The organism is Spirochaetia bacterium, assembly GCA_022482625.1.
Lineage (GTDB): Bacteria > Spirochaetota > Spirochaetia > Sphaerochaetales > Sphaerochaetaceae > Pleomorphochaeta.
The window spans coordinates 2,479,367-2,537,037 of record JAKVOU010000001.1; the positions used below are offsets into that span (position 1 = coordinate 2,479,367).

At 43.9% G+C, this 57,671-nt stretch carries 47 protein-coding genes (1 of these 47 cut by a window edge); 21 read left to right on the forward strand and 26 right to left on the reverse strand.

The annotated features are described in order from the left end of the window. A protein-coding gene (locus tag LKE40_11285) for an MFS transporter (protein MCH3918010.1) crosses the window boundary here: on the forward strand, positions 1–808 show its 3' portion. Its footprint begins 71 nt before the window's first position; only the last 808 of its 879 coding nucleotides appear in the window; the start codon falls outside the window, past its left edge; the stop codon is at positions 806–808. A 133-nt stretch (positions 809–941) separates the two neighbouring features. Here the strand turns inward: LKE40_11285 and LKE40_11290 are convergent, their stop codons facing one another. The 9 genes from LKE40_11290 to LKE40_11330 form a co-directional block, all read right to left on the reverse strand. After that, complete coding sequence (locus tag LKE40_11290) at positions 942–1,874, reverse strand: phosphatase PAP2 family protein (GenBank protein MCH3918011.1); 933 nt, start codon at positions 1,872–1,874, stop codon at positions 942–944. 105 nt (positions 1,875–1,979) lie between these two features. After that, a complete protein-coding gene (locus tag LKE40_11295) occupies positions 1,980–3,338 on the reverse strand; it encodes a glycosyltransferase family 4 protein (GenBank protein MCH3918012.1) in 1,359 nt (452 codons plus the stop codon). 4 nt (positions 3,339–3,342) lie between these two features. Next, complete coding sequence (locus tag LKE40_11300) at positions 3,343–5,022, reverse strand: sugar phosphorylase (protein MCH3918013.1); 1,680 nt, start codon at positions 5,020–5,022, stop codon at positions 3,343–3,345. A gap of 2 nt (positions 5,023–5,024) precedes the next feature. Beyond that, positions 5,025–5,996 carry a carbohydrate ABC transporter permease gene (locus LKE40_11305; GenBank protein MCH3918014.1) on the reverse strand — a complete coding sequence of 324 codons (972 nt, stop codon included), beginning with the start codon at positions 5,994–5,996 and terminating at the stop codon, positions 5,025–5,027. Continuing rightward, positions 5,990–6,865, reverse strand: a complete 876-nt coding sequence (locus LKE40_11310) for a sugar ABC transporter permease (GenBank protein MCH3918015.1) — start codon at positions 6,863–6,865, stop codon at positions 5,990–5,992. The genes LKE40_11305 and LKE40_11310 overlap by 7 nt, the downstream gene beginning before the upstream one ends. A 99-nt stretch (positions 6,866–6,964) precedes the next feature. Continuing rightward, on the reverse strand, positions 6,965–8,353 hold the full coding sequence (locus tag LKE40_11315; protein MCH3918016.1) for an extracellular solute-binding protein: 1,389 nt from the start codon (positions 8,351–8,353) through the stop codon (positions 6,965–6,967). 149 nt (positions 8,354–8,502) lie between these two features. Further along, entirely contained in the window at positions 8,503–9,504 is a 1,002-nt protein-coding gene (locus LKE40_11320; protein MCH3918017.1) for a LacI family transcriptional regulator, read from the reverse strand. Positions 9,505–9,713: 209 nt separating this feature from the next. Then, positions 9,714–10,481, reverse strand: a complete 768-nt coding sequence (locus LKE40_11325) for a DUF3307 domain-containing protein (GenBank protein MCH3918018.1) — start codon at positions 10,479–10,481, stop codon at positions 9,714–9,716. Beyond that, positions 10,438–11,118 (reverse strand): SatD family protein, encoded by a 681-nt coding sequence (locus LKE40_11330; protein ID MCH3918019.1) that lies wholly within the window; start codon positions 11,116–11,118, stop codon positions 10,438–10,440. The genes LKE40_11325 and LKE40_11330 overlap by 44 nt, the downstream gene beginning before the upstream one ends. A gap of 190 nt (positions 11,119–11,308) precedes the next feature. Here LKE40_11330 and LKE40_11335 point away from each other — a divergent pair, with 190 nt between their 5' ends. Beyond that, the gene (locus LKE40_11335) at positions 11,309–11,587 is read left to right on the forward strand and encodes a hypothetical protein (protein ID MCH3918020.1); all 279 of its coding nucleotides are present in this window, start codon (positions 11,309–11,311) and stop codon (positions 11,585–11,587) included. A 292-nt stretch (positions 11,588–11,879) separates the two neighbouring features. Here the strand turns inward: LKE40_11335 and LKE40_11340 are convergent, their stop codons facing one another. Then, positions 11,880–12,905 (reverse strand): LacI family transcriptional regulator, encoded by a 1,026-nt coding sequence (locus tag LKE40_11340; GenBank protein MCH3918021.1) that lies wholly within the window; start codon positions 12,903–12,905, stop codon positions 11,880–11,882. A 286-nt stretch (positions 12,906–13,191) separates the two neighbouring features. Between LKE40_11340 and aroA the strand changes: the two genes are divergently transcribed. The 10 genes from aroA (at position 13,192) to LKE40_11390 (ending at position 25,156) form a co-directional block, all read left to right on the forward strand. Further along, complete coding sequence (gene aroA, locus LKE40_11345; protein ID MCH3918022.1) at positions 13,192–14,481, forward strand: 3-phosphoshikimate 1-carboxyvinyltransferase; 1,290 nt, start codon at positions 13,192–13,194, stop codon at positions 14,479–14,481. A gap of 18 nt (positions 14,482–14,499) precedes the next feature. After that, positions 14,500–15,510: a TAXI family TRAP transporter solute-binding subunit gene (locus tag LKE40_11350; protein ID MCH3918023.1), complete on the forward strand. Its 1,011-nt coding sequence runs from the start codon at positions 14,500–14,502 to the stop codon at positions 15,508–15,510. A 67-nt stretch (positions 15,511–15,577) separates the two neighbouring features. Then, positions 15,578–17,458: a TRAP transporter permease gene (locus LKE40_11355; protein ID MCH3918024.1), complete on the forward strand. Its 1,881-nt coding sequence runs from the start codon at positions 15,578–15,580 to the stop codon at positions 17,456–17,458. A gap of 334 nt (positions 17,459–17,792) precedes the next feature. Continuing rightward, a complete protein-coding gene (locus LKE40_11360) occupies positions 17,793–18,275 on the forward strand; it encodes an NAD(P)H-dependent oxidoreductase subunit E (protein MCH3918025.1) in 483 nt (160 codons plus the stop codon). A gap of 16 nt (positions 18,276–18,291) precedes the next feature. Then, entirely contained in the window at positions 18,292–20,025 is a 1,734-nt protein-coding gene (gene nuoF / locus LKE40_11365) for an NADH-quinone oxidoreductase subunit NuoF (GenBank protein ID MCH3918026.1), read from the forward strand. Beyond that, positions 20,022–20,498, forward strand: a complete 477-nt coding sequence (locus LKE40_11370; protein ID MCH3918027.1) for a hypothetical protein — start codon at positions 20,022–20,024, stop codon at positions 20,496–20,498. The genes nuoF and LKE40_11370 overlap by 4 nt, the downstream gene beginning before the upstream one ends. Beyond that, positions 20,498–21,709 (forward strand): 2Fe-2S iron-sulfur cluster-binding protein, encoded by a 1,212-nt coding sequence (locus LKE40_11375; GenBank protein MCH3918028.1) that lies wholly within the window; start codon positions 20,498–20,500, stop codon positions 21,707–21,709. The genes LKE40_11370 and LKE40_11375 overlap by 1 nt, the downstream gene beginning before the upstream one ends. A gap of 560 nt (positions 21,710–22,269) precedes the next feature. Next, positions 22,270–22,509: an XRE family transcriptional regulator gene (locus LKE40_11380; GenBank protein ID MCH3918029.1), complete on the forward strand. Its 240-nt coding sequence runs from the start codon at positions 22,270–22,272 to the stop codon at positions 22,507–22,509. After that, the gene (locus LKE40_11385; GenBank protein MCH3918030.1) at positions 22,510–23,811 is read left to right on the forward strand and encodes a type II toxin-antitoxin system HipA family toxin; all 1,302 of its coding nucleotides are present in this window, start codon (positions 22,510–22,512) and stop codon (positions 23,809–23,811) included. A 94-nt stretch (positions 23,812–23,905) separates the two neighbouring features. Beyond that, complete coding sequence (locus LKE40_11390) at positions 23,906–25,156, forward strand: ATP-binding protein (protein ID MCH3918031.1); 1,251 nt, start codon at positions 23,906–23,908, stop codon at positions 25,154–25,156. Here the strand turns inward: LKE40_11390 and LKE40_11395 are convergent. Then, positions 25,110–26,519: an ATP-binding protein gene (locus tag LKE40_11395; GenBank protein ID MCH3918032.1), complete on the reverse strand. Its 1,410-nt coding sequence runs from the start codon at positions 26,517–26,519 to the stop codon at positions 25,110–25,112. The two genes, LKE40_11390 and LKE40_11395, sit on opposite strands and share 47 nt — an antisense overlap. 363 nt (positions 26,520–26,882) lie before the next feature. On the opposite strand from LKE40_11395, the gene LKE40_11400 reads away from it, so the two are divergent. Beyond that, positions 26,883–27,770 (forward strand): fructose bisphosphate aldolase, encoded by an 888-nt coding sequence (locus LKE40_11400; GenBank protein MCH3918033.1) that lies wholly within the window; start codon positions 26,883–26,885, stop codon positions 27,768–27,770. A 137-nt stretch (positions 27,771–27,907) separates the two neighbouring features. On the opposite strand, the gene LKE40_11405 is transcribed toward LKE40_11400, so the two are convergent. The 13 genes from LKE40_11405 to LKE40_11465 all read right to left on the reverse strand — a co-directional run bounded on the left by LKE40_11405 (position 27,908) and on the right by LKE40_11465 (position 45,534). Beyond that, positions 27,908–29,368 carry an aspartate aminotransferase family protein gene (locus LKE40_11405; GenBank protein MCH3918034.1) on the reverse strand — a complete coding sequence of 487 codons (1,461 nt, stop codon included), beginning with the start codon at positions 29,366–29,368 and terminating at the stop codon, positions 27,908–27,910. Next, positions 29,355–30,716, reverse strand: a complete 1,362-nt coding sequence (locus LKE40_11410) for a diaminobutyrate--2-oxoglutarate transaminase family protein (protein MCH3918035.1) — start codon at positions 30,714–30,716, stop codon at positions 29,355–29,357. Before LKE40_11410 ends, LKE40_11405 begins: the two co-directional genes overlap by 14 nt. 286 nt (positions 30,717–31,002) lie before the next feature. After that, positions 31,003–31,455, reverse strand: coding sequence for a hypothetical protein (locus LKE40_11415; protein ID MCH3918036.1), 453 nt, complete (start codon positions 31,453–31,455; stop codon positions 31,003–31,005). Between the two features lie 119 nt (positions 31,456–31,574). Further along, positions 31,575–33,122 carry a transposase gene (locus LKE40_11420; protein MCH3918037.1) on the reverse strand — a complete coding sequence of 516 codons (1,548 nt, stop codon included), beginning with the start codon at positions 33,120–33,122 and terminating at the stop codon, positions 31,575–31,577. 236 nt (positions 33,123–33,358) lie between these two features. After that, positions 33,359–34,528, reverse strand: a complete 1,170-nt coding sequence (locus LKE40_11425) for an ATP-binding protein (protein MCH3918038.1) — start codon at positions 34,526–34,528, stop codon at positions 33,359–33,361. Positions 34,529–34,857: 329 nt separating this feature from the next. Then, complete coding sequence (locus LKE40_11430) at positions 34,858–35,352, reverse strand: isoprenylcysteine carboxylmethyltransferase family protein (GenBank protein MCH3918039.1); 495 nt, start codon at positions 35,350–35,352, stop codon at positions 34,858–34,860. A 276-nt stretch (positions 35,353–35,628) separates the two neighbouring features. Then, a complete protein-coding gene (locus LKE40_11435; GenBank protein MCH3918040.1) occupies positions 35,629–37,995 on the reverse strand; it encodes a non-lysosomal glucosylceramidase in 2,367 nt (788 codons plus the stop codon). 13 nt (positions 37,996–38,008) lie between these two features. Beyond that, on the reverse strand, positions 38,009–40,012 hold the full coding sequence (locus LKE40_11440; GenBank protein MCH3918041.1) for a hypothetical protein: 2,004 nt from the start codon (positions 40,010–40,012) through the stop codon (positions 38,009–38,011). A 25-nt stretch (positions 40,013–40,037) separates the two neighbouring features. Beyond that, positions 40,038–40,868 carry a carbohydrate ABC transporter permease gene (locus LKE40_11445; GenBank protein ID MCH3918042.1) on the reverse strand — a complete coding sequence of 277 codons (831 nt, stop codon included), beginning with the start codon at positions 40,866–40,868 and terminating at the stop codon, positions 40,038–40,040. Further along, the gene (locus tag LKE40_11450; GenBank protein MCH3918043.1) at positions 40,855–41,727 is read right to left on the reverse strand and encodes a sugar ABC transporter permease; all 873 of its coding nucleotides are present in this window, start codon (positions 41,725–41,727) and stop codon (positions 40,855–40,857) included. The genes LKE40_11445 and LKE40_11450 overlap by 14 nt, the downstream gene beginning before the upstream one ends. A 62-nt stretch (positions 41,728–41,789) precedes the next feature. Continuing rightward, positions 41,790–43,058 carry an ABC transporter substrate-binding protein gene (locus tag LKE40_11455; protein MCH3918044.1) on the reverse strand — a complete coding sequence of 423 codons (1,269 nt, stop codon included), beginning with the start codon at positions 43,056–43,058 and terminating at the stop codon, positions 41,790–41,792. Positions 43,059–43,091: 33 nt separating this feature from the next. Next, the gene (locus tag LKE40_11460; protein ID MCH3918045.1) at positions 43,092–44,093 is read right to left on the reverse strand and encodes a LacI family transcriptional regulator; all 1,002 of its coding nucleotides are present in this window, start codon (positions 44,091–44,093) and stop codon (positions 43,092–43,094) included. A 118-nt stretch (positions 44,094–44,211) separates the two neighbouring features. Continuing rightward, positions 44,212–45,534: an ectonucleotide pyrophosphatase/phosphodiesterase gene (locus LKE40_11465; protein MCH3918046.1), complete on the reverse strand. Its 1,323-nt coding sequence runs from the start codon at positions 45,532–45,534 to the stop codon at positions 44,212–44,214. Between the two features lie 914 nt (positions 45,535–46,448). Here LKE40_11465 and LKE40_11470 point away from each other — a divergent pair. The 3 genes from LKE40_11470 (at position 46,449) to LKE40_11480 (ending at position 49,273) form a co-directional block, all read left to right on the forward strand. Continuing rightward, positions 46,449–47,684: an extracellular solute-binding protein gene (locus LKE40_11470; protein MCH3918047.1), complete on the forward strand. Its 1,236-nt coding sequence runs from the start codon at positions 46,449–46,451 to the stop codon at positions 47,682–47,684. A gap of 93 nt (positions 47,685–47,777) precedes the next feature. After that, entirely contained in the window at positions 47,778–48,659 is an 882-nt protein-coding gene (locus LKE40_11475) for a sugar ABC transporter permease (protein MCH3918048.1), read from the forward strand. Next, positions 48,656–49,273: a carbohydrate ABC transporter permease gene (locus tag LKE40_11480; GenBank protein MCH3918049.1), complete on the forward strand. Its 618-nt coding sequence runs from the start codon at positions 48,656–48,658 to the stop codon at positions 49,271–49,273. Before LKE40_11475 ends, LKE40_11480 begins: the two co-directional genes overlap by 4 nt. A 2-nt stretch (positions 49,274–49,275) precedes the next feature. Here the strand turns inward: LKE40_11480 and LKE40_11485 are convergent, their stop codons facing one another. After that, complete coding sequence (locus LKE40_11485; protein ID MCH3918050.1) at positions 49,276–50,889, reverse strand: transposase; 1,614 nt, start codon at positions 50,887–50,889, stop codon at positions 49,276–49,278. A gap of 174 nt (positions 50,890–51,063) precedes the next feature. Here LKE40_11485 and LKE40_11490 point away from each other — a divergent pair, with 174 nt between their 5' ends. Together LKE40_11490 and LKE40_11495 are read left to right on the forward strand one after the other, a co-directional pair. Next, entirely contained in the window at positions 51,064–51,255 is a 192-nt protein-coding gene (locus LKE40_11490) for a hypothetical protein (protein MCH3918051.1), read from the forward strand. Positions 51,256–51,271: 16 nt separating this feature from the next. Continuing rightward, positions 51,272–53,296 carry a glycoside hydrolase family 31 protein gene (locus LKE40_11495; GenBank protein ID MCH3918052.1) on the forward strand — a complete coding sequence of 675 codons (2,025 nt, stop codon included), beginning with the start codon at positions 51,272–51,274 and terminating at the stop codon, positions 53,294–53,296. 59 nt (positions 53,297–53,355) lie between these two features. Here LKE40_11495 and LKE40_11500 read toward each other — a convergent pair whose 3' ends face one another. Further along, positions 53,356–54,447, reverse strand: coding sequence for a substrate-binding domain-containing protein (locus LKE40_11500; protein ID MCH3918053.1), 1,092 nt, complete (start codon positions 54,445–54,447; stop codon positions 53,356–53,358). Between the two features lie 203 nt (positions 54,448–54,650). Here LKE40_11500 and LKE40_11505 point away from each other — a divergent pair, with 203 nt between their 5' ends. From LKE40_11505 to LKE40_11515, 3 genes are read left to right on the forward strand one after another with little or no spacing between them, the layout of a single operon-like run. After that, complete coding sequence (locus LKE40_11505) at positions 54,651–55,646, forward strand: LacI family transcriptional regulator (protein MCH3918054.1); 996 nt, start codon at positions 54,651–54,653, stop codon at positions 55,644–55,646. A gap of 11 nt (positions 55,647–55,657) precedes the next feature. Continuing rightward, positions 55,658–56,608: a hydrolase gene (locus LKE40_11510; GenBank protein MCH3918055.1), complete on the forward strand. Its 951-nt coding sequence runs from the start codon at positions 55,658–55,660 to the stop codon at positions 56,606–56,608. A 27-nt stretch (positions 56,609–56,635) separates the two neighbouring features. Continuing rightward, on the forward strand, positions 56,636–57,601 hold the full coding sequence (locus tag LKE40_11515; GenBank protein ID MCH3918056.1) for a tripartite tricarboxylate transporter substrate binding protein: 966 nt from the start codon (positions 56,636–56,638) through the stop codon (positions 57,599–57,601). Positions 57,602–57,671 lie beyond the last annotated feature (70 nt).

Below are 57,671 nucleotides of genomic sequence, written 5' to 3' on the forward strand. Positions count from 1 at the left end.
TCAACTCGGCAGTGCAATGACAGCCTTTGCACTGATCATCTGGCTCTATGGTCAAAGCGGTTCTGCGCTTTCGACAGCCCTGCTGTCCGTCTGTTCCTATGCACCATATGTATTGCTTAGCCTTTTTGCAGGCGCACTGAGTGACCGCTGGAACAAGAAGGTCACTATGTTGGTCTGTGACAGTCTTGCAGCCATAGGTACGGTGGTACTGCTGATTCTTTTTCTTGCTGCAATCAATCTGACGGCTTCGATGTATGAGACTGCATTGTCTCCTATGTTGCTGTCACGGCATGGAGGGGGTGCTGAAACTTTAGGAATGGTGACTATGTGTACGGGATTGGCAACATTGTTCGGTAGCATCATTGCTCCATTGCTGCCGGAACCCAAAAGTAGGATCAAGGTAATCTGGTGGACGCTGTTTTTTCCCATGAGTACCGAGAATTTTCTTCTTGCTTTGGGAAGGACAACGGCTGTTTGGTGTTTTGGAACAATACTGGGATGGATGTTGATTCCTATCATGCAGACCAACATGGAAACCGTTCTTCGTCTGCATATTCCCATTGATATGCATGGACGTGTCTATGCTGCAAGGAATTCTTTTCAGTTTTTTTCAATACCGGTCGGCTATCTGTCAGGGGGCATCTTGATTGACAAGGTATTCGAACCTTTTGCAGCAAACAAGGCTTCTGCACTTTTCCGATTGGCTTTCGGCACGGGAAAAGGAACCGGAGCTGCATTTCTCTTTGCTGTCTTGGGCATGGCTCGTATCGTTATCTGCCTGGTGTTTCATAAAAATAGGGTTTTATAGGAGTTTGAAAATAAAGCTATTGCTTTAGAAAATATAAAGTAATTAATAATAAAGTTCCTTTAACGGAATATAAATAAGGTGTTATATGGATCAGGATAAGTATTTCCCCGCTGCTATCTCAGATACATGGGAGCTAAGGTCTGTTCCTGTGGTTTGGTTGAAGGAGCGTCTTTTTACTTCTGAACAGGATTTTCCTACTCAGAAGAGGAAACAGGAAGGTTACCCAGATACCTGAAAGGCTATAGCGAAGAAAAGCACCAGGGATATAGAGTGCTGCAGGAAGCAACAGCTTGATGCCTGCCAAGAAGACGATGACTGCTGTTATGCAGGATGCTATTCTGATTGCCTTGGTGGTTTTTGTTCCTCTGAGGTCTATATCCAGATAAGCGGTTTCAAGGGCAAATCCCAAGTAACCTGTTCCTCCGAAAGCCATGATCTTGAAAAGATCGGTGAACGCTACAGCCTCAATCAGCTTTGCCTGCAGCAGAAATCCCAAAGCCAATGCACCGGCAGTCAGTATGCTGCCCACAATTGATGAAAACTTGATTTTTTTCTTTTTGTTCCTGCAGAGATCCAGTAGCCTATCTGGCAGCAGAAAGGTACAGGCAATGCCTATGAGATAACCTACAGCTACGTCAACCGGCCAATGGACTCCTAGGTAAAGTCTGCTGATGGCAACCAGGACAACCATGATGCTTGCAACGACCCAGGCCTTTTGGGTCTTGATGTATCTTGCCAATGAATTGTAGGTAACTGAGGCTCCCGTAGTGTGTCCGGAAGGAAAGGAGTAACCGGTTGCCGTGGCAAGTCTTTTTCCTTTGATGCTGTCCAACACTTGGAAGGGCCTAGGAGCCTTCACGATTGCCTTGATGCAGCCCATGGAGAGGATTGCCGCCAATATAGTCGTGACGAGGGCGAATCCCTCATCCTTGTCCATGGCATACAGTACCGTGATACCTACCAGGATAAGGATGCCCTGTTCGCCGAACAGGGTAATGACCTGAAAGAAGATATCAAGGGCAGGATTTCCGATATGCTGGAAGAACATGAGGATTGCTTGTTGCATGGCATCTCCGAGTTTTCTGTTTTGTTTCCATTGTGGATGCTCAATCTCAGTTTGTCCAGTTTAAAATGACTTGGATGTGATGATATCGTATCGTTAGCTTCCATGTCACTTGATGATGTCTTCCAGAAGTACCTCCAAATTCTGCATGGAAAAATGCCGGCTGCCTATGTTGAAGTTGGTATTGACCGATGTAGTCCGCTTTTCTTTGTCGAACAAATAGGATATGCATTTTTCACAGGCAGTTTCCATGGCTTTTTCATTGATATGGATAAGCTGACGTGTTTCGTCACGCTGGAAAGAAGAGCCGAAGCTTGCATAGTCAAAACCAAACGGGCGGATGTCCGTGCAGAATACCGGATACTCAAAGACAGCCATAGGTACCCGGGCAAAAAGCCCTTCAAGGAACTGGTTGCCCCAGCCTTCCCAATATGAGGGATAGGTAATGAGATCGGCATGGGCATAGGTATCCCACAGGCTGTAGACCTTGTGTCCGTCTGCATGGCCTCTGTCATGGCTGATATACCGGTGGGCGCAGATAAGGCGTACTCCTTTTTCCTTTGCATATGTTTCAAGCCTTGCAAGGTACGTACCAGTTCCATCGTCTCCATCGTACCCTGCAAGCACAAGAGTGAAGGTGCTCTTTTCTGTAAATATCCTGCCATCATAGAGCTTCTTGCCCAATAATGAAGTTCTGTGTGCTTCCAAGTGTGCAGCCAAGTCAATTGCCAGTTCTATTCCCTTTCTTTCTACGATCCTGGTAGCCTGCAGGAGCAATACTTCATCATCACTGATGCCGAGTGTTTTCCTGAAGTCCATGTTGAATGCGTCACGGACCCATGGAGCTCCGTCAAAATCGAAGACATTGGGGATAATGGTACTCTGCAGCCCTGTCTTTTCAAGCAAGGTAGCCTGACCCTGATGATTTATGACTACGTGTCCGTAGGCTTTGTCCCTGGGCGGAATGTACATTTCTGCAATTTCTTCCATGAACCGGCAGCCGAAATGAACGCCTCCGATCCTTTCCCAATAAAAATCATGATGTTGGGCGAGGACGGTAAGCTGCCGTTTCCTGCATACCTGTTCCATTGCTATGGCAACTGCAGGATTCATTGCCACGGACCAGATGTTTTCAGGAATGACCATATCAATGTGCTTTTCTGTTACGAATCTGTCGATGACCCTTTCAGCCTTTTCTGCTTCATCCATCAGGACGTTTCTGAATGTGGCTTCATTGCTGAAGGTCGGCTGTGCACAGAAAGCAAACCCATACAGTTTCCTTGCTATGGAGGAAGTGTGGAGCAGGCTTTCATGGACTATGTTGCCATTGTCGCCGATCTCTCCTCCAAGTTGGTGAACCGTATGTCCCAGTGCCCGGAGAGCTTTTTCCCATTTGTCCATTTCCAAGGAGACACCGTCTGTTCCTTTGATCTTGTAGTGGATCATTGCTATGGTATGTAGCTTCATTTTCCTATACCTCCAACCATGCTACTTGATACGGGGCAAGTACTCCTTGGAAAACAGAACCAAGGAGATTCCTTTTCCCTTTGTAGCCGATCTGTACTTCAGTACTGCTGACGTTTATCAGACAGCATATAGTTCTGCCGTTTATGCTGCGTTCCAAGGCGAAGACCCGTTTGTCAATATCCTTGAGTACCTGTTGGCCGGCATAAGGAGAGAAACAGGGTTCTTCCTTCCTGATATCCAGCATTTTCCTGTAGCCTTTGAGTACCTTTGCATTGATGGAACTCCCATCCTGCAGTTTCTGTGTCAGGCTATCATAGTCCAGTTTTTCTCTGTTGATCGATCGGTAGCAACCGGTGGACTGTACACCTTCCGTATCATTCCGGTTTCCTAGCAAACTATGTATATAAATACCGGGGACGCCTTTCAGAGACAGAATGATAGCCTGTGAAGCAAGGAACCTGCATATTTCAGCATCCTCTGGTATTTTACCGGCAATATTCAGTGCGTCGAAGAAATTGATATTCAGTTCATATCCGCTTTTGGTACCGTTGCCGTTATCCTTGAATGAAACATGTCCGCCCTGTTCCTGGACCCTGTCGGCCATCAGCACAATTTCTTCTTTCGGTATGATACCCCGTGCCGACATCAACCCGATACCATCGTGGCTGGCTAGGAAATTGAAGAATGCAGTATCTGGTCCGGGTGTTTCCAATGTCGCAGCCCAATTGGTCAATATCGTCGTATCCTGGCGCATGAAAGTATAGAGGGTAAGCGGTGGCAGCGGAAAATTGTAGACCATGGTAGCTTCGTCCGACCCGTTGCCGAAATAGGAAATGTTTTCCTTATGCGGGACGTTTGTTTCAGTGATTATCTTGACATCCATCTTTCCCATTTCCAGCATCTTTCTCATCAGCCTGATGATACTGTATACCTGCGGTTGATGCAGACACCGGGTACCGGCCTGTTTCCAGATGAAGGCAATGGCATCAAGCCTGATTATCGAAGCACCCTTGATGGCATAGAAACATAGGACATCAAGTATTTCCATGAGCAGATCAGGATTGGCGTAGTTCAAATCGATTTGGTCACTGGAAAAGGTCGTCCACACATACTTCTTGCCCTCTGTTGTGTCTACAGGCGTAAGCAATGGTTGCAGCCTGGGTCTGAACACCTTGCAGTAATCAGCTTCCGGATCACAGGTAATGAAGTAGTTGCTATAGGGTCGCCTGCATGCCAGATATTCCTTGAACCATCTGCTGCTTCTTGAGCAATGGTTTGCAACAAGATCAAACATCAGCTTATAATCCTGCCCCAGGCTTTCTACATCCTGCCAATTGCCGACCTTCGGGTCGACTTCCTTGTAGTCGACGATGGAAAAACCATCATCTGAGGTATACGGGAAAAAAGGGAGGATATGTACAGTGCTGATGCTGTTTCCTACATATGTACATAAGAAATGGTGCAAGGTCACAAGGCTATGGGAGGCATGCCTTTTTCTGATGTTGTCACCATAGGTAATCAGTATCGAATCTTTTTCGCTGAGCCGCTTCCTTCCTGAAGTGCTTTTCTGGGAGGTCCGGAGGCGACTGACCTTTTCCAAGACCTTGGGCAGATATGCTTCGGCAGTTTCTGTCCCATAGAGGAAAGTCAGTTCCTCCTTGATCAGATGATCGTCTGTTTTCATCATTACCCCTTTACGCCACCCTCAGCTACATTGCCGGAGAGGAATTTCTGGACGAACATGAACAGGATGACAACAGGGATTGCCGTCAGCAACGATGCTGCGCTTACTCTGTCCCATATGGCGTTCTTGGAAACGAACAAGGCTTTCAATGCGATAGGCAGCGTATACATATCCTTGAAGGACTTGAGGAATACGGAAGCAAACAGGTATTCGTTCCATGCAATCATGAAAGAGTATACCCATACAGTTGCAATTGCTCCGAACGACAAGGGAATGATAATCTTGACGATGGTCTGGAAACGTGAATAGCCTTCAATGAATGCTGCCTCTTCAATCGAAAAGGGAATTGAACGGAAAGAATTTCCTAGCATATAGAGGCAGACAGGAAGTGTCTGGACAATATATATGATTATCAAGGCGAACATGGTACCGCCTTCGGTTGCTGTCAGTCCCAAAGCCGTAGCTATCTTATACATGGGAATGAGCAGCAGTATACCTCCGACCATGTAGACGAAAAGTACACCTCTTTGGATCAATGCCCGGCCTCGGTATTTCATCCTTGCGATCGAATAGGCTCCGAAGATTGCTATGATGAGTGCACAGATTGAAGCGGTGAGCGAAAACTTAAGTGAAGTGGCGAAGTACTGGGGAAAGGGAAATACGTCGCTGGTATCAGTATACTTGGCCAAGATTGATTTTTTCTGTGCCTCGGTCAGGTTCGGGGTCGAATCAAGCAGTTTCTGTACCGAATCCGGGATTTCGACAGTTGAAGAATCGTTTCCGATCCCAAGGATTTCCTGATAGGACTCAGTGTTTACCTTGGTCGGTATGAGAGAAGGATTTCCCCAATCCCAGGAATATTTGAGCGAAGTCGACAACATCTGTACAAATGGAAAGATGCTGAACAGAACAATGAAAATGACGAGTATGAAGAAGCCGAAAGCCTTGAGGCGATGATGTTTACTTTTTACCATTTCAATACCTTCTTTACGTACAGGAGAATAAGGATGATGAGCAGGGCAAACTGCACGACGACCAGGGCCGATCCTTGACCGAGCTGCATGCTTCCGGTGAAAGCCTTGAAGTAGGTATAGACCGAAAGGACCTTGACGTTGTCAGTGAGCAGGTAGACCTCCTCGAATTTGTTGAAGTTCCAGATGAATCTCAGAAGGACCAGTGACCCGATGACGAAGTAGAGTTCCGGTATGGTAATGGACCAGAATTTCCGCCATGCACCTGCACCGTCTATCTCTGCGGCTTCATAGAGGTTTTGGTCGATGGTCTGAAGCCGGGAAAGGATCATCAGGTAAGTAAAGGGAAAAGCCTTCCATACACTGAAGATGACGGCAACCCAAATGGCATACTTGGGATCTCCGATGAGATTGAAACGGGTATCGCTGAGATGAAGGACATCGACTACAATATGCATGAAGATGCCGTTCACCGGATCAAAGAAGAACTGCCAGGCGTATACGGTAGAGATTACCGGCGCAATGTAAGGCAAAAGTATGATGGAACGGACTACTGGACGGCCTTTGAATTTCTTGTTCATGACCATGGCTACGATCAGCCCCATTGCCGTCGTGAGGACCGTAGTTGCTATCACATAGACGAAAGTCGTCAGTACCGATGCCCAGAATGTCGGGTCGGTAAGCACCTTTATGTAATTTGCTGTTCCTATGTAGGTTGTTTCTCCTGTAATTTTTACATTGAAGAAACTAAGATAGATATTGTAGAAAATCGGGTAGATGATCAGCATGCCGATGATCACTACCGAGGGCAGGACAAGTTTCACTCCAAGTCGTGCATCCTTCTGTTCAAGGCTGAGCTTTGCTGCCGGCATGTGGTTTACCTCCGTTATGGTCTTTTTGAAATGCAGGAGAAGAGTCCTGCTCTTCTCCTGCATTGTTTTGTCGTTGCCTCTGCGTGGATGTCAGCAGGATCAGTTGATTGCCTTTATTTCGGATTCAGCCCATGCCATTGCTGCGTCAACATCCATGTTTTCCTGTGTGATCTTATAGATCATCTGCGGGATAATCTGCTGGGATGTCACGGAAGCTGCCTTTTCAATCTTTACACCGTCGACGATGCCGAAGGACTTGATGTCCTGCATACCGTCGATGAGATCATCGATTGACTTTTTGCCATAGCGGGAAAGTACCGGATTGTTCAGGAATTCAGGATTGTCGGCAATTCCTTTTATGACGGGATTCATGCCACCGGGAGCCATATGCAGGAACGTGATGTAGCTGTTGGGCTGATAGAGGAATTGTATGAATTTCTCTGCAGCCTGTGTCTTTGCTGTATCATCTTGCTTCAGGATGCCAAGGGAAATGATGGTTCCATAGGAAGCTGAATCAGTATGGGTAATGGTCGGTACCATGCCGGTATGGGAAGCAAGTTCAGGATCGAACTTGGAACCCTGGAGATCCTTGAAGTTGTCACTGGTCAATGAAGATGCTGCTGCATCCTGGATTGCCAGATCATCCATGATATAGGTCGAGTAGAAGAACATTGCCATCTTGCCTTGCAGATAATAGTCCCGAGCTCTCCATGTCTGTGGCCCAGGTGGGTTGTATTTTGCAAGCCTTGCATAGTATTCGATGGCTTCCTTCATCTGGGGGGTATCAAAGGTAAGATTTCCCTTGCTGTCGAAGATATTTGCACCATTGGATAGGGCAATCGGTGTAAAACACTGCTCGGTAAATACTTCTGATTTTGTACCGACGAGAATGCCATAGGTGTTTTCCGAAGGTTTGTAGAAATATTTTGCAGCTTTCTCGATGTTTTCCCATGTAGTCGGCGGTTCCAGTCCTGCCTGTTTGAACCAGTCGGTCCGATACCAGATGCCCTGCAGCCAGCCATGGTAGGGGACACCATAGGGCTGTCCGTCAGGAGACTCGTTCATTTTCAGTGCGCCATCGAAGAACTTGTCTTTTCCGATTGCATCTATGGTTTCCTGATTTGCCTTGGTATCCATCAGGCCGTCTGCACCGAAGGCGACCATAGAGTCTGAGGAACCTTCGATGATGGTCGGGGCAGTGTGGGCGTTTGTTGCCGTAGCCAGCTGGGACGCCAGGTCGTTTTCATCAACGGCGATAAGCTTGACCTTGATATTCGGGTTTGTTGCCTCAAAAGTATCAATCAGAAGCTGGATGGTTGCCTGTCGGTCCGTCTGTGTCTGTGAAGTCCAGTACTCGATGGTTACCGGTTCCTGCGGAGCTGCTGCCGTAGGTTGTGATGTAGCAGTCTCACTGTTTCCGTTTGCAAACAGAGCAAACGGTGCCATTGCTGATATCAGCAGCAATGTAATTAATCTTGTACGTTTCATGATTCCTCCATTGTGTTCTTTCCTTTTTCATCATTGGCAATGCCAATGCCTTTGCATATCCATGGTGCAGGGCCAATTGTCTCCTGCTGGTTATAAATTGAAGGAGTAGATTCTTGATGTCAGTCGGACCTTGTCCGATGACGATGCTGTTATTTCAGAGAAGTCCTGATGATCAACTTGGGAGTAATGCTCATTTCATTTCGTACGTCGCTATAGGTATTTCTGTCTATGTATCCCAGCCTGCCAAGTAAGTAGGAGACGACGATCTGGCATTTGAGCTCGATGGACTGATCCATGGTCGTGAGGTCAAGGACCTCAGCGACCGCTGTATTATCAAAACCCATGATTCCCATATCTTCGGGAACCTTGAAGCCGTGTTGCTTAAGATATTTATATCCTCCGGCTGCCATATCATCACAGCCGAAGAAAATTGCCTGCGGTGGTGTCGGAAGGGCCATCAGTTGTTCAGTAGCTGCAAAGCCTCCCTTGCGTGACAGGGGAGCTGTCAAATGATAACATTCCTGCATCGGGTGTCCTTCAGCAGCCAGTGCAGCAGAAAATCCCATGTACCTTTGCTCAATATGTTCGTCTGCCGGTTCCCAGCCGACAAATGCAATGTTGCTGTAACTTCGGCTGATCATGTACCTTGCTGCATCCTGGCATCCTTGGAAATTGTTGTTGTGAACGCTGAACTCGCCCTCGCAGCGAGTCTGCAGCAAGGCAAGGGGAATGCCGAAGCTTTCACAGAACTGGCTGGCTTCGTCATCTACCACAGCAGATGCCACCACAAGTCCATCGACCTTGCTGAGAAAATCAGGATGTTTTGAAAAGTAAGTCTTGATGTTCTGACGTTCCTTGATGTCAAAGACCAGTAGCTGATAAGGCGTATCAGCCAATAAGGATGAAATGGTAGAGGTCAGCGACATGGAAAATATGGAAGTTGGATCAGAAAGGGTAAGGCCGATGATCATCTGCTGCTTTTTCTTATTGTCAGGGATCCTGTAGCCTATTGATTTCAGCCTGGAAATTATTTCTTCCCTTGTCTCGGCCTTGACCAATTCAGGATGGTTGAGCACCCGTGAAATGGTGCTTGCACTTACGCCTGTTTTTGCTGCCAGTTGCTTCGATGTCAGTTTCTGTTCCTTTTCCATAGCTACATCCTAGTATGGGTATTTCAGTCTGTCAAGAAAAAATTTCACAATTTTTAGATATTTAACTGAAATATTTCATAGATAATTATGAATTATTTCAGAATTTGTTCTGTTTGAATTTTCTCTTTTCTGATGGTGCTGTTGGAGAAAAATATATCTCTTGGCCTAGTATTTTTTTTGCAGGATCTGACGGATGAGGGGACTTGTGGCTATCTGAAAATCAGCAGATATGAGAAGATTGCAATACAAGCTGACAGCAATGTACCCAGCAGATAATACTCAGCAAAAACCTGATCCTTTGTAATTCTGTCAAACCTTGCAATTGACTTTGCTGTAAGCACCAATCCTATTGCTGCATACTGATTCATGTAGATCAGCAGGAATATGAGCAACCGCTCAACTGTACCGATAGAGGCTCCCGTATGCTGTATGCCGAGCTTTGCAATTTCGTTTCCAGCGGGACGATAGTCCGAGAGTAGATATTTCAGCAGGATATTGCAGGGTTTTGCCAAGAAAAAAACCATGGTACAGCCTTTCAGCAGTATGGAAGGGTTGATATCTTCTTTTTCCAGTAAGATTGCTGCGTTGCTGACGTAGGATTTTGGCAGCTGCATTGAAAGAAAACCAGCACAGACTGCAATAATGGCTATGTGCAGCAATTGGTCGATGATGAATGGGCGGGAAGTATCTTTACTATGGTCCTTTAATAAGAAGAACTTGGTGATGTCTATGGCAGCATGGCTGATTACCATTGCCATGAAGATGTCAAAAGCCTGTATTCCATAGGTGAGAGGGACTAGAAGGCAGCAAATACCGTAGATGCCGCAGTGCAGCAGTACGGCAGAAAAATCCTTTTGCTTGCGTGCTGCCAGGCTTTGTGTCTGCAGGTAAAAGTCTCCCAGCAGATGCAAGAGGAAAAGAAAGACGAAGCTTTCAGTAAACATTGCCTTGACCTTGGCCCTGCAGGAAAATGTCATCAATGCTTTGCTGGGCAGCTTCCATTGCTTCAAGATAAGCAAAATAATCAGCTGCCTTTACTGTCTTACTGACAGAAGGCTGGGATATCTTGAGCTCTTTTGCCGTATCCTGCTGGCTTTTACCCAGTTGCCTGAATCTTGCAACTATTTCTCTCTGTCGATAGGTCCAGTGGGATTTCAATGCAATCATGAGCAGAAATACGGCATTTATCATGCTGTCTTGGTGTTTCCTGTTGCTTTTTATCTGCATTGATGCAATGGCCTTTCCGTTTCTTCTCTCTCTGTCATGCAGGTCCGTGATACAATTCCTGGCTCTGTAATAGGCCGGACCATCTGCACCAAGAGGCATGGTCTTATCTATTTCTGTGGTTATTTCACCGATTCCTATTCCGAATCTGAACCGAATAGGGAACATTTGCTCGGCTATGGTTTCTATGATTGCAAGTACATGGTCGGGTATGGCAAGCAGTCCTTGGAATTCATCTCCTATGGTTACCATGAAAGGAGAAGCAAGCTGGTCACTGTAGGTACTGTTGATGTCTTCAAGTACTTGCTTGAATTTCTTCTGTATGATGCTTCTGTTGGCAAGACTCCTGGAATCAATCATGTCGCCGATGAGTGCAATATACTGTTTCATGTCATACCTCTGCCCACAAGTATAGAACTGAAAATTGCATAAGTCAAATTTATTCATGTTTTTTGCTATAAACATATTTTATACATAATTTTAAACTTATTTTCAGTTGGTTTTGGAGTAAGAGTTTGTCTGTTATATTAATTCGTTTAGCAGTGAATATGCTGACTTGAAAAAGAAATGCCATTGGACTATGGAATTGTCTTTGCGGGCAAAGGCCTCGGAAAAACTGTTGCCCTATATTACAAAAACATTTGTCCTTGCTGCTGCGCTTATCAAGCCGAAAGAAATCAAACAGCTCAGGCGGAGCATAAAGTTTGATAAGGCACTTGCGGACAGGTGTCTTGTAATCTCTTTGTTCATTTGTAATATGGCTTTTACCTTCTGGCTTACGTCCGATGTTATAGGAAGTTCGCTTAGCCATCTTCTGGCTGCTGGCCTAGGCAAGCTAAGTACATCGTCTGCTGGCTGACTTATGTATATCGGTTTACATCCTGTGGCTGATAGCTCTCAGATCATGCTTGCTTCCCTAGGGTGTGTGATTTCATTGCTTTTCATTTCGTTGGGTTTCAGTGATTGGCGGGCTTCTGTGACTCTTTTGACAGAGTTTGCAGCAAAGGAGGTGATTATCAGCACTTTTGCTATCCTGGCAGGGGATGGGCTACAAGGTTGCCTGCTGCACTTCCTGCTATGTTTACGATGCTTACGGCTTTTGTTTTTTTACTAATTAACTTATATTTGTCAGTATCCCTATCTGAATTGCACTAGGTGATTCGTTTTTTTCGTTTTGCTACGGTAGATTTCTGAATTATCAGATTGACGTCCAGGCAAATATCGGAAACGGGTTGCCTGTTGATTTTCTTGTTCAGGAGTCGTACGGCAATCTGACCCATTTCAAAAAGGTGCAGGTTGATGTAGGTGTAATATTCTGAATGGACCATTTCTGATTCAAAGACTACAATGGATATGTCGTTGGGAACGCGTATACCTTGGTTGCCCAGCTGGAAAGAAAGTCCTTCTGCAACGGTGTGGGTCATGGCAATGATTCCATCGCAGCCCGTAAAACCTTCAATCAGTTCCTTTGCGACTTTTTCCCCATCGACGAAATCATAATTGGTAAGATATACAAGACTTGGATCGAAAGGAAGGTCTGCTTCCTTAAGTGCTTTCAAGTAACCTTTGAACCTTTCCAGGGAAGAGAATTGATAGTTGTTTTTATCTGCAACAAAAAGCAAGAGATCTTCTTTCTTACATGGAGCTTCCCAAAAGCTTGCAATAAAGGCGATTCTTGTCCGACCGAGGGAAATCAGGTACTTGGTTGCAAGGTAGCCGCCCTTTTCACCATCATGATATACATGGGGAATATCTGCAATCAAGTTCCTGCGGGCTGCAACTACAAGAGGCAAGTCCCTGAATTTCTCAATTTCTGGAATATTTTCTGCTTTCGCAATTGGTATGTAGATCAACCCATCAAGAATAGAACTTGAAAACCTGTTGATTGTTCTTGCTTCATTTTCCAAAGTGCCATAACTTGACCCGAGGATAACCAATTGATGGTTATTTCTTGCTTCTGAAATTACACCTTCTGCTATGATTGAGAAAAAATGATGGGCTATTTCCGGTAGGATGAGGCCTATTATCCCTGTTGAACTTCCCTTCATGAATCTTGCAGCAGCATTCGGCGTGTAGCCTGAAGTTTCCAGAACTTTTTTAATTTTCTGTTCAGTGGACGGCTTGACTGACTGTCCGTTGAGGTATCTGGAAATCGTAGGGACAGAAATGCCACTCATTTTTGAAATGTCTTTCAATGAATATCGGTTCATGGATGAAGTATACAACCGAATGGAAAAAACGGCAAGAAGAATATTAAAACGATGATATTTATTTGGTAAATAAAAGAGATAAAAATATATCTTTTTATACTATAGATTAAGATTAAATTTTAATAAATTTTATTATTTACTTTATATATAAGTAAATAAATTTCTTGACAAAGCGCTGATGTGTTGTATAATGATGGACTGAAATAATTTTAAACGTTTATCATTTTATACTTAGAACATTTGGGAGATAAGCATGATATACCAAATCAAACCTTCAACGTTATCTGGCGAACTACGAATTCCAGGGAACAAGTCGGGAACGGCACGAGCGATTGTTTTCGGCAGTCTGGCCGATGGTCGGTCTGTGTTGCACAATCCACTGACTAATCTGGATAGTTATTCTATCGTCAAGATGATGTCGGCCTTAGGTGCGAAAATTGATACTTCAGACGATAGTCTATGGACAATTGATGGTTTTGCTGGGAAGCCTCAGGTACCTGCCTGCGTGTTGGATGCTGAGAATTCAGGAACAGGATTCTATTTTGCTCTTGCTGTCTGCTCATTGATAGATGGTTGCAGTGTACTGACCGGAGACTATCAGATATGCTATCGGCCTGCACAGCCGATGATTGATGCTATCAATGCAATGGGTGGCAAAGCCTTTTCAACAAGGGAAACGGGAACTGCTCCCATTGTCGTCAAGGGACCGATCAAAGGAGGAGAATTCAGCATGCCTGGTGTTAACTCACAATGGATGACACCATTCCTTTGTGCCTGTAGTCTTGCAAAAAAAGATACAGTCATCCATGAGACCAATTTACTTGAAAAACCGTATGTAGATATGACTATCGGTATGCTGGAACTGGCTGGAATCAAAATTGAAAATCATAATTATGTTGACTTCTTTGTAAAAGGCAATCAGCAGTTCAAACCTTTTGAATATACGTTGCCTGGTGACTGGGGTTCAAGTGGTTACCCTATGATTGCTGCGGCAATAACAAAAGGTTCAAAGGTCAAGTTCCTCGGTTTGGATACTGAAGATTTTGCAGGTGAAAAAGCCTTTGTCGATATCTTGAAACAAATGGGTGCTTCTGTAACAGTGATTGAACATGGACGCGGAGGTATCGTCGTCGAAGGGAGTGATGACCTGCATGGTATTGAAATTGACTGTAGCGGTACTCCTGATGCTGTTCCTATTCTTGCTGTACTTGGCTGTGCTGCAAAAGGTAAAACCATTCTCAAGAATATTGAAGCTTGCCATCTGAAGGAAACCGACAGAGCAAAATCAATTGCTGAGGAATTAAAAAAGATGGGGGCAAGGATAGAGATGGATGATAATTCCATGATTATCTACCATTCAATGCTTAAATGTGCAACCATTGACGGGCACCATGACCATAGAATCGTGATGGCAACTTCCGTTGCTGGTTTGCTTGCTGATGGTATTACAAGAATTTCTGATGGCGAATATTCAGCCGTATCTTATCCGCGTTTCAAGGAGTCGATGAACCAAATTGGTTTTGACATAACAAGCATAAAGTAAAATCACAAGGAGGAAAAAATGTTTAGAAAAATTTTGGCTATCTTATGTATCGGGTGTGTTGCATTGACAGCTTCTTTTGCCAATGGTGCTTCTGAGGCAAAGGCTGCCGGAGGAGCTCCGTCCATAAAAAGGATTTCCATAGGAACAGCAGGGACTGCCGGCTCTCTCTACCCAATGGGAGTAGGCATGGCAAAGACTATTACTGACCATGTCGATGGCATCGCTTGTACCGGTGAAGCAACTGCAGCTTCTGTAGAGAATATCCGTAACCTCACAAACGGTAAACTTGCAATGGGTATTTCTCAAAGTGAAATAGCATATTTGGCATACAATGGCCTTGGTGACTTCAAGGGACATCAGGCTACCGATCTCAGAGCACTTTTCAGCACGATTACCAGCTATATTCAGGCTTTTGCCCTTGCCGGCAGTGGTATAAACAGTATAGCAGATTTCAAGGGTAAGGTCGTTGGATGTTCTGCTGCCGGAAGTGGAGGTGAAATGTGTGTCAGAATGATTCTGAACTATTATGGACTGACCTATGATGATATCAAGCCACAGTTTATTTCTGAATCTGATGCTGTGTCAGCTCTGAAAGATGGCAGGATTGATGCATTTATCTGCACTCATCCTCTCAAGTCAGCACCTCTGGTAGACCTGACAACCAGTGCAAAGGTGAAGATGTTTTCCTTTGATGATCCAGCTTTCTATAAGGAATTCTTTTTCTGGAAACCTTATACGATTCCTGCTGGATTCTATGACGGTGTCAATGAAGCGATTACGGTACCGACAAGCCGTATTACTATGTGTACTTCCACGAAATCCGGGTTGAGTGATGAACAGGTCTATCAGATTGTCAAGGCAATATGGGATAACCGAAGTGAATGGTCTGGAGTTGCAAAGTCTGTTTCAACTCAGGCAGTGTTTGCAACTGCTACTGATGGTATTCCTATCGTGATGCATCCGGGTGCAGTCAGATACTTTAAGGAAAAAGGTGTGGAAATTGATCCATCTTTGATTCCACAGAATTGATTATCCTTTTCATAACTAAAATTTATTTGGGGTTTCTGTCTGGACAGAGGATCCCGTTGGAGAAATCATGGATAAGTCCTATGCAGAATATACGTTAGTTGATTGCCTGATATTGGCAGTATCGGCATTCATCTGTTTTTTCCATATTTTTATTACTGTCTCAACTTCCGTAAGCATGATGCAATGCAGGATTATCCATGTATTTTCCCTTGCATTGGTCTGGTATCTGTTTAAACTGCGAGATACGAAAGCAAAATGGCAAAAAGCCGTATTATTTCTTATACTTTGTATAATTGCCTTTGCCACTTTCTATTACATGAAAGGGGCTGCTCCGGATGCAATCAGGGAAAAAGGTGTTTGGGGTATTTCTCAATTTGATGTCGCCATGGGTGTTTTGTTGATTTTGATGGTACTTGAAATATCGAGGGAAACCATTGGATTGGCATTGCCGATATTGGCTGTTATTTTTATCATATATGCTTTCGTAGGACCTTACTTACCCGAAATCGTTGCCCATAGAGGATACGATATTCCGTATATTTCCAATTATATAAGTTGGACGACCGAAGGGATTTTTGGTATTCCCATCGGTGCTTCTGTGTCGTTTGTAGTTCTCTATATTATTTTCGGCGAGCTGTTGGATAAATTCGGTGCAGGAAAGTTTTTTATTGATATTGCCTATGCCTTGACTGGTCGGATGCGGGGAGGTCCTGCAGAAGCTTCGGTCCTGTCCAGTGCAATGATGGGGTCGATAAACGGAAGTGCTGTGGCAAATGTAGTGACAACAGGTACCTTTACGATTCCTCTGATGAAAAAGATCGGTTATTCCAACGAATATGCAGGAGCTGTAGAAGCTGTTGCTTCTACAGGGGGGCAGATCCTTCCTCCTGTTATGGGAGTTGCTGCATTCGTTATGGCAGATCTTACGGGAATCCCTTATTCAACTATTATACTTGCTGCTTTGATTCCTGGATTGCTTTACTATATTTCTTTGGGACTTGCAGTATATCTTGAGGCTGGTAAACTGGGGATGCAACCTGAAAGTGCCGAAAAGCTCAAGAAAGCACGAGTAATATTGCGACAGGGATATTATTATCTAATTCCTATTATTATTCTTATTTGCTGTTTGCTTGCATTGAAACTTTCAGCTAGTTATTCAGGTTTCTTTGCCATTTTATCAATTCTTGCCATTGGTATTACAAAAACTTCTGTTGTAGAGCATAGGTTTCCTTGGAAAGAATTCAAGGCTGTAGCATTAGGTGCCGCAAGATCCGCAGTTCCAGTAGCTATGGCATGTGCTTCTGCCGGTATTGTAATCGGTATTGTGAGTATGACAGGACTTGGAGTCCGGTTTGCAGAAATTGTATTTGAGGTCTCACATGGCAACTTGTTTCTCATGCTATTGATGACGATGGTTGCCTGTATCATTCTTGGTATGGGTTTGCCTTCTACGGCTGCGTATGTCATTGCGGCTACTGTCGCTGCACCGGCATTGTTGAAAGCGGGTATTCCTGATCTGGCTACCAACCTGTTTGTCTTTTATTTTGCTATAATTTCTTTTATTACGCCGCCAGTAGCAATCAGCGCATATGCAGCAAGTGGTATTGCAAACTCAGATGCAATGAGAACCGGATTGCAGGCTTTCAAGCTCGGAATTGCCGGCTTTATAATTCCGTATCTTTTTGTTTTCTATCCGGGATTGTTGATTGTTGATGCTACAGTAACTGGTGTTTTGCTTGCAATTACCATTGCGGTATTGTCTGTTATCCTCATGGCTATAGGTTTTGAGGGTTGGTTTGGGAAAACCGTACCGATGTCTTTGCGTGTAGTTGCACTATGTCTTGGTGTACTTTTGTTGGTTCCCAGTACAGTGTTGCATGTTATAACTGTATCCTTTGCAGTTGTACTGGTAATATTCTTGGTATCCAGGTCAAAAAAACAGATGTAGCAATGGCGTAAAGTATAACTGGATTTAATCAAAAGCTATAACTTTCTGTACATATAAGACAGGTTTTCATCGGCCTGTCTTTTTTATTTGTGGCTATGTAAAATAAGTATAATTGATATCTATAACTTATAGTCATCTTATTTAGTCTCGGAATTTGAAAGTCAAGAATATCTTAGCCTGAGTAGCCAGGAATCCTTGTGTAATATGCAACAATATTACTAGGTTATATTAATTTTATTCAATTATCGAGAAAAATATATCGATATTTCTTGCATAATAGCCATGATGGAAGTAGCCTATATAGTATAATATAGATAAAGGAGAATCTATTGAGATGAAGGAACTTGAGCAGGAATTTTCTCCGGAACAGATTCAGCAACTGGATACGATAATTGAGCAATATGGAAAAGAGCCCGGTTGCCTTATTCCGTTGCTTGAAAAAGTACAGCAAGTATTGGGATACCTACCGCTGAATGTTCAGGAACGCATAGCAGATAAACTCGGTATGGCACCGAACAGAGTGTACGGTGTGGTGTCTTTCTATTCGTTCTTTACCATGAAGCCTCGGGCAAGACATAGGGTGCAGGTCTGTATGGGAACCGCTTGCTACGTCAAGGGTGCCCAGAAAATTGCAGACAGGATTGAGAGTGAGTATCACCTGCAAATCGGTGAAAGTACACCAGATGGACGTTTTACCTATGAAAGGGCCCGTTGTTTCGGAGCCTGTGGATTGGCACCGGTGATGATTGTTGACGGCAAGGTCTATGGCAAGATGACTGCGGCACGGGTTGATGAAATCCTGGCTCAGTATAAATGATCCAATAGGAAAAATTATGAAAAAGATACAGACAACAGCAGATCTGGAAGCTGTAAGGCCGAAGATGAAACAGCTGGATGCACAGAAAAAGACAAAGATCTATGTGCATATGGGGACATGTGGAATTGCATCGGGAGCCATGGAAGTCTTGGTTTCTTTACGTCAGAGCATAAAGGATGCAAAAGTTGATGACGTCAGTATAATTACGACAGGATGTGCTGGCATATGCTGCAGGGAACCTCTTGTAACCGTTGCACTTCCGGGACAGGAACCGATTATCTATGAATATGTAGATGCAAAGAAGGCTTCTCGGATTTTTTCGGAACACGTGATAGGAAAACAGGTGGTCAAGGAATATGCTTTTGCCAGAGGTATGGAATGCCAATTGCCTGAACGTATCAAGAATCACGGGAATATACCAGGAGAGAAAAGCGCTTCAAAAGAGATTCCCGGCATTGAAGATATTCCATTCTTTGCATTGCAGCATCAGAGGGTCATGCACAACAGGGGAGTGATAGATCCGAACAATATCGAAGACTATATAGGAAGAGGCGGTTACTTCAGTGCTGCCAAGGCTCTTGATTCCATGACCTCTGAAAAGATTATCGAAGAAGTACTTGATTCAGGTCTGAGAGGCCGTGGTGGCGCAGGTTTCCCTACTGGCCTGAAATGGAAGTTTGCCGCAAAGGAACCAGAAGGTGTCAAATATGTCCTTTGCAATGCTGATGAAGGGGACCCTGGTGCATATATGGACAGGAATGTCCTTGAAAGCGATCCTCACAGTGTACTCGAAGGAATGCTTATTGCGGCAAAGGCCATCGGGGCCCATCGGGGATACATCTACTGCAGGGCAGAGTATCCTCTGGCTGTAGAGACCTTGAACAAGGCAATCAGGCAGGCAAGGACCTATGGCCTTCTCGGTGATGACATCCTTGGCTCTGGCTTTGATTTTGATATTTCAGTCTATGAAGGTGCCGGTGCCTTTGTCTGCGGGGAAGAGACTGCCTTGATGCGTTCCTTGGAAGGCAAGAGAGGCAATCCCCGTCCTCGGCCGCCTTTCCCAGCCCATGCGGGGCTTTGGGAGAAACCTACGGTACTCAACAATGTGGAGACCTTGTCAAATGTACCGCAGATCATTGCCAACGGAAGCAAATGGTTTGCATCCGTCGGGACGGAGAAGAGCAAGGGAACCAAGGTCTTTTCCATTACCGGTGATCTTACGAATGTCGGATGTGTAGAGGTTCCGTTCGGCACGACATTGGATACCATCGTCAATAAGATCGGCGGCGGCATTACTGAGGGCAAACACCTGAAAGCCGTACAGCTGGGTGGCCCTTCGGGAGGATGCATCCCTGCCGAACATATGGATGTCCCTGTTGATTATGAAACGTTGCAGCAGTATGGGGCAATCATGGGTTCGGGTGGCCTCATCGTCATGGGCGATGACAAATCTGCCATAGATATAGCCAAGTTCTTCATGGAATTCTGTAAGGATGAAGCCTGTGGGAAATGTATTCCTGGCAGGGAAGGCACGAAGCAGATGGTGGAGATACTCCGTACGATTGCTGCTGGCAAAGGTTGTGCTGCAGATATTGCCAAGTTGGAAGACCTTGCGGATGTCGTACAGAAAACGGCATTGTGTGCCTTGTGCAAGACTTCTGTGAATCCGGTAATGAGCACCCTGAGATATTTCAGGAATGAATATGAGGCTGCCGTAGCCTGTAATGATGCAAAGGAGTGTGCCAAATGATCTTTACGAAGGCATTGCCATATGAACAGATCAAACAGCAACTGGATGCAAGAGCTGATGTCATCATGATCATTGGCTGTGAGTCCTGCGTAAGGGCTTCCGGTTGCGGTGGCGAGGAAAAAATGAAGGAACTTGCACTGAGACTCAGGAAAGATGGTTTTGATGTAAGGGACGGCTATATGGTACCGGGATCCTGCTCACCGAAGGTCCTTTTTGCAAAGGTCGGGAAGGACGTCAATACTATTGTTTCGCTTGCCTGCAGTGCAGGTCTTTCCAATGTCAAACGTTATTTCTCCGGCCGGTGCAAGATTGTATCTACGACGGTTGACGTAGGGCTGATGGTATCAGACAGTGAAGTTGAGAAGCTTCAGGTAACAATTCCTTACAAAGGGCATGAAGCTGAAACGGAACATGCCTATGGACTGTATACCGGAAAACCGGTTGATACACTTTTGCTTAAGGAGGCACACTGATGATTATCTCACTTCGGTCTATAAGTTATGATGATTTGAAAAAACAGCTTTGTCCTGAAGACAAGATTGTCATCCTCAGCTGTGATACCTGTGTAAAAGCTTGTGGTATCGGTGGTTCTGCAAGGATGAAACAGCTGACAGGAATGTTGCAGGCGGATGGTTACACCGTCTTGGGTATAGATTTGATCAGCATCGGCTGTACGATGAACTTGGTTGCACATCATAGGGACAATAGAAAAGAAGTATATGACGAGGCAACGGTTGTCATTCCGCTTATCTGCGAAGATGGATTGGTCGGTGTGCGCAAGGTATTTGCTGACAAGAAGATCATCCAGGTTGCCAAGACTGTCGGGATCGGAAACTTCACGATGGACAAAGGTGTCGTGTTGACCCATCCGTTTGAAAGTACCGGCCTTGCACAGAACGATGATGGCTATCCTTTGGCTGAAGTAGCCAAGGCATTGCAGCTGTTTCCAGGTTTCTTCGATGAAAAGGATGGGTCTCCTTCTGCAGACCAGATGGTAAAGCTGACGGTAGATGGGAAGGAAATTGCCGCACCTGCAGGCCAGAACCTGCTTGCCGCCTGTCTGGCCAATTCCATAGATGTACCGCATCTGTGCTTTCAGGAAGATCTGTCAGCATACGGAGCCTGCCGTCTGTGCCTGGTAAAGATCAAAGGCCGCAAGGGTTTGGTCCCTGCTTGTTGTACCCATGTTGAAGCTGGTATGGATGTCTGTACGGATGATGCGGAACTGCAGCATTGCCGTCGTATTATCCTTGAGCTTGCGATGGCTTCCGGGCATCATGATTGCCTGACTTGCGTGAAGGGCGTTCCGTCTCCTTTTGCTACCTGTGAACTGCAGAAATATGTCCGTGCAGCTGATATTACTGAAAGTCGGTTTGCTTCTTTTCCTGTAAAGTTGCCGGAGGATGATTCAAGTCCTGTAATATTCCATGATCCCAACCGCTGTATCCTTTGTGGACGTTGTGTAAGGGCTTGCCAGGAGCTTTCAGGACTCAGTAACTTAGGCTTTGTCAATCGAGGTGACCGTACTGTAGTGGTTGCAGGGCTCAATACTGAGATGAACCAGAGTGACTGTGCTGCCTGTATGGCTTGTGTCAATGTTTGTCCGACAGGAGCTCTTACGGAAAAAGTCGTGTATTTCAGCGGGAAGGACTGGACTCCTTCAAGGAAGTTCATGTCTCTCTGATTGCCTTTTGAAAATTACCGAACCATTTTTCTACTACAGCCGCTTTTGCCTTGGGTAAGAGCGGCTGTTTCGTGTACTGTTTACCAAGAATTCCTTTTGTGTCTGCCAGTGATGGCGAGTATGTACAGTTATCTTTATAATGTTTGTAAATATTGATAAATATGCATATTATGTTTATTTTTATAAACGTCATGGGGAAAAACTGTAGTATTACTTCCGTCTACCCAAAGAGTACTTCAGCAGATGGGAGCACAAATCAAATCGGCACGGTTGAGACGCCGTCTCAGTGCAGATATTGTTGCAGATCGGGCAGGCCTCAGCAGAGCTATGGTATGGGCTATCGAGAAGAGAGCTCCTAGGACATAGTTGGATTTTTTATATAAGTAAAATACAACCAAAAATCAAAAACAAAGATATTTCCTTAGTTCATACCGAATACTACGTTATTCTGTAAGGAATATAAAAATTATACCTTATAGGGTAAAATAACTTAATATACCCTACGGGGTATATTTACAATATATACCTTGTAGGGTATTTTTACTGTTGAGGAAATAAAGATGACGTATCACACGAGGACTCCTTATCAACTTGCAATGGCTTTGAAGGACAAACGCAAGACTTTGGAACTTACACAAAAGGAAGCAGGGCGTAAAATAGGACTTCTGCCAAAGACGATCTCAGCTTTGGAGACGCATCCGGAGCGCTGTACCCTTGAGAGTCTTTTCAAGCTCATTTCGGCCTTGGATCTTGAAATAGAACTGCATGAAAAATCACAGGAACAAAAAGGAGAATGGTAAATGGCCCAGAAACGGATTCTGTCAGTTCTGATGAATGGCGAACCTGTCGGTTCATGGATTCATGTTTCCGGCAGGGAAGCCTCGTTCACTTATGAGAAATCATGGCTTGATGCAACTGGTAGCCGACCTATTTCTCTTTCCCTTCCACTTAGCTCCCGTCCGATTATAGGAAGACAGGTTGACTCTTTCTTTGATAACTTGCTTCCTGACAATTCTGAGATAAGAGGTAGGTTGCAACGGCGTTTCAATTGTCCTTCAAGGAATCCCTTTGACTTGCTTTCTGCAGTTGGAAAAGACTGTGCCGGAGCTTTGCAGATTCTACCGGAAAATAGTTCGATTCAAAGTATCAGAAGAATTGATGCAATTCCTTTGTCCGAAGCTCAGGTTGCATCTGTTTTGCGTACTATATCGATAGGTCAGATACCCGGGGATGTGCATGATGAAGCTTTTCGTATTTCCATTGCCGGAGCTCAGGAGAAAACAGCTTTGCTCTATTATGGAAATGCATGGTGCATACCACAGGCCACTACGCCGACAACTCATATATTCAAGCTCCCGCTAGGGATTATAGGTGGTGGAATCAATCTGTCCCAATCAATTGAAAACGAATGGCTTTGTTTGCAGATTCTTAAAGCTTTCGGACTTCCTGTTGCAGATGCAAAGATAGTGCAGTTTGAAGATCAGAAGGCATTGTGTGTAAAGCGATTTGACCGGTGCTATGCATCAGACAAATCGTGGATCATACGGATCCCGCAGGAAGATATTTGTCAGGCTACGGGGATATCTCCAGAAAAAAAGTATGAAAGTGAAGGCGGTCCTGGAATCAGCTCAATATTGAAATTACTTCAAGGGTCACATAATGCCCGGTATGACCGGAAGACTTTTTTGAAAGCACAGTTGTTATACTGGTTACTGGCTGCATCAGATGGTCATGCCAAGAATTTCAGCCTTTTCATAGAAGCAGAAGGTGCGTATCATCTTACGCCTTTATATGATGTGATTTCAGCATATCCTATATCAGGAAAGGTCAAGAGCAATATATTTCCACAAAGACTGAGACTTGCTATGTCAGTCGGAAAACAACGTCATTATGAATGGAGAAAATTTCAGAAACGGCATTGGATTGAAACTGCAGCGTTGACTGATACCCAAGATATGATTTCTGAGATCATAGGAGAAATCATTGATTCGAAAACTTCGGTAATCAACCAGATCAGTTCAAATCTACCTGATGGATTTCCTGAGTATCTGGCCGAGTCGATTCTTTCTGGACTGGACGAGACTTCCAAATTGTTGGAATAGTATTTCTTATTAGTAAAAACATGCTTGTATTAATAATAAAAACTGATGTATATTAATGATATAAATATAACAAAACATCAGACAGAGGGTAAACATGCTTACAAAATTGCTTTTGAAACATATTTATGACCAGCAACAAGAAGTAATTGGTATAGACAACGAACTCGACAGGACTTCAGCAATATCGTTGTTACCTCCCAAAACGGCATTTGCAAGGATCATTACAGGTGTCAGACGATGTGGAAAAAGTACTTTGCTCAGACAAATCTTGAAGAAAACGTATCCACGGGGATTCCTTTTTAATTTTGATGATCCACGTTTGGTCGGTTTTACTGTAGCAGATTTTGAACTTTTGGATGAACTTATTGAAGATGAGCATGCAACTGCCTTGTTTTTTGATGAAATACAACTTATTCCTCATTGGGAACTGTATATAAAACAAAAACTTGATGCCAAGGTCCCTGTGTACCTTACGGGATCAAATGCTGCACTTCTTAGCCAAGAATTAGGGACTATGTTGACAGGACGTCATTTGGATACTGTATTGTATCCTTTTTCTTATAAGGAATACTGTAGTTTCATGAAAGCAGAGATAGGCCTGCAAAGTTTTTCTTCATTTTTGCAGGACGGTGGGTTTCCTGTTTATTTGCAGTTCAAAGATCCGCAGATACTAACTGCTTTGTTCTCTGATATCATTTATAGGGATATTGTTACCAGATACAATTTGAAACAAGCAAAGCATTTGAAATTGCTTGCTATATTTTTACTCTCAAATGTTGGCTCTCAAGTTTCAGCAAACCGACTTGTGAGCGTTGCCCAAGTCAAAACTGCAAAGACTATCTTGGAGTATTTTTCATACTTGGAAGTAACTTATTTGTTTGCGTTCGTTTATAAATTTGATTATTCACTGCGAGCCCAAATAAATGCACCGAGAAAAGTCTATGCAATTGATACTGCCTTGATACAGAACCTCAGTGCAAACGTAACATTGGACCAGGGACATATCATGGAAAATGCTGTTTATCTGGAATTATGTAGGCATTTTTCTCATATATATTACTTTAGGGCTCCTGTAAGCAATGGTACTCAAGGCAACGAGGCTGAATGTGATTTCATCTGTTGGAATGAAGTCAAAATAAAATCGGCTATACAGGTCTGTTATGAATGGACTGCTGAAGTCCGTTATCGGGAAATCCGGGGTGTCCTTGCTGCAATGGACTTTTTCCATTTGGGCGAAGGAACAATTGTTACGCTTAAAGATAAAGACAGTCTGTTTGACAATGGCAGGAAAATCAAGGTTATACCGGCTGCAGAATGGTTTTTTGGCACATTTCCTCAAAGCTGACCAAGCGTACATCTTTTTTCTTGTTTGCTTCATCCTGTAAATCTGTAGTAAAACCAGTCTTGGAAAATATCATAAGAATTTTATGTTGCTGGGGAAACAGGGAAGCACGACGTCTGAGTGTTGCCAGTACACCCTTGTCTGCCGGGTCGTTCTTCCATTTACATTCCGCTACAAGCAGAGCCTTCCCGTCAGTACCGATGATATCGATTTCTTCCTGCTGCTTGGTATTTGGATTCGTACCCCACCATGAAGAGAGTTGCTTGAATTTGATTTCCAGTCCTGCATATACCTTCGGTTGCCAGAGATATTGCATACAGATTGATTCGAATACAGGTTCCATGAACTGTGCCAGTTGCTCTTTGATATGATCTTGGTAGAATTTCATTCCATTACCCATTGCAATCAGGCTTTGATTAGGCATGACGAAACGGTACCAGAATCTGAACATTTGGTCTTCAAACCTGTAGATTGATTTCTTGGCTTGTCCTGATTCCTTGAATGGATAACATTTTTTGATCAGATGTAGTTCTTCCAGGCTTTTCAGCTGATTTGTACAACTTGAAGTAGATATATGTGCAGCAGTAGCGATTTCATTGAGTCTGCTGGCACCGTTTGACAGTGCCGTAAGTACGGTAAAATAATTGCCTGGATGCCTCAGTTCCTGCAGCAATAGATTATGGGGTTCTTCCACTAGGCGTCCATTGCTGTCAAAAAAGAGATTGTAGATATTGTCATCAGTACTTTTTTTCAAATCCAGGGCTGAAAGATATTCAGGAATGCCTCCTGTTATGGCATACAGCAATGCTTGGTCTTGGCTTGAAAAGCCTTCAAGCATGGATCTGCTTTGGAAGAACGTAAACGGTTGTATCTTGAACTGTGCAGTTCTTCTGCCATACAAGGGACTTTGGTAGCCTAGTAGCTGATGTTCCATGAAACTCATTGATGAACCACAGAGAATCAACAGCATACGGCCTGATTTCCATTTTAGATCGATATGTTTCTGAATCATTGAAGATATCGGAGGATAACTTTTTGCCAAGTAGGGATATTCATCGATTGCAACTATAAGTTTGCGTTCAGATAACTTGTCAATTCTGCTGAGTATTGTTTCAAAATCCTTATAGGTTTCAAGTGTCTCCCCTGGATATAGATAGCTCTGAATTTCTTTTGACAAAGCTTCCAAATTCCCTTGTCTTGTTGCATCGATTGACAAGTAATAAATTGCTTCCTTATCTTTGCAGAATTCTCTGATAAGGGTAGTTTTGCCAACTCTCCGTCTTCCATAGATTATTGCCAGTTCGAATTTTTTGCTTTCATAGAGCTCTTGTAATTTTTTCAGTTCATCAGTTCTTTCACAAAACATAAGAGGCCTCGGGATTACTCAATCTAACTTTACTAAAGTATACTTGAGTAAAGTTGTCAGGTCAAGGTAAATTGTAGCAAGGTATGGAACGGTATGGGGGAAACTTCATAGGTTGCTCTTGGTAAGTAAATTTAAAAATTTCAAAATAGTCAAGTTAACTTTACTAAAGTATACTTGAGTAATATGTTCCAGGTGGAAGTTGCAATGGCGTCGAGATGTTGGAATTCAGGATTTGTGTAGGATTCTGATGGTTTATATGTTGTTTGTGGAGTTCACAGTCTTTTGTTATTGCTTTTGTAGCAGAAAATGAGTAAATTGATTATGTGTTAAATAATGCTAACAAAGTATTGGGAGGCACCTGTGATGAATCAAGCACAATTTAATCGGATGAAAAATGGAAAAGGTTTCATAGCCGCATTGGACCAGAGCGGAGGAAGTACTCCGAAGGCATTGAAACTCTATGGCATCAGTGAAGATCGCTATGGTACTGAAGAAGAAATGTTCAAGTTGGTCCACCAGATGAGGACGAGGATCATCACTTCACCTAGTTTTACAAGTAAACAGATTCTTGGCGCAATTCTTTTTAAAGTAACTATGGAAAGCAAGATCAAAGATCTGTACAGTGCAGATTATCTATGGAAAGAAAAAGGTATCGTACCGTTTCTCAAGGTAGATAGCGGACTTGCCGAGGAACAGGACGGTGTCCAGATGATGAAGCCGATTCCTGACCTTGATGCATTGCTCAAGGAAGCAAAGAAGAAAAATATATTTGGGACAAAGATGCGTTCCGTAATCAAGCATGCGAATCCTGTCGGTATCAAAGCCATCGTAAGCCAGCAGTTTGAATTGGCCCGGCGGATCATGGCATTCGGTCTTGTTCCGATTATTGAGCCTGAAGTCGATATACATGCTTCGGACAAACAGGCTTGTGAAGAACTGTTGCTGGCTGATATCAAGGAAGAAATGGCAAAAATGAAGGCTTCTGATTATCTTATCTTCAAATTGACCATTCCTACGGTTCCGAATTTCTATAAGGATCTCATGGTGTATCCCGATGTAGTGAGGGTCGTTGCTCTTTCCGGTGGCTATCCACAGCAGGAAGCAGTTGAAAAACTGAGTGAAAACAATGGCATGGTTGCAAGTTTCTCACGGGCATTGAGCGAAGGCCTGAAGGCTGAACAGAGCCAGGAAGAGTTTGATGCAAAATTAGCAGATTCTGTAAAGATAATTTATGAGGCATCACTGACCTAGGAGCTTTTCCAAGACAAGCGGTGACAATGTTCATTTCAAATGAAATATTGACCAGTAAGAATAAAAATCTTGCTGGTCAATAGCTTAATAGTGCAATTTGTTGTAATATATTTACATTAAATGCCTGATATGGGATATCAGGCAGATTGTCTTATCAGTTGCAATCCTATTTTTTTGATTATTTTTACAAGTTCATCCAGATGGTCATGTGTGACAAGAGGATTGAGAAGGGTGAATTTCAGATAAGTCTTACCCTGATAAACAGTCTGGCCGATTACGATACCTTCGTTAAGGAGCAGTTGCCTTCTGATTTTCTTATTTGTCTCATCATTTGCGTCAAGCCGGAATACCACTGAAGATATTTCAGATTTTATGGCAACTTGAAAAACACTATCCTTGTTGAGCTGATCATACAGATATGCAGCATTTTCAACACAAGTATCGATGATTTTTCCAAAACCATCCTTTCCTCTTGTCCTGAAAGCTATCCAGACTTTCAAAGCATCGAAACGACGGGTAGTCTGCATGGATTTTCCGACCAGATTGACATAACCGTCTGCTTCATCTTCTTCCCTGTTGAGATAATCTGCATGAAGCTGGAAAGCATCGAGCCTGCTGCCATCCTTGACGAGAAGGGCACTGCAGCTGATCGGAAGCAGGAACATCTTATGGAAGTCTACTGTGATGGAATCGCAGGAGGAAAGGTCTCCCAATCTGGAACCGTAGGTGTCTGATACGATCAAGCCTGAACCGTAAGCCGCATCTGCATGCAGATAAAGGCCATAGCGCTTGCAGATTTGTCCTATAGCCTGCACATCATCAATCGTGCCATAGTCGGTCGTGCCGATGGTAGCAACTACACAGAACGGCAGATTGCCCTTGTCCAGGTCTTCCTTGATCATTTTTTCCAGACATCGGGTGTCCATCTTGCCGTTTGCATCAATCGGAACTTTCCGTACTGCCTGATAACCTAGTCCAAGCATATGTGCACTCTTTTCCATTGAAAAATGCGAGACTTCGGAAGCATAAAGCCTGAATTTTGCGTAGCTGGCAGGTAAGCCATCTTTCTTGATGTCGTGGTGGAGTACTCTGTTGCAATAGCCATCTCTGGCAAGCAGCAAAGCGCAGAAATTTGTCTGGCTTCCTCCCGAAGTGAAGACGCCGTCACTCTGTTTTCCGTAACCGAACATCCTGCAGAGATTCTTGATGACTTCGACTTCGATTTCTGTTGCAATAGGTGCCTGATCCCATGAGTCCATCGATTGGTTGAATGCCGTGATCATAAGTTCTGCACTGATGGATTCCAACAATGCAGGGCTATGAAGATGTGCCATATAGGATGTCGATGAGGGCCGAAGGCAATTAGGGAGAATAAGTTTCTTCGCTTCGTCGAGCATGGCTTCAAACCCGATGCCATGCTTTGGAAGCATTGAAATAGCTTCCAGTTGTTGCTGGAGTTGTTGTGGTGATCTTCCCGTGTATGCCTTATCATCAACAAAGGTTGCACAGATTGCATCTGCCGTTGCATCCAGTTGTTTCTTGAAAGCTTCCTGACTTTTTTTTTCGTTGGTCAGCAGCAACGGTTCAACAGCGTACATCGGCGTCAACCTCACGTGTGATCCTTGTGAAGGTATCAATCATAATATCGACTTCCTCATCGGTGACGTTCAGCGCACACAGACAGCGCATGACAGAGCCGTTGCGTCCGCCTTTTTCCATGATGAGCTTGTCTTCAAAGCATCTGTGCTGTATTTCTGCTGCGATTTTCCCGCTGGGAAGATAATGTCCCATGATGTCCTTTTCTCCACGGGGATCAATGAATTCGACGCCGAGCATCAGTCCTTTGCCACGTACGTCCCCGATGATGGATACTTCTTTCTTGAGTTGTTCCATGCTTTGTTTGATCTTATTGCCTTTCCTGACGACATCAGCAAGGAACTGGGGCTGGCTTACCCGTTCCATGACAATGGTTCCGGCTGCCATGGCAAGTTGGTTGCCGCGGAAGGTACCTGCATGGGCACCAGGTTGCCAGGTATCGAGGGCTTTGTCGTAGATGACCAACGACATCGGCTGTGAACCGCCGATTGCCTTTGATGTCAGAATGACATCAGGGATGATGTCGGCATATTCAAAGGCAAAGAACTTGCCGGACCGGCCGATACCGCATTGGATTTCATCAACGATCATCGGTATGCCCAGTTCCTTGGTAACCCTTCTTACTGTCTGTAGAAATTTGATAGGTGCCGGAATGACACCGCCTTCGCCTTGGATTGGTTCAAGTATGACTGCTGCAGGAGTCGGAATACCTGATTCCGGATCTTTGAGGACTCTTTCAAAATATGCACAGGCAGCATCTGTACCTGCATCTCCACCGAGTCCGAACGGACAACGATAGGAGTATGGATATGGGAAGAACTGGACGCCTGGCATCAGGTTCTGTACACAGCTCTTTGCGGCCAGGTTGCCTGTCAGTGCAAGTGGTCCATGTCCCATGCCGTGGTATGCCCCTGAGAATGCAATGACAGTCCCTCGTCCGGTAGCTGTCTTGCACAGTTTGAGGGCTGCATCGGTCGCATCGGTGCCTGAAGGGCTGCAAAATTGCACTTTGCAGTTATCTTTCATATTTCCGGGTAATAAATTGAGTATGGTATGGACAAAACGGTCTTTTGTAGGAGTAGTCAGGTCTAAGGAATGAAGCGGAGCGTTACTCTCCAATAATTGTATCATGGCCTGGTTGACTTCACTGTCATTGTGTCCTAATGCAAGTGTTCCTGCTCCACATAAGAAATCAAGATATCTGTTGCCTTCAACATCTGTTACCCATGAGCCTTTTGCACTTTTCAAAGCAAACGGAAACTTTCTTGGGTAGCTTCTTGCATTGGACTCCGTCTCAATCTGACGGTCGATGTAGTACTGATTGGTCTGCGTGGATTGTGCTTCATTCATCTTGTCCACTTCCTTTGTCACATAAAAATATTTCACCAATTTTTAACCAGTGGCCTTGCATATGCGGCTGGTATTAGATTTGCATTTCGACGAAATGCGAACTGATGATAGCAAGAAAATCTGTGTGTGACTATATGCTGGAGGCAAAAAAAACAAAAAATATCAAATTAGTTTCTAAAGCTTGGCAAAACGGAAGTTAGGTGAGCAAAAAATGCGCAATACTGCAAAAATTAGACAAGCAGAAATGTTTTGTTGCTTACTAGCAGAAAAAAGCCATATTATAGCTTTATTTGCGTAGCAGAGAGCAAATCGAGTACTCACTCTTTGGTTTTGAGTCATCATATTTTTTAAGCACTGCAATCAGATCATCAACTGATACATTTTCTGTAAAGTAGTGGGTGTCTCGTGTTTTTTTGTAGTTATATTTTGCCTTGCAGTATGCACTGGCTTTCATGCCTGTCTTATGAAAGGTATCAAGTTCATCATGCATCATGATGAGCAAAATCTCAATCTTAGGTCTGGTGTAAGAATCATATTGGATAGTATACATTTCTGAGTAAGGCTTGGGCAGGATGAATTTTTCTTTCCGTGAATCTATGACTCTGATTATTACTACGGGTCGTTTAAATTCGTAATTCAGGTATCTTTCCGCTATGTGTTTCCCTGATGCACGTCTGACAAGTTCTGTATTGATCAAGTCATCTCGTGTAAATGACAATTTATCTGCATCAAGAAGCATTTCAAGTATTTCTTTTTCAGCATTACCTTCATATATGCAAAGGATATTTGATTCTGTTATATAATGGTTTCCCAAATCTCAACACTATATAGTGCCTCAGACAGGGAAACCGTCATAGCCTATTGGACTGGCAACGGGTTCTTCCTCGGTCTCCCCGGACGTCTCTTCGGCCTGTCTGGATCGACGGGCTTCCTGGGCCTTCCTCTTTTCTTGGGTTCCGGAGAAACGTCCCGGGGTAGGATGCCCAATATCCTGAGGGTTTCTTCCGTGTGGGCAGTGAAACGGACGAACAGCCAGTCCCCGCCGTCGGTGATCCTGGCCTTCTTGGCGGACTTGAGCTCGCCCATTATCTCCGAATAGCTCATCTTCCGTGACAGTCCCGTATCATCAAACTCCCTGACCAACCTCATGGTCATCACCGAGGAGATGAAGTTGATGAATTCACTCCCTATGACCGAATAGTCCGAATGGACCTTGGTGTCGTCGAACTCCGTCGCCACCTTGTAGTAGCGGAAGCATTCCTCTATGAGCCACCTCCGGTCATACAGCCTGTAGACAAGGCCAGGACAGACGTCCAGGTCAGACTCGAAGACCACCGTGCCGAACTTCCTGCCTTTCTCCTCCATGGCCCGGGCGTCGTAGCCGTCCCTGCCCTTTATCCTTGCAAAGTAGTCCCTTTCCTCCTTCGCCGCCCTCTTCCTGTCATAGAAGGAATAAAGGTAGCAGCCCCTGGCCTTTGCCTTCTTGTACAGGACATCATGGTCCCTGTCTGCCAGCACGCCCTCATAGTCGTACATCCTGTTGTTCCCGATCCTCCTGTCGCTCCTCTTTATCGGGTTCAGCCAGCTGAGGCCGGGATTTTCCCTGAACACTTCTTCGGCCTGGCCCTTCGGGAACCCCTTGTCACCCATGAGGATGCCCTGCCGTATGCCTGTTTCCCGCAGGAATGCCTCATAGGCACGTCCGTCCACGATGTTGCCGGGGAAGACCTTCGAGCATACCGGCTCGTCGGTGTCTATGTCGTAGGCGAACAGGACGGATATGTCCTTCGTGCCTTTTGTCCTGGCTTTCCGTGAATAATGCGAAAGTGAGTTCACTGTGCTGCTGTCGGTCTTCAGCGTGCCGTCTATGGCTATGTGCTCTTCCGCCGCTATCCGCCCGGCCCTTGTCCTCATGAAGGTGGCTATGAGGGCACAGGACTTGCCCAGGTCCTGCAGGAAGCTGCAGATGCTGTTCTTGCCCATGGGCAGGGACGGGAACAGGATGCTCACCCAGCTCAGCTCGTACTTCAGGCAGGCCTTGTAGTAGGGCATGCCCCCATAGGCGACGCGAAGCATCGCCAGCACATAGATCCTCCTCGCGTCTGCCGCACTGAAGACGGCATCCAGCTCCGCCAGCAGGCCGGATGACAGCCGGTCCATGAGCTCGATCTCGGCAAAGTCCTTCAGGTCTATCGCCCTTGCTGAGACAGCCGTCCTTTCGGGGACGAATCTGCCGCCGATGATGTGGCCGACGGTCGCCCCGTTGACGGGGATGTTCCGCCCGTCCACCCTCCTGCATCCGATCCTCTGGATGACGGAGTACTTGCATATCCCGTTGCCCCTGTTCGCGACGACGATTGTATTCTTCGGTCTCTCGACCTTTCTGACAGCTTCCGGTACAGCCATTGTAAGACCTCGTTTATATAGTTTATATTATTGCATAATCTAAACTATATTTCAACGGGCTGGAGGCATAGCTGGAGCTTTTTCCCAAAGAAAAGGACCTCCATGGGAACACATCTGCAGCAGAAAGATGTTGGTATCAAGGGCTTGCAACTGATTTGTTGGACAGACAGGCGTATTATTCGGACATTTCAGGCCAGATTATATAGTGTTGAGATTTGGGAAACTATTAGTTATATTCAGTTTATTTTTTTGCATAGGGTAGTTCTCATGTTATTGATAGCCTCGTAGTCTGGTGCAGTATTACCGAAATAGTTTGAAAGCAATGCTTCACTTTTCTTTATGTCATTTCGCGTAATATTGTCTGAATAACGGGTTGTGGTTAAGGAAAAATCATTATCTTTTCTAAATACATAGATAGCATCTTTCCTATCAATTGCGTCAAGAATTTCAAGATAATGAGTTGAGAAAATCAATACAGCACCTTTCTTATTGATATTTTTGTTTTTGAATAACCCAATGATTGTATCAACCAATGTCTTGTTGAGATGAATTTCAATTTCGTCAAGCAGAAGATAGTCGCCGTTCCTTAGTATGATTTCGATTGCTGACATAAGAAGTATACCTTTTATTGTTCCGGAAGACAAATAATGATAGACATCATCTGTAGTTTTCAGTGAATATGTTTTGTCATTTCTCTTGAATCTTACACTGCCAGGTTTCTTTCCTGGTAATCTGATTGTCTCAATACGTTCATCAAAGAGGTTGATGTAGTCCTGTTCCAAGGAAAGAGTTTCAGGTAAGATGTTGAAATTTGCCGTATCAATCAATCCAAGATGTCCAAAAACAGCTTTTTGTGGTTTGATTACCATTATGACGATACTGTGATTGTCATTTAAGACTTCAAGTATCTGTGGATTTAAGGTGCTGCGTATAATCCTTTTATCATGTTCAGTCCAGTCAAAAAGAGCTTTTTTTGTTTTGACTGAGGCAAGTTCCTTGGAATAGATTGTTTCTTCTGCATAGTAGAAGCGAGGCTTTTCAAGTATATTGGGTGTTTCCGGAGTCTGTATGCCGATTGAACTATCCAAGCGATACATTTTTTCACCAATAATGAAATCAATGATTATTCTGGAACCCTTGGAAAATAAGCTACAGGAATCGGAAGATGTTGCAAGGTAGGTATTGTCATGCAACAGACCCAATGCAAAATTTACTAGACGCATGGCCGTTGTTTTTCCTGTAGCATTGATACCTGCAAAAGCAATTACTTTCTGCAGGCTGAGAGCATCTGAGATCCTGTGAACTTGTTCCGTATTGACTATTCTGTCTTTGGCTGTCAAGTCAAGAACGAATCCCTTTTTGAAAAGTTCAATGTGCTGATATTCAATACGCAATACTTTGTTCATATATGACTCCTCCTGTTTTTACTATATCCTGAGTGCAATATTATGTAAACAGATTTTTTGATTATAATTCAAATTTTTTTTATTTTAATTAAGACTTTTTCTATTGTAATATCTTTATTTATAAGTAAATAATATTTTAATATAAAAAATTTTAAGTTAGATAATACAAATTAAAAACAGTAAATATGGTTATATAATCATAGATATTTCTTATTTTCTAGGGAAAGTCTTGGCATTTCCTTTTCGACAGGTTTTGCATTGAGTCAGCTATCGCTGTGCCAAACCAAAACAGATTTTTTTGGAAAACCAATGCATTGCTATGTTGTTTTTTATTTGCTATGTGGCTTTGAAGGAAAACATCGGTTGACTTGTTTCTTGTAGTCCAGATATTTTTTGCCGAACTTTTTTCCCAGCCATTTTTCTTCGGTATGTATCATCAGCAGGGTAAGAAAAAGCCAATAGAGAAAGGGGAGGAAAAGCAGAAGCAGATTGTTGCACAGCAGTAGAGTTCCTGTACAGATAAACAAAAAAGCTGTATAGATCGGATTTCTTACCCATGCATAGATTCCTGAGGTTACCAATCTGTTGTGCTTGATCTGTCGGTCAATCTTTGAAACAAACACTGCTTTTGTCCAAATATAGATGCCTGTGGCTATGAGAAGTACTGCAAGGATGGCTATAAGGGGGTAGAAGATGCCGAAAGATACGGCACGTACCATATCTCTTACTGTGACATATGTGGCTGCAACAGTAATGAAAAGAACTGTAGCAACATAGATAGGACCGACACCCATGAAGGGCAAAGGCTTGGCCTTGTTGTCCATAAGCACCTCTGGCTGATTGGATTTCTCTTTATTTGTTCGCTAAATATAACAAATTTGAAAGAATATTTCTACAGCAAAATATCACTTGCCTAACGAAAATATTAAGAAGCTTTCTTATACACTGGGAAATGACATGTTTTGTGGGCTAATGTACCGATGTAGCAGAAAGGCATTGATTCTTCCTTATAAAAGAAAAGCCTTTGCCTTGGGTACCATAGAAAGTACTTGGTACTGTTCCTGATCTCTCCTTGGAGAAGATTGATGACTATAGTAGAATCAACTCAATAGGAACCAGATGGCAAGCGGCCTGGTGTTCATCGGAGCACGGAACAGATGCTTTTCTGCATTTACTGCTGCAGGAGTCCTGAATTGGAGTGCCCCTTCTTCCTGGGTAGCAAGCAGGGCACTGCTGATATGCCTTGCTTCATCTTCCAATCCGAATTCTTTCATCATCGCTGTAGCCATCCATGCAGATCCGATGAGGATTTCATTGACCTGGACCTCAAGTGCATCTCCGCCGTCTGCCTCAAAGTGGGTCCGTTCCGGGGTTGCTATGAGCAGTGGTCCTCGGGTGCCATCCATATAGTTCATGAAATTATATTTGTAGAATGCCTTGAGATGTGAGACGATCATCTGTTGGGTGACGTAGTGCAACTTGTCGAAGTACCCTGCCTTTTTCAGCAGATAGAAGCCGAATACAGCATCGGAACTAGTACAGTCGAAGTATTTGCCCTGGTCACACAATCGGAAATATTCTCCGTTGTAGAGGTGCTGGGCCATGGTCTTGTCAGCTTTTTTTGCAAGTACGGTGCACTCTTCTGCAAAATCCTGTTCTCCTTGCTTTGCTGCAAGGGAGGCCAGGACAAGAAGGGCGGCAAGCGTAAGTGAACCACTGAATGATGAATGTCCCTTGATCCCTAGGTTGTCCCATGTCGTATCACCGAATACCTGATGGTCAGGCAGTCCTGTCTGATCCAGTTGCCCGATCATGAAAGTTCCACAGGACTTCAGTTTTTCCCAGGTATCCTTGTCTATTTCTTTTGCAGTCAGTTTCGCATAGAGGTAATAGCTGAGGATAAAACCTGGGTTGTTGTCTTTCCAAAGGTTGGAGTCATCCCGCATCTGGTACCCGTTGATCTTGGCAAAAGGATCTTCTGCCGCACTGCCCATGTCATGGGGTAACTTTCCTTCTACCAGGTTCTTTCGTAGTTCTTCTCGCCTGTAGATCATATTCATGTGGGGAATTTCCAATGGGATGGCATTGAGATAGTCCCTGAAGATGCAAGCTGTGAAATCCGGCCAGAACTTTGCCAGAGGGTACCATACGTAGGGCCAGATGTCGGAAGTATTGTAATAATAATAGCCGATGTCAAAACCTTCGATTATGGCTGCATGCTCACAGTTGCCGAGTATCGGTTCTTCGAACCCTTCATTGACTTGGCTGACACAGCCGGTCATCCATGCAGTTCCTGCATTGACGAAATACAGTTCGTTGATGGCTGCAGCTATCGTTTGCTTGGAGCATGAGGCAGCTTTCAGGAGCAGGGAAGTATGCCATCTGTGTATCCTTTCTCTGAAAAGAGGTCCTGATAACATGGCAAGACGTCCGATGTCCAACGCATTTCTTCCGTTTGGACCGAAGTACTGTGTGTATTTTCGTAACCATGCTCTTCCTTCGCCGAATTGGACCTGTGGAAAATCAAAGGCAAGGCAGAAACGGAAAGTGCAGGAACGGTTGCCGGCTATTTCTTCTCCTGACGTCACTGCCATGGCAAGAGCTTCATCCCAATGGGCCTGCCATGTGCAGCCAGTCTGGGGCAGCAGGCCTGTCATGTCGAACTGATGTTCTACCCAGGCTCTGGTATATTTCTGTTCTTCTGGTTTTTTTTCGACCATGTTCTGTCCGGCAAGGAAGCAGGCTTCACTGCTTTTCCTGCTGCATCCGTTTGCAGCGGCAACAAGCAGTTCTCCTTCCATTTCACCTCTGAGCAGGTGTTTTTCATGTCTTGTACCTATCGTTCCATGGAATAGGTCGGTTGCTACATAGGTTCCTGAATTTCCGGCACTTGTCTGTGCCGGATAGAGCCTGCCACCTCTGTCGATGGTAGTCATAGGTCGGAATTTCCAGCCTAGAAGGTTTGGAAAGCACAGCAGACAGTCTACCAGCAGGGATTCTTCACCACGGTTGTCTACATATACATCGATGAAGGTTACCGGTAGGGATGAAGCTTTGTCGTCTTCAGGGATGATCGATGAGTAGAATTCGACGGTGATGTCGAACGGTACATCTTTGCCCTCATAGCGTTCCTGACAGACAGGAAAAAGCGAATGTACCGAGCGCTCGAATCTATTTGCAATGGCTCCTTCTTCGTTCAGATAAAAAGATCCCGATTTGTCTCCGTATTGCCATCGTAACTTAAGGAAGCAGGTGTCGATGTCCTGCTTGATATGAATGCCGCTTTGCAATTGCCATCTGGAAAAATGTCCGTCCAGGTCCCTGCTGAAGACCGGGGCTCCTATGCCTCCGAAGAACATGCCGCATTTTGGGCCATCATCGTGGTTCCGTGCCTTGGGACGGTAACCTGTCCTGCCTTTTTCATATGACTGACCGTAATCCAATACTTCGCTGTATCTGTTCTTCATCTATGTGCATCCTTCAAAACATGTCTGGAAAGTTGACCGTTATCCTGTTGATACAGTCCAGCATGAGCACATGTACCCATGCTATGTCAATACCGAAATTTCCAAAGAAAGCCGATGGAGAACCGAAATAATCCCATTGTGTCTGGTTGATCTGTTCAGGAACCCAACCATAGTATGCACTGCTTCTGCCAAGGGTATCTCCAGGACGGGATATGAGTTGTGATGAAGCTTCTATGATAGTCCCTGCTTGCTTTGCATAGATATGATCCTGCGTGTAACGCGAAAGCCTGAGCAGGCTCCATGCAATCTGCGGTCCATAGAAATCCAAGTGATGATGGGCTATGGAAACGGCTGACAGGCCCCTGGTATGGAAATTCCTTTTACCAAGCATTGAACCTTCCGGGAACACTATGTTGTCTTGGAAGATCCATGTGATGAGGAAATCTGCACAGGTTTTGATGAGGTCCAGGCAATCTTCGGTATGGAAGTCCGGAAGTTCATAACAATCGAGCATGGCATCCATCAAAGCTAGTCCGGCTTCCTTGTCACATGAATCAGCATCGAGCGTGTCCGCATAGAATTCGCCTTTTCGAATCAGATCGGCGTAGTATGCATAGGCTTTCCTGATAGATTCGGTTATAGTTGCATCAGATACAATCCGGCTGTAGTTGACCATCAGCGAAAGAATATGTGCACCGTTCGTACCGATTGCGTTGACACAGGTTCCCTGGCAGTCCCACCACCTGCCGTAACTTCCGTCCTGTAGCTGATGCTCTGCATAGAATGCAACGACTCTTCTTACCACATCGAGATATTTCCTGCCATTTTTTTCGCCGAGGAGGGTATAGATCCGCAGGTATGCAGACATGGCTTCTCCGTTGCATCTGGCGTTGATCAGATTGCGGAATTCATTGTGTTCCCCTATGCCGAGGTACCCGCCCCAGATATCCTTCCGTAGGTCATGGCAGTCCATGAAATGCCCTGGGCTCCGTTCTGCCTGAAGAAAATACTCTGCAATGCCTATGCCTAGGTCATGATAGAGTTGATCTGGCGGCAGACTGAACTTTTGTTCTTCTTTTTTGAGAATGTCTGCAATCTGCGGGGACATCCCAGCCTTGAGGTCTCCTATGTCCGTTTCAAGGAAAATGCAGGCAGCTTCAAGGCTTTTGACCAAGAAAGAAGCACTTGTGAATTCATAGATAGGCTGGTAGTCTCCGTTACCTTCGCCCATTTTTACATATGCCAGTTTTCCTTCCTTTCTGGTCAAAAAAAGCAGATGTCTGAGTAGAAGTCCTCTGAAATCTGCAAGGTTGAGTGCGGGTTTTTGTAAATCTTTTTCTGAAGAAAAGAAAGCCGTGACAAATCTGTTATAGAAAGCAAATTGCCTTGTCTGTTCTGCAAAACCTATATAGTATTCCTGGCTTATTTCCTGGCCAGCTTCCAGAGCTATGGAAGAGGAATCTTCTGAAGCTGAAGTGTCTTCAAGTGTCTGTTTGCCTCCGTAGCAGTATGGCCATTCTTCTGCCGGCAGCCGATAGGTGACACTGCCAGTGTCCCAGCTGACGCTGGTCTTGATGGTATTTGCCCTATGGCCTGCAATAAAGACATTGTTTCTGTCTGTTTTCTGAATGCAACCCGGTATGGACATCCTTGTTTCGATGAAGGACCATTGCCTTGCAATATCCAGATTGGGGAAAATACCTTTGCCTTTGAGATTTTTCCTGTACAATACGCAAGGAATGAATATTTCAGCATCGTCATCCAGCCCTTGGTGCGCTATTGATAGCTTGAGTTCATAGTTGCCGGCTTGGCGTACCTGTACATGCCTTGTTATCTTCATGAAAGGGCCGCCTGTCTGGATTTCATCATCAATTGACAGTTTGTTGAAATCATAGCGAAAGATTCCATCTCGCTGTTCTGTCCTATGGCAAGCCAGCTCAGTCCTATTGCACCGTACTTTGGTGGTAAGGACTATGCTTCTTGTTTCTGAGAATGAAAATTCAAATCCGTCTTCCATCGGTTTTTCCTCGAACATATTAGCTTTAACCTTTGATGCCTGATAATGCAATGCTTTCGACAATCTGTTTTCTGAAAATTACATAGAAGATGAACTGTGGTACCGAAGCGATGACGGCTCCTGCAAGTATCAAGGCGTATTGGGTACCGTGGCTACCTTGGAAGTTGGCTATGCCGACTGTAATGGTATACTTTTCCGTATCATTCAGGACGATCAGGGGCCAGAGGAAATCGTTCCAGCTGTTGATGAATGACAGAATGGTGACGGTAGCCAGTGCCGAAGATCCTAAGGGAAGTATGATTGACCTGAATATCTTGAAACGGTTTGCCCCATCGATGAATGCTGATTCTTCAAGTGCATCAGGAATACCTTCGAAGAATTGCTTGAGGATGAAGATGCCGATCGGCAATGAAACCCTTGGCAAGACAGCTGCCATGAAGTTGTTTATCAATCCATAGCTGTTGAACTGCAGGTAAAGAGGAATGATAAGTACTTGGAAAGGCACCATCATACCGGCCATGACCATCCAGAAGAGGATGTTCCGACCTTTGAATTTGATCTTTGCGAAAGCATAGGCAATCGGTGCATCGACGATAAGCGTCATCACCATGGTAAGGCCTGCGATCACTATGCTGTTCAGCAACCAGTTGAGTATGTAGGTGGAGGTGAAGGCCTTGATGTAATTCGCCAATGTAGGATGCTGGGGAAAAAAGTGGAAAGTCTTTGCTACTACTTCATCTTCCAAATGCAGGGAGGTAAGCACCATCCATAGGAAGGGAAAGACCCAAACTGCGAGGATGAACAGCTCGAAGATCCTGAGAAGTATCCGACCTGCCGAGTTTCTACTGGTTGTCATATTTGCCTCCGAGTTTGTTCAGCAGTAAGGAAGAAACGAGGATGATAATGAAGAGAACGTAGCTCATAGCTGCGGAATATCCCATCTTGAAGTATTGGAAGCCGGTTTCGTAGACATATTGGATAAGCACCCTTGTCGTTCCATAAGGGCCTCCTCCTGTCATGACGAATACCTGACCGAAGACATTGAATGAAGCAATTACCTGGAGAATCAGACAAAGGCTGATGGTCGGCATAAGAAGCGGTATGGTAATCTTTGTCACTTGTTGCCGATAAGAAGCTCCGTCCATTTCTGCCGATTCATAGATTTCCTTTGAAATCTGTCGTATACCGGCTGACATCAGGATCATATTGAAGCCTGCGGTCCACCAGAATGTGGCGATGCAGACCGACCACATGGCCCATTTGGGATCTGTCAGCCAGCCGACAGGCTTTCCACCCAATGAGACGATTACATGGTTGAAAAGTCCGTACTGTTTCTGCATCAGCCAAGCCCAGAGGGTGCTTACTACGGTCATGGAAAATATGTAAGGGACGAAGAAGATGTTTTCTCCTGCTTTTCTGAACGGAGACTTTGAATTTACGTACAATGCCATCAGAAATCCCAGGGCAAGCAGGACCGGAGTAGTGATGAGTACGAATTCAAGTGTATGCCAGAGGGAAGAATAGAACTTGCTGTCATGGAACATGGAGATGTAGTTCTTTATTCCTATGAATGTACTGCTTCCCAATATATTGTACTTGAAGAAGCTGATGTACAGTCCGTACATCAATGGATAAATCATGAAGAGAGTAAATACAATCAGAAAGGGAAGACTGAAAATAAGGCCATCCCTATTGTTCTTGTTGCCTGGAATCATGTGTTGCCCCTAACAGGCGGGGAAAAGGAATTTCCCCGCCATATGTGTTGTTGTTTGCCCGATCAGTATGTTGCGATGATCTCGTTGATCTTCTTTTCCATACTGGCAAGAGCTGTCTTGGGATCGGTATTGTTGGCTACTGCATATTCGAGCAGGTCGCTTATCGTCCCGTAGATTTCGTTCCATGCAGCAGTATCAGGAGGTGCTACGGTACTTGCAGCTGCAGCTGCATAGCCACTTCTGTACGGCATGGCCTTGAATGCTTCGCTTTCCTGTACGGATGTCCTTGTAGGAATATGTCCTGCTTTTGCCCACATTTCGCCATGTGCTGTTATCCAGAGCATGCAGTCGAGGGTATCCTTGACAAGTTGGGGGTCACTTGCTTTGTCTGCAGGAATAGCAAGGGTATGGCTACCTGTCCATGCGGCAGGTTTGCCAAGAAGTCCTGGAAGAGGAACAGCGGTAAAATGCAGGTCTTGAGCCGATTCGAAGGTACCGGTTGCCCAGACACCATTGAAGTGGAATCCGGCTTCACCGAGCTTGAAGGTGTTTACTGAAGTATCATAATCGAGTCCCTTGGGTGTGACTCCTTCATTTACCATGTCCTGCAAAGCTGTCAAAGCCTTTATACCATACTCGTTGTTGAAGTTGGCTTTGCTGTTGTCTGCAGTAAGGAAGGTACCGCCTTGCTGATAGATCATGCTGAAGAACAACCTGGTCAGTGTATAGGCCTTGTAGACTGCGGTGGTATTGTCACATGCAATACCCATGTTGCCGGTTGCCTCAATTGCCTTTGCATCGGAGAGCAACTCATCCATTGTCTTCGGCAGTTCCGTGATTCCTGCTTTCTTCATCAGATCTGTATTTGCATACATGATCAGAGGATGTACATCCAATGGGAGTGCATAGAGCTTTCCGTCTGTCTTGCAGGCATTGAGAGGGGCTGCAACGAAATCATCCAGAGGTGCATTCATTGAAGAAAGGTAACCGTCCAAGGCAAGCAATTGCCCGTTGGGGACGTAATTCCTCAGATTTGCCTGGTGGATGACGACCATATCAGGGGCAGTTCCTGCAGCCAAGGCTGCAGTCAGCTTCGTGTAGTAGTTGTCAAATTTGACAGTATCGGTCTTCATCTGGATATCCGTATGGGTAGCATTGAACTTGTCGATGATAGCATCGAAGAATTCTCCGTCCCCACCTGTAAACAATGACCAGAATGTTACGACCCTTGGTCCTTTTGCTGCGGCTGTTTCAGGTTGTGCCTGTGCACCGACACTGAAAGTTGCCAAGCTGGCTGCCAATAGCATGGCCAACAGCTTTTTTGTTTTCATAAATTTTCCTCCTGTTTTTTGCTTTCGCCATATTTATTCAGGGCAAGATTCCCTGAAAATTAACCGCGTCTTGAGTTCTATGCTTTTGTAATCAAGCTGTGGGTCCTCGATATGTCTCATCAGTTCTTCTGCTGCCGTGGCACCTAGGGAAAATTTCTGTACGTCAACGGTACTGAGACTTGGTTGCAGGAACTGCGATATCTGCAGGTTGTCATAACCAAAGACTTCGATATCAGTGGGTACGCTGAATCCATTTTCGCTGAGAGATTTCAACACGCCGATGGCAAGCAGGTCATTGAAGCAGCAGATAGCTGTGAAATTACGTGATTTGTTCACATCATGGTTGACTGCACTGTATCCGTCTTCTATATGTCCGACGGTCCTGTGTACATATTTCGGATCCTCCGACAGTCCGGCATCTCTCATGGCCTTCAGATGTCCCTGAAGTCTCAGTTCTGAGTTCCGTACGTTCTGTGGACCTGCAATATAGAGTATATGCCTGTGGCCTTTTGCTATTAGTTTTTGTGTAACCCTATACTGGGCATCAAAATCATCATGTACGATTGAATGATCGTCTATGCCCTGGATACCTCTTCCTACGAAAAAGTAAGGTATTTCCAGGTTCTTGTAAAATTGTAAGGTTGCTTCATTGAGATCTACAGGGACAATCAGCAGGCCATCGACGTTTCTGCTTGAGAAAAGCTTGACATCTGCCAATTCCTCTTCGGCTTTTTCCTCCGTGTTTACCAGAATCATGTGGTAGCCGTAGCTCCTTACTACGCTTTCGATTCCTCTTACTACATCTGCAAAGAAGGGATTTGATGAATCTGCTGAAACTACTCCGATGATTCTGGAATGCCTGGAGCGGAGACTGGAAGCTATGGAATTATAGATATACCCCATTTCATTGGCTTTCTGCCGTATGGTATTCCTGGAAGTCTCACTGAGCTTCCTGTCTCCCCTCAAGGCTCTGGAAACTGTGTTGATTGAGTATCCGGTAGCCTCTGCAATATCTTTCATCAATACCCTGCTCATGGATTAATAGTAACATGATAGTGTAGGTAATGCAAGAAAAATATTGTTATAATTTATTTGTGTATAAAAAGATACTTAGATTAACGTTAATCCTATGGTCTGACTTTAACATCCAATTTCATACTAATAAATCCTTTAGGGCCGTACCGTCAGTATCTTTCAGTTCCCCTCCCAGGATTGCTGCAAAGGTCGGGGCTTCATCTACCAGTTTGGATTGTTTCAGGATTGCTCCTTTTTTGAACGAAGGACCTTTTGCAAAGAAAATCGGTTGGGGGCCTTTTGATGGCAGGTAACCATGGGTGGCATGTCCTCTTCTATAATCAGAAGTGTCAAAACTACTGATGACTGGCCTGATGCAGCTTTCCCCGAAAGAGGTATATCCGTCCGTTTCAATTACGAACGAGAAATCACCTGCCAGTCCCCGCTCATGTGCCGCTTCTTTGTCAAATACTTGGGAAATACCATAGATTCCTTCATCGGCAAGATGATGCAGGTAGTGTTCCAGGCGTTCCGTTTCCATCCTGTTGTCAGGATGCTTCATGTAGACCAGGCCGCTCATACCGGTAGATTGGCTATAAGCTGTCCAATCCGTCACATTCCCAAGCTTGTCTGTCTTTATATAACCGGCATCGGCAAGGAATACGTTGAAATTAAGTATCCTTTGGATGTCCATCTGTCCGTGATCACTCAGGACGACGAAATCCGTGTCATCGAGGACATGTCTGTGTTCCAAGGCTTTTCCTATGGCACCGAGGTAGGCATCACAGTATTCGATGCCTTTATGCACATGTGCGTTGAAGAGGCCGAATTCATGTCGGAGGCTGTCTATGATCCCCACATGGAGGAACATCACTTCCGGCGCATATCTTTCTATGACATCAACGGCACACTGGACTTGGAAGCTGTCAATTTCCGGTTGCTTGGCGATATAGTCCTTGCCGTATATATGGTCGATGGGAGGTGCAATGAGATGTTTGTTTTTCGTTATGATATCAAGCATGTCATTCCCAGAACCTCTTCTGCGGAAGTTCTCCTCAATTGAAACGGAACCGTCCAACAACCAATATTCGTCGATGAGATAGTCAATGTTCTTGTTTTTGCCGGTAACTGGCCAGAAGACTGAGCCTGTTGAATAACCCAGCTTCTTTGCCAAGGAAAAGATGTCTTCCCTTTTGACGCCGTCACTGTCCCATACCCATTCGCCTGTTTTTTCCTGTGGTTCAAACGGGCAGTTTGCTACGATGCCATGTTTTGCAGGATAGCAGCCTGTTGCAATCGTCGTATGGGCGGGGTAAGTAATGGAAGGGTAGATGCTTTCGACACTGCTGACACTGCAGCAGTCACTGAAATATTTGCGATAATTGGGCAATGTCCTCAGATAGGCAAGGTCTTCCTGTACGGTTGCATCCAACGATATGACCATCAGTCTTTTCTTTTCCATGGTGATATACTCCTTTGTTGGTTTGTCATTATAGGCAAATCAAAACAAACGTCAATAGGAAACAAGTCTTTTTATCACAATAATTTACAGTGTTACCGATAACCCTGATGCATATGGTTCCCCCGATGTTGCGACGATAAGTAGGAATGGAGGTGAGTTTTTTCCCCGAATGCTTTTTTATTTGAAATCCATTTCTGTACCATGTGGCAAAATGACAGGTTGCAGATTGCCGGAACAATATAGAGAAAAATACAGGCCTGATGGTTTCGATGAAGTAGTTTCCTATCGATAAATTTTCTTTCCTATAAGGGAACATTACTCTTGAATACAATCAGCTATAAATCCTACAGATGAATCCAGTTCCATGACAGTGAACGGATTTCCTATCTGGCCTACTATACCTACAGCTATGAAAAATTGGTAGTATTATGGGGCAGAAGTGGTTTTTAGCATAATTCCATGGAGAGATTGTTCCTTTTATTCCCAATGTTTATTTGTTCGGTAACTATTCGTGTCAACTATAATGAAAATATATACTAACTAGAAAGCATATTACTTGCTCTCATGAGACTGATTAAGGGAATTCAATGTCAGTGGGCTATTATATCTTGTATTTTCTCAAAATTGATGTATTAAGAGAAAATGGATTACGATTGGATTATGCCAAAGGCTTTAATAAATAATATAATTTATTATTGTATATATACCTAGTTGTAAAATTATTTCTATACTTACTTGATTGGATAACTTTTTGCTTGACAGATATACAACCTGATGGTATACGTATATCAATTAGATGCGCATCTAAAACATTGTCAGTGGATATGGCTGAAAGGATAAAATCCCTAGCATGTTTCTGATATTTTTTCGTAATGGGTAGGTGCGATAATTCTACTCAAAGAGGAGGTTTTGAGATGAAAAAGATCTGGTTGATATCTGTATTTATTATTTTTGGAAGTTGTTTCCTGTTTGCGAATGGAACACAGGAGGCAAGTCCCATTGAGTTGACTTTCTTCTGTGGTCATGGTGATTTGGAACAGGGGACAAAAGAAATTGTTTCTGCATATGAACAGGAACATCCTAATATCAAAATCACGACTATTTTTAATTCAAAGGATTATTCGACACAGTTTCAGTCAATGATGGCAACAAATACATTGCCGGATATTATTATGGTCGATCAGGAGCGTTTGGCTGAATTGGTAAAGACCAATATTTTACTTGACCTAAGTGATAGACCTGTTGCCACGCGTTTGTTCGATGTAGCCAAAGAACCAAACACAATTGATGGTAAATTATATTCAGTTCCATTCCATTTGCAGGGATATGGTTTGCTTTATAGTCCTGAATTGTTGAGTAAGGTAAAAGTTGATAAGGCTCCTGCAACTCTGGAAGAATTGAAAACTGATGCGAAAAAACTAAAAGATGCTGGTATTACGCCGTTTACTCCGATGTTTAATGAAACTTGGGCAGATGATCAATATTTTCTTTTTGGCATAAGTGCCATGTTACAGGAAGATCCTAAACTTATTGCGGGTCTTTATAATGGTTCGATAAAGTATACGGATGCCAGATTTGCAAAAGTATTTGATTATATCGACGTATTGAAAAACAATACGGTGGAAAATCCGTTTTCCTATGGATTTGGTGAAGGTGCGAGTTATTTTGGACAAGGCAAGGCTTCCTTTGCTGTACATGGGGATTGGATTCTTAGGACTGCACTGAAAGTAAATGCCAATCTTGATGTTCACCTTGCTCCATTGCCGTGGTCTGATGATGCAAAGCAAAATAAAGTTATCATTGGAGTCGCAAATGGTATGGGTATCAACAGGAACAGCAAACATCTCAAGGAGACAGAAAATTTCTTTGATTACTATACCACGCTTGATTCTGCACAAAAGCTTTCAAAGTATAATTTTGCCTATGTACCACAGAAAGGCTTTGATACCAAGGATTTACATGAAGTTTATGCAGATATTACTTCTGCATTGGAATCTGGAAATGCAATTTCTTGGGAATGGTTAAAAGTGGCACCCGGTGGTGTCAAGCTTGAAGTGGGTCAATCTATGCAGGCTTATCTTAGTGGTCAACTTACAAGACAACAGGTACTCGAAAATATTCAATCTGCATTTGAAGCTGCCCAGAATTAGCTTTGTATCAGTGTGGATTTTAGTTTTATTGATAATTTTCTTCCGATTGTTTGATTGTTATTGCTTGCAGTCGGAAGAAATTGGATGAGTTCAATGACAAAACACAAGCATTTGTATTCAATAGATTATTTTCTGTTTATTTTTCCTGCCCTTTTGTTTTTTACCGTCTTTTTTCTTATTCCTGTGTTCAATGGTATATGCTATAGCTTTGTTCGATGGAATGGCTTATCACAAACAAAAGTATTTGTCGGAATTGATAATTACAAAAGAATTTTTTCAGATGAAATTTTTCTTTCGTCATTCGGGAACACTATCAAATTTACGATTTATCATGTTATAGCGATCAACATATTGTCCTTGTTCCTTGCTTTGCTGCTTACAAGACAGGTTTTACATGGACGTTTCTTTTTCCGTGGAGTATTTTTCTTACCCAATGTGCTGAGTCTTATCGTAGTTGGACAGATATGGAAATTTATTCTTGGGCAAGCTTCTTTTGAACTTGGAAAGAAAACAGGTCTCTGGCTTTTTTCAATAGGATGGCTTAGCAATCCAAAAGTTGCTTTGTATTCTACGATTATTGCATCAATATGGCAGGCTGCAGGTTGGTATATGATGATTTATATTGCAGGTATTCTTGCCATTCCAAGCAGTCTGTTTGAAGCTGCTACTCTTGATGGGGCCGGCAGTGGATATGTATTCCGTCATATCACTTTCCCGTTGATTATACCCTCGTTGACGATTTGTCTTTTCCTTTCGACAATAAATTCCTTGCGTGTTTTTGATATCGTATATGCAATGACAGGAGGGGGACCTGGACATGCAACGGAAACAGCTTTACTGAATATCTATAACACGACATTCAATTCATTGCAGTATGGATACGGGACTGCAAAGGCAATTATATTATTAGGTATTATTGTCATTGTCTCTTTTGGTCAGCTCATATTGCTGAAAAGAAAGGAAGTTGCCTTATGAAATACAGGACTTCCATTAAATCGTTTGCAATATATTGTATTCTTATTGTTGGTGCCATTATTTTTCTTGCACCGTTTTTCTTTGTTATCATCAATTCTGTAAAGAGTGATTCTGAATATCTGGTTTCAAAGCTCAGCATACCTAAGACAATATGTTGGAACAACTATGTCGCTTCAATGGCAATGATGCAGTATGGCAAAGCTTTGTTCAATTCCCTAGTCATTACAATTCTTTCTCTTTGCGGTATCTTGGTCGTAGCTTCCATGGCAGCTTATAAGATTGCCAGAACTGCAGGTAAGTTCAATACTTTTGTTTTTTTCTTATTTTTGAGCGTATTTGTCGTACCCTTTCAATCTGTAATGATTCCAATTGTCGTAATGGTCCGTAATCTACATCTTATGGATTCTCTTTTGGGAATGATTCTGGCATATATCGGACTTGTTGCACCTACGGCTATTTTTCTATATCGGGGATTTGTACAGACCATTCCGATTTCATTGGAAGAGTGTGCCCAGATTGATGGAGCTACACCTTTCCAAGTCTTTTCACGAATTGTTTTGCCTTTGTTGATACCGATTACCAGCACTATAATCCCAAGATGCCCGAAATTGTAGCACTACATTTTTAACCCCAATGCTTCCTTGAACTTTCCTGAGTCAAGACTTGAGGGAACATCAATCCCAAAGGCCCTGTAGCATTCCTTTACTTGCCTGTTCGGAGTTTCGACTATGACTGTTCCGTCTTGTTTCCTGAAGCACATCAGGGACTGTGTCCTGCCGATGATTTCCGCAAGCGGATGGCCATCCCCATTCGCTTCCTTCCTGAACAGAAGCGTGATGATGAGGCAGATCATATCTGCAAGGATCTTGCCCCGTACCGTACAGTCGGTCCACTTTGCAAGGGGAAGCAGCTTGAGATATGCCTTGGATGTCTTGAAGGCTCCTTCTATGTCGGCACGGTCAAAGTAGCGGGAAAGAATGTCCTTGGGGGCAGCCCGGTAGTTTGCAATGAGTACGAAATATCCGAATTTCACTGTCAGGAAGTCCTTGTCCCTGGCACTTAGCTTCCCGTATGCATCCTCATCCCTCAGGATGCTGTCACGGAATCCCATGAGCGCATTTTCCTTGTCGACGAACGGATAGAGGAACATATGCGCATCAAAGAGCCTGCCCTCCTGGCAGGTCCCGAAATAAGTATGCCTGTTGCGGACAAATGCATATTTGCCCTTTGGGATCTGCTCCTTGTGCCTCCAGTACAGTTCCTTGTATGGATATCCCTTCCTTGCCGGCATCCTCAGTATCAGGGACTTGTCCCCGCAGTCAGAAAACGCCCTTATGATTTCCTTTGATGCATATCCGGCATCAAGGGTGAGGGAGCCGACGCTGATGCACAGGCTTGACTCCACGTCTTCCACGATGCCCATCACCGTGCTCACGTCAAGCAGGTTCCCCGGGATGATGTCGAACCATACCGGAAGGGAATGCCGTGCGTCCAGTACCAGGACAAGCCTCATCATGCAGGCGCTCCCATGTACCCCGTGGCTGCACAGTGCATCGAAGGGATTGTCCGCCATGCTGTTCGGCAGGGGGGTCGAATCCACATAGCACGCATTGCCGAAACCAGGATCCTTCATCTTCATGAAGGACACGAACCCCTTGAAGAATGCCATCTTCACACGGTCATCCCCCAGCAGGGAGAAGAAGCCCGAATCACAATGCAACGAGGCTGTCCCTATGTCATCAAGGAGGTAGGCTGCAAAGGACTTGTCCAGGAAGCTGTCACACGATATCGCACTTCCGTTCCTCAGTATCCCATGCAGGAGATGGGCATACACCCTCTGGAGGTCCTTTTTTTTCGTAAAGACGTCCTCCAGGAGCCCTGCCAGCCCCTGTTTCCTCAGAAACTCCAAAAGGAGATAGGCATCCCCGAAGACGGTGTGTACCTCCTTCTTCAGTTCCCCGTGCGACATGATCCTCCCGTCATCGTCATCAACGGGACTGAACTCATCCTTTTCCACATCATAGGAGACAAGGCCCCTGGTCGGAGAAACGAAGACCCCCCTTTTCTTTGCAGCATCAAGGAATATTATCTTCCCCAGCACTTCCCTTGAAATCTGCCTGGAATGATATTTCGCTCCACGGACGTAGGCAACGTCCTTGATCGAAGCCGAACCGGATATGAAATTGCCTGCGGCATCGCAACAAGTCTTCTGAGTTTTGATAAAAGCCATGTTCGCCTCTTAAGTAGTCCCTTATATCACTACATAATATACAGCGTATTACAACTTATATCAATAATTCAAAAGAAAATATTCAAACTATTTGGAATGTAGTACTACAAAATCATTCATCTAAGGATAATTATTTTACTTGGCTTGCAAATTTGGAATGACTTCTTATTGCCTTTGCTTATTTTACAGAATCCCAAAAACTATACATTGCCATTGTCTACAATGCGTTTTTTCCAAGCGTATAACACTGCCTGGGGAAATATTCTTGCAGCTACGGTATTATCTTCCCTGCCGATGGTAATTGTTTTCTTTATTGGACAAAAACAGATTGTACAAGGTGTTACATCTGGTGCAATCAAAGAATGATATGTAAGGAAAAAATATGGACGAAAAAATGCCATTCAGTGTTGAATCGACCAAGATAGTTTGGAAAAGTGGTCGAGAAACTGTTGTTGCCAGTGCTGTTTTGCCTGGTATTATTAGAATCAGAGCATGGTATGTTCCAACTTGTACCGACGATTATGTTACTATTGAAGTTCCTCATGATCCAATAGATGCACATCTCGTACAATGTGCTGTGAACGATACTGGTACCGTACTTGTGGCTGATGACCTTCAATGTGAGATTTCAAATAGTGGACGCATTTCGTTTTTTCAGAATACAACCGGAGATAAATTACTTGAGGAAACAAATTGGTTGCCTACGAATCCGACTTTATTTCCTAAAAGTCGTACATATACACGCCTAGATGGCAAATGGGAAATACAGCAGCGGTTTTTACCGGTTCAAAATGAACATTTCTTTGGACTAGGGCAACATCGATGCGGAGTATATGATTATAAAGGCTCTGTAATCATGTTGCAGCAACAGAATGGTGAAACTTGTATTCCTTTTTTACTTTCTTCGCTTAAGTATGCTTTTGTTTGGAACAATCCTTCTTTAGGGAGAGTTGAGTTAACTACAAACCATACTTGTTGGATAGCAGAAAATGCTCGGAAAATTGATTATTATGTCATTACTGGAATGGATTTCTCACAGATTTATGCAAGATATGTTGATTTGGTAGGGCATGCGCCACAGTTACCATATTGGGCAACAGGATTTTGGCAAAGCAAACTTCGATATACTTCCCAAGCTGAGGTGGTTTCGGTTGTAAAGAAGTATCAGGAAAAGCATATTCCTTTATCAGCAATTGTCATTGACTATTTGCACTGGACGAAGATGGGCGATTTTACTTGGGACCCAAACTGCTGGCCTTCTCCAAAAGATATGGTACAGACTTTGAAAGAGGCAAATGTTACGGTTATTGCTTCTATTTGGCCCGCGGTAAATCCTCATTCCGTCAATGCAAAAGAATTTTCTGACAAAGGGTATCTGGTTGAGGCAAAGAAGGGAGTAAACAATTTCTTTCCGTTTACGGATACGAATGATATCCCGCCTGTAATAATGCACTACTATGATAGTACAAATCCTGCAGCAAGGAATTTCCTGTGGGAAAAGATCAAATCAATGTACTATGATATCGGGATTACAAATTATTGGCTTGATGCCTGTGAACCTGAAATTGAACCCTATACGATGGATAACTTGCTGTTTTATCTCGGGGAGGGGGATGCCGTAGGCAATTTGTATCCGCTTTGCCATCAACAGGGGATTTTTGAATCACTGAGCAAGCTTGGTATAAAAGATACGGTACTGCTCTGCCGGTCCGGATGGCTAGGATCACAACGATATGCATCAGCCCTTTGGTCTGGTGATATTTTATCTGATTGGCAGACTTTTTCCCAACAGATCCATATTGGTCTGAATGTCGGTTTGAGCGGTATTCCTTGGTGGACTTCTGATATCGGAGGTTTTCTCAATGGGAACATCCATGATAAGGATTTTCATGAATTGCTTGTACGGTGGTTTGAGTTCGGCGTATTCTGTCCTATCTGTAGACTGCATGGCAACCGGGAACCGAGATCAACGGTCTTGACTGAATCAGGAGCAGACAATGAAATCTGGTCCTTTGGCGAAGATGTCTATACCATATTGAAAAAAATGCTTTGTATACGAGAACGATTGAGGCCCTATATCTATCAGGAAATGAAAAAGGCTGCTGATTTTGGCTTGCCAATGATGCGTCCTCTGTTTTTTGACTATATGCAGGATGCAATTTGTTGGTCTGTTGATGATGAATATTTGTTTGGTTCTTCTTTGATAGTTGCTCCTGTACATGAGAAGGGTGCAAGGAAACGAAAGGTCTATCTTCCGAAAAATACCCGATGGATTGATGCTTGGACAGGTGATTCTATTATTGGGGGAACATGGTTCACTGCTGCTGCAGAGCTTGATGATATTCCGGTTTTTATAAAAGAACACGCTGATGGAATGTTAGCAGAGGTCTTTGAGAAGGAAGAATAAGGGAAGGCAATATCCGGTAGTCGATGCTCGGGCTTATCGGTTTGTTTCTGTCCTGCCCATCAGGTGTTTTCTGTTTCGAATTCGATTTCCGCGAATGCGAGCTGGTTTTTATACAGCTGGCAATTTTCAGAAAGTATTAATTCCTGTATAAGCTGGATATCCTTATGGGGCTTGCATCCGGACTTGAGTATCTGTTCAAGTACTTTGACGACATAGAAACCCTGCTGGATGGGATTTTGAAAGATGATTGCACTTATCATATTTTTGGCAAAGTAGGTCTCATAACCTGGAAAAGTGTCATGTAGTACTACGTTCGGGAAAGGTGCCCCTTTCTTATTCAGGACATCCATAAGTAGCTGGTTGAGAGGTGGGATCAGATATATGCCGTCATATTCGGTATTTAACTTCTGAAATATTTCGATCATCAGGCTGCTTTTTGTTTGTTTGGTATCAAGAGTGAGTACTTCACTATGGATGAGAGGATATTTGCGATGGATGGTTTGTAGAAAACCATCCAATCGCTGTCCATTGATTCTACTTGCTTGTTTGGATTTTGCTATGTCATCCGAGATAACCAAGAGGTCTGCATGTTTCTTGACGGTTTTTCCTAGGAATTCTCCTGCTAGGCAACCGCTGCCGACATAATCAGGACCGATGTAACAAAGGCGCTTTGAATGTTCGGCATCAATGTTGAAAAGTACGTATGGAACCTTATTCTTTTCAAGCATGGAAAAGATTGCTTTCATATCATATGTTTCATTATTTACGATGCCGACGATGTCCACACCTTCGGAAATGACAGTATGTAGAGTTTCGAGATATTTTTCCGTATCCTTTTGAGGAAGCCGAATATAGTCGACAAAATAGTTGAAAGGCCTTATCTGTTTGCTTGCAAGTTGTATACCTTTGCCAATATGGTCCCAGAAAAAATCCGGTGAGTCGGTAGAAAAAAGTACGATACGTTTTATGACGCCTTGGACCAATGCCTGTGCGGCCAGATTCGTCTGATAACCGACACGGTCAGCATAGTCCAGGATACGTTTTTGGAGTTTGGGAGAGATACTTCCTTTGTCATGTAAAGCACGGTATACGGTCATTTGTCCGATGTGCAGGGCTTCTGCTATATCTTTTTGTGTCGTTACTTTTTTCATAATGGCAATAGTATAGCTCAATTTTGTGCTTTGATGCAGAAAAAATGAATTGAATATAGGAAAAGGTAGTATCTTTTTAGGAATCCAGCAGGTTGTCTGGCATTGCCCTGTAAAAATTTTTCTTGACAAATTTCCGATCACGATAAAGAATAAAACAGAAAGGGAACGTTCCCATTTCTAAGAAAGATAATAAGGAGTAACTCTTGAGTTCAACTATTCTGGATATTGCAAAGGCCTGTGGATATTCGAAGACTACCGTTTCAAGGGCTTTCATTGACCCTGAGAAAGTCTCGATGAAGGCACGGAAGGCAATTTATTGTACAGCAAGAGAGTTGAATTATACACCGGATGCAATAGCAAGAGCCATGGTCAGGAAGAAAACTGATAATATTGGTTTTATAATTCATGACCAGCAGTATCCTGTAGTACTGAATCCATTTTATTCACCAGTCTTCGAAGGTGTACTGGAAACGGTAAAACAAAGAGGATATTCTGTATTTATTTCTACTGAAAGTGATATACATCTTCCTGATGGACAAGTATATATGAAGAAACAAATGGATGGTGTCATTATCTGTGGGCAAGCTGATGAAGAAACAGTAAGAAGCTTCAGAAGTCAGAATATTCCATTGGTTATCCTGAACAATTATCTTGATATGGAAGACCTGCTTTGTATTACAGTCGATAACTATGAAGGATCAAGGCAAGCAATCGACTACCTTGTCGGACAGGGACATCGCAAGATTGCCATCGTTTCCGGACAATTTTCTCCCTATGTCTACACTGAAAGATATCGGGGATACATAGACAGTATGGCGGGCTCCGGATTACCGATCAGACAAGACTACATCAAGACCGTAAAACCTGACATACAAAGTTCAATGGCAGTAGGCAATGAGCTGCTTTCCCTTGCTGATAGGCCAACTGCTATTTTTGCTACCAATGATGTCATTGCAATCGGGATTATGAAAGCTGCCTTACGCCATGGGTATGCTATTCCTGATGATCTCATGATTATTGGTTTTGACGATAGTGATTACAGTGAAATAGTGGAACCGGAGCTTACGACCGTACGTATAGATAAGTTTGAATTAGGAAAAATTGCTACGCAACGTTTGATTGGCCTTATTGAAGGAGATGCACCGCAAAAGGAAACCATACGGCTCAAGACGACACTTATCCATCGGGCTACAGCATAAGGATGATAGAAATGGAAGCAATTTTTCTTGATGTGGGATATGGAGATGCAGTTATTTTTCATGATAATGGGCATTATGGCATCATTGATGGTGGCAGCGCACTGGCAGCAGAATATGAAAATTTCCCGCATCGCATGCCGATAGGGGATTTCTTGGCTGCCCATGATATTGTACAGGTTGATTTCATCATGCTTACGCATATTCATGAAGATCATATCTGTGGCATTGAGAAGGTGATGGACAGATTGGAAATCGGTTGTCTGGTCGTACCTTATTTGCCTGACGTCGAAGGTAAGGATGATATCTGTCTGGATACAAAGTTGACGAACCTGGCCCTTTATACCCAAGCATTGAATGCCTATAAGCACATCCTTTCTATGGCGAAGAGACGTAACATAAGCATACACGTTGCCAATGCCGGTATGAAAGAAGACTTGCTGGGCATGTCGGTTTCCATATTGGCTCCGATACAACAGGATGCACATGAGTACCAAGAAAGGCTTGAAAGAGTTTTTGGAATAAGAGATAAAAATGTGTTGGAGAAGCAGATAGTCGCATTAGACAGGGATTCAAACCGGATGAGTCTCGTTGCTGATTTTGAATATGAAGATATCAATATGGTGTTGGCGGCAGACAATGTACCTTCCAATTGGAGTGAGGATATTTTTTCTTTTATTCAAAATGGGAACGTTCTCAAATTACCTCATCACGGGCAACCTGATGCTGTGGATACCAGGTTGCTTGAAGCGATAAGCAATACCATGATCATTACCTGTTCTTCGTCGGACAGGAGAAACAACAGTGCGAACAGGAAGGTTTATGAACAACTGGCACAGAAAGACGGTATGGATTTCCTTTTTACCGATGAAGTTGAATATTTGCCATTTTTCAAAAGGGAGAACAGGGATTTCAACAGTTTTTCTCTGTTTGTTGCTGATAATGAAATCAAGGTCATTTTATGATCTCAAAATAAAAGGAGAAAATGAAGTATGAAAAGAACAATGACAATTCTATTGTCTCTGCTTCTCGTCTGTGGTTCGGTTTTTGCCCAAGGAAAGACAGAAAAGCCTTTCCCGAGCAAGCAAGTCACGATCATCATGCCTTGGGGTCTTGGAGGAGGTCCGGATACCATAGCAAGGAAAGTTGCCTCATATGGGGAAAAATATCTAGGGCAACCGGTGATTGTAGAAAACAAATGCGGTGGCGCCGGAACGATTGCAATGGATGCTCTCATGCAGGCTCCTGATGATGGATATACCATGGTCTGCAGTAATGGGCCGTTGTTTTCCCTGACGCCTGCTTTTGTTCCTGTTGATTATACACTGAAGGACATTACTCCTCTCATTGGAATGCGAATTGTCGAATTCGTGATACTTTCCAATCCAAGTTCCAGCGGTATCCATACCTTGGAAGAACTGATTGCCGCAGGTAAGAGCGGCAAGCATATCAAGTATGCTACTACCGGAGGCCCTGGAAATGACAGTTATACGATGATTTCCGTACTTTTCAAGAAGCTTGGAATTGAAGCTGAGGCTGTACCATACGACGGCGGCCAGGATGCAATCAATGCACTTGTCGGCGGACATGTCGATATTGCAATCGGTTCCCCTCCTGTGTATAGGGATTATGTCAGAAATGGACAACTGGCTTGTCTCGGTACCTTCATTCCTGAGGGGATTGAGGTAGAAGGAATCGGGAAGATTCCATCGTTCAAGGAACAGGGAATTGATACCGAATTTACCGGAATGGACTATTTTGCTGTCAAAAATTCTGTCCCGGAGGATCGAAAAGCCATCCTGACCAAATATGTCAAGGATGTATATGCTGATCCGGAATTCCAGGCGTTTATGGAATCCCTCGGCATGCAGGCTTGGGATGCGACTGAGGATGAAATCAAAGAGAAGATTACACTTCAGACAGAAGCAATGGACAAGTATATCAAGCTTATCAAGTAGCATTGATTTTGTAATTGGATGAGTTGCATCAGAATTTTGGCCATACATGATTCTGCTGCAACTTGTTTTG

Excerpts from the sequence above, each read along its gene's own strand:
- LKE40_11290 (MCH3918011.1), bottom strand. The coding sequence starts at position 1,874 with ATGCAACAAGCAATCCTCATGTTCTTCCAGCATATCGGAAATCCTGCC.
- LKE40_11295 (MCH3918012.1), bottom strand. The coding sequence starts at position 3,338 with ATGAAGCTACATACCATAGCAATGATCCACTACAAGATCAAAGGAACA.
- LKE40_11300 (MCH3918013.1), bottom strand. The coding sequence starts at position 5,022 with ATGAAAACAGACGATCATCTGATCAAGGAGGAACTGACTTTCCTCTAT.
- LKE40_11305 (MCH3918014.1), bottom strand. The coding sequence starts at position 5,996 with ATGGTAAAAAGTAAACATCATCGCCTCAAGGCTTTCGGCTTCTTCATA.
- LKE40_11310 (MCH3918015.1), bottom strand. The coding sequence starts at position 6,865 with ATGCCGGCAGCAAAGCTCAGCCTTGAACAGAAGGATGCACGACTTGGA.
- LKE40_11315 (MCH3918016.1), bottom strand. The coding sequence starts at position 8,353 with ATGAAACGTACAAGATTAATTACATTGCTGCTGATATCAGCAATGGCA.
- LKE40_11320 (MCH3918017.1), bottom strand. The coding sequence starts at position 9,504 with ATGGAAAAGGAACAGAAACTGACATCGAAGCAACTGGCAGCAAAAACA.
- LKE40_11325 (MCH3918018.1), bottom strand. The coding sequence starts at position 10,481 with ATGACATTTTCCTGCAGGGCCAAGGTCAAGGCAATGTTTACTGAAAGC.
- LKE40_11330 (MCH3918019.1), bottom strand. The coding sequence starts at position 11,118 with ATGAAACAGTATATTGCACTCATCGGCGACATGATTGATTCCAGGAGT.
- LKE40_11335 (MCH3918020.1), top strand. The coding sequence starts at position 11,309 with ATGGAATTGTCTTTGCGGGCAAAGGCCTCGGAAAAACTGTTGCCCTAT.
- LKE40_11340 (MCH3918021.1), bottom strand. The coding sequence starts at position 12,905 with ATGAGTGGCATTTCTGTCCCTACGATTTCCAGATACCTCAACGGACAG.
- aroA (MCH3918022.1), top strand. The coding sequence starts at position 13,192 with ATGATATACCAAATCAAACCTTCAACGTTATCTGGCGAACTACGAATT.
- LKE40_11350 (MCH3918023.1), top strand. The coding sequence starts at position 14,500 with ATGTTTAGAAAAATTTTGGCTATCTTATGTATCGGGTGTGTTGCATTG.
- LKE40_11355 (MCH3918024.1), top strand. The coding sequence starts at position 15,578 with ATGGATAAGTCCTATGCAGAATATACGTTAGTTGATTGCCTGATATTG.
- LKE40_11360 (MCH3918025.1), top strand. The coding sequence starts at position 17,793 with ATGAAGGAACTTGAGCAGGAATTTTCTCCGGAACAGATTCAGCAACTG.
- nuoF (MCH3918026.1), top strand. The coding sequence starts at position 18,292 with ATGAAAAAGATACAGACAACAGCAGATCTGGAAGCTGTAAGGCCGAAG.
- LKE40_11370 (MCH3918027.1), top strand. The coding sequence starts at position 20,022 with ATGATCTTTACGAAGGCATTGCCATATGAACAGATCAAACAGCAACTG.
- LKE40_11375 (MCH3918028.1), top strand. The coding sequence starts at position 20,498 with ATGATTATCTCACTTCGGTCTATAAGTTATGATGATTTGAAAAAACAG.
- LKE40_11380 (MCH3918029.1), top strand. The coding sequence starts at position 22,270 with ATGACGTATCACACGAGGACTCCTTATCAACTTGCAATGGCTTTGAAG.
- LKE40_11385 (MCH3918030.1), top strand. The coding sequence starts at position 22,510 with ATGGCCCAGAAACGGATTCTGTCAGTTCTGATGAATGGCGAACCTGTC.
- LKE40_11390 (MCH3918031.1), top strand. The coding sequence starts at position 23,906 with ATGCTTACAAAATTGCTTTTGAAACATATTTATGACCAGCAACAAGAA.
- LKE40_11395 (MCH3918032.1), bottom strand. The coding sequence starts at position 26,519 with ATGTTTTGTGAAAGAACTGATGAACTGAAAAAATTACAAGAGCTCTAT.
- LKE40_11400 (MCH3918033.1), top strand. The coding sequence starts at position 26,883 with ATGAATCAAGCACAATTTAATCGGATGAAAAATGGAAAAGGTTTCATA.
- LKE40_11405 (MCH3918034.1), bottom strand. The coding sequence starts at position 29,368 with ATGTACGCTGTTGAACCGTTGCTGCTGACCAACGAAAAAAAAAGTCAG.
- LKE40_11410 (MCH3918035.1), bottom strand. The coding sequence starts at position 30,716 with ATGAATGAAGCACAATCCACGCAGACCAATCAGTACTACATCGACCGT.
- LKE40_11415 (MCH3918036.1), bottom strand. The coding sequence starts at position 31,455 with ATGCTTCTTGATGCAGATAAATTGTCATTTACACGAGATGACTTGATC.
- LKE40_11420 (MCH3918037.1), bottom strand. The coding sequence starts at position 33,122 with ATGGCTGTACCGGAAGCTGTCAGAAAGGTCGAGAGACCGAAGAATACA.
- LKE40_11425 (MCH3918038.1), bottom strand. The coding sequence starts at position 34,528 with ATGAACAAAGTATTGCGTATTGAATATCAGCACATTGAACTTTTCAAA.
- LKE40_11430 (MCH3918039.1), bottom strand. The coding sequence starts at position 35,352 with ATGGACAACAAGGCCAAGCCTTTGCCCTTCATGGGTGTCGGTCCTATC.
- LKE40_11435 (MCH3918040.1), bottom strand. The coding sequence starts at position 37,995 with ATGAAGAACAGATACAGCGAAGTATTGGATTACGGTCAGTCATATGAA.
- LKE40_11440 (MCH3918041.1), bottom strand. The coding sequence starts at position 40,012 with ATGGAAGACGGATTTGAATTTTCATTCTCAGAAACAAGAAGCATAGTC.
- LKE40_11445 (MCH3918042.1), bottom strand. The coding sequence starts at position 40,868 with ATGACAACCAGTAGAAACTCGGCAGGTCGGATACTTCTCAGGATCTTC.
- LKE40_11450 (MCH3918043.1), bottom strand. The coding sequence starts at position 41,727 with ATGATTCCAGGCAACAAGAACAATAGGGATGGCCTTATTTTCAGTCTT.
- LKE40_11455 (MCH3918044.1), bottom strand. The coding sequence starts at position 43,058 with ATGAAAACAAAAAAGCTGTTGGCCATGCTATTGGCAGCCAGCTTGGCA.
- LKE40_11460 (MCH3918045.1), bottom strand. The coding sequence starts at position 44,093 with ATGAGCAGGGTATTGATGAAAGATATTGCAGAGGCTACCGGATACTCA.
- LKE40_11465 (MCH3918046.1), bottom strand. The coding sequence starts at position 45,534 with ATGGAAAAGAAAAGACTGATGGTCATATCGTTGGATGCAACCGTACAG.
- LKE40_11470 (MCH3918047.1), top strand. The coding sequence starts at position 46,449 with ATGAAAAAGATCTGGTTGATATCTGTATTTATTATTTTTGGAAGTTGT.
- LKE40_11475 (MCH3918048.1), top strand. The coding sequence starts at position 47,778 with ATGACAAAACACAAGCATTTGTATTCAATAGATTATTTTCTGTTTATT.
- LKE40_11480 (MCH3918049.1), top strand. The coding sequence starts at position 48,656 with ATGAAATACAGGACTTCCATTAAATCGTTTGCAATATATTGTATTCTT.
- LKE40_11485 (MCH3918050.1), bottom strand. The coding sequence starts at position 50,889 with ATGGCTTTTATCAAAACTCAGAAGACTTGTTGCGATGCCGCAGGCAAT.
- LKE40_11495 (MCH3918052.1), top strand. The coding sequence starts at position 51,272 with ATGGACGAAAAAATGCCATTCAGTGTTGAATCGACCAAGATAGTTTGG.
- LKE40_11500 (MCH3918053.1), bottom strand. The coding sequence starts at position 54,447 with ATGAAAAAAGTAACGACACAAAAAGATATAGCAGAAGCCCTGCACATC.
- LKE40_11510 (MCH3918055.1), top strand. The coding sequence starts at position 55,658 with ATGGAAGCAATTTTTCTTGATGTGGGATATGGAGATGCAGTTATTTTT.
- LKE40_11515 (MCH3918056.1), top strand. The coding sequence starts at position 56,636 with ATGAAAAGAACAATGACAATTCTATTGTCTCTGCTTCTCGTCTGTGGT.